General features: G+C 67.9%; 54 protein-coding genes, 1 tRNA gene and 1 pseudogene (2 of these 56 cut by a window edge). 16 read left to right on the top strand and 40 right to left on the bottom strand.

What is annotated here, in order from left to right:
- On the bottom strand, positions 1–797 hold the 5' portion of the coding sequence (locus tag G6N56_RS02540) for a glutamine synthetase III family protein (RefSeq protein WP_085256828.1). 1,381 nt of this gene lie to the left of the window's left edge; the window shows 797 of its 2,178 coding nt (coding positions 1–797); the start codon lies at positions 795–797; its stop codon lies off the left edge, out of view.
- Between the two features lie 136 nt (positions 798–933).
- Positions 934–2,454 carry an MFS transporter gene (locus G6N56_RS02535; RefSeq protein WP_085256829.1) on the bottom strand — a complete coding sequence of 507 codons (1,521 nt, stop codon included), beginning with the start codon at positions 2,452–2,454 and terminating at the stop codon, positions 934–936.
- A 262-nt stretch (positions 2,455–2,716) separates the two neighbouring features.
- Between G6N56_RS02535 and G6N56_RS02530 the strand changes: the two genes are divergently transcribed.
- The gene (locus tag G6N56_RS02530) at positions 2,717–4,087 is read left to right on the top strand and encodes an amidase (RefSeq protein ID WP_197746652.1); all 1,371 of its coding nucleotides are present in this window, start codon (positions 2,717–2,719) and stop codon (positions 4,085–4,087) included.
- Between the two features lie 187 nt (positions 4,088–4,274).
- Here the strand turns inward: G6N56_RS02530 and ngg are convergent, their stop codons facing one another.
- From ngg to G6N56_RS02515, 4 genes are all read right to left on the bottom strand, one after another.
- Entirely contained in the window at positions 4,275–6,059 is a 1,785-nt protein-coding gene (gene ngg / locus G6N56_RS02525) for an N-acetylglutaminylglutamine synthetase (RefSeq protein WP_085256830.1), read from the bottom strand.
- Positions 6,056–7,861 (bottom strand): N-acetylglutaminylglutamine amidotransferase, encoded by a 1,806-nt coding sequence (locus tag G6N56_RS02520; RefSeq protein WP_085256831.1) that lies wholly within the window; start codon positions 7,859–7,861, stop codon positions 6,056–6,058. The genes ngg and G6N56_RS02520 overlap by 4 nt, the downstream gene beginning before the upstream one ends.
- Positions 7,862–7,951: 90 nt before the next feature.
- Positions 7,952–8,089 (bottom strand): MFS transporter small subunit, encoded by a 138-nt coding sequence (locus G6N56_RS28385; RefSeq protein WP_169717535.1) that lies wholly within the window; start codon positions 8,087–8,089, stop codon positions 7,952–7,954.
- Positions 8,086–9,480, bottom strand: coding sequence for an OFA family MFS transporter (locus tag G6N56_RS02515; protein WP_085256832.1), 1,395 nt, complete (start codon positions 9,478–9,480; stop codon positions 8,086–8,088). Before G6N56_RS02515 ends, G6N56_RS28385 begins: the two co-directional genes overlap by 4 nt.
- 258 nt (positions 9,481–9,738) lie before the next feature.
- Between G6N56_RS02515 and G6N56_RS02510 the strand changes: the two genes are divergently transcribed.
- Positions 9,739–10,119 (top strand): DUF732 domain-containing protein, encoded by a 381-nt coding sequence (locus tag G6N56_RS02510; protein WP_085256833.1) that lies wholly within the window; start codon positions 9,739–9,741, stop codon positions 10,117–10,119.
- Between the two features lie 15 nt (positions 10,120–10,134).
- On the opposite strand, the gene G6N56_RS02505 is transcribed toward G6N56_RS02510, so the two are convergent.
- Positions 10,135–11,106, bottom strand: a complete 972-nt coding sequence (locus G6N56_RS02505) for a hypothetical protein (protein WP_142280695.1) — start codon at positions 11,104–11,106, stop codon at positions 10,135–10,137.
- Between G6N56_RS02505 and G6N56_RS02500 the strand changes: the two genes are divergently transcribed.
- Both G6N56_RS02500 and G6N56_RS02495 read left to right on the top strand, forming a co-directional pair.
- Entirely contained in the window at positions 11,099–11,446 is a 348-nt protein-coding gene (locus G6N56_RS02500) for a hypothetical protein (RefSeq protein WP_142280696.1), read from the top strand. The genes G6N56_RS02505 and G6N56_RS02500 overlap by 8 nt on opposite strands.
- Positions 11,447–12,056: 610 nt before the next feature.
- A complete protein-coding gene (locus tag G6N56_RS02495) occupies positions 12,057–12,479 on the top strand; it encodes a DUF5313 domain-containing protein (RefSeq protein WP_085256836.1) in 423 nt (140 codons plus the stop codon).
- A gap of 32 nt (positions 12,480–12,511) precedes the next feature.
- Here the strand turns inward: G6N56_RS02495 and G6N56_RS02490 are convergent, their stop codons facing one another.
- On the bottom strand, positions 12,512–12,985 hold the full coding sequence (locus G6N56_RS02490; RefSeq protein ID WP_085256837.1) for a VOC family protein: 474 nt from the start codon (positions 12,983–12,985) through the stop codon (positions 12,512–12,514).
- A gap of 136 nt (positions 12,986–13,121) precedes the next feature.
- On the opposite strand from G6N56_RS02490, the gene G6N56_RS02485 reads away from it, so the two are divergent.
- Complete coding sequence (locus G6N56_RS02485) at positions 13,122–13,847, top strand: VldE C-terminal domain-containing protein (RefSeq protein ID WP_085256838.1); 726 nt, start codon at positions 13,122–13,124, stop codon at positions 13,845–13,847.
- A gap of 68 nt (positions 13,848–13,915) precedes the next feature.
- Here the strand turns inward: G6N56_RS02485 and G6N56_RS02480 are convergent, their stop codons facing one another.
- The gene (locus G6N56_RS02480; protein WP_085256839.1) at positions 13,916–14,149 is read right to left on the bottom strand and encodes a hypothetical protein; all 234 of its coding nucleotides are present in this window, start codon (positions 14,147–14,149) and stop codon (positions 13,916–13,918) included.
- 553 nt (positions 14,150–14,702) lie between these two features.
- On the opposite strand from G6N56_RS02480, the gene G6N56_RS02475 reads away from it, so the two are divergent.
- The 4 genes from G6N56_RS02475 to glnA all read left to right on the top strand — a co-directional run bounded on the left by G6N56_RS02475 (position 14,703) and on the right by glnA (position 18,976).
- Entirely contained in the window at positions 14,703–15,218 is a 516-nt protein-coding gene (locus G6N56_RS02475) for a DUF5994 family protein (protein ID WP_232069194.1), read from the top strand.
- A 98-nt stretch (positions 15,219–15,316) separates the two neighbouring features.
- Complete coding sequence (locus G6N56_RS02470) at positions 15,317–16,873, top strand: succinic semialdehyde dehydrogenase (RefSeq protein ID WP_085256840.1); 1,557 nt, start codon at positions 15,317–15,319, stop codon at positions 16,871–16,873.
- Positions 16,874–16,948: 75 nt separating this feature from the next.
- On the top strand, positions 16,949–17,383 hold the full coding sequence (locus G6N56_RS02465) for a DUF4383 domain-containing protein (RefSeq protein ID WP_085256841.1): 435 nt from the start codon (positions 16,949–16,951) through the stop codon (positions 17,381–17,383).
- A 156-nt stretch (positions 17,384–17,539) separates the two neighbouring features.
- Positions 17,540–18,976 (top strand): type I glutamate--ammonia ligase, encoded by a 1,437-nt coding sequence (gene glnA, locus G6N56_RS02460; protein WP_085256842.1) that lies wholly within the window; start codon positions 17,540–17,542, stop codon positions 18,974–18,976.
- A 524-nt stretch (positions 18,977–19,500) separates the two neighbouring features.
- Here the strand turns inward: glnA and G6N56_RS02455 are convergent.
- The 3 genes and pseudogenes from G6N56_RS02455 to phoU form a co-directional block, all read right to left on the bottom strand.
- Positions 19,501–21,279 (bottom strand): NAD-binding protein, encoded by a 1,779-nt coding sequence (locus G6N56_RS02455; protein WP_085256843.1) that lies wholly within the window; start codon positions 21,277–21,279, stop codon positions 19,501–19,503.
- A gap of 292 nt (positions 21,280–21,571) precedes the next feature.
- Positions 21,572–21,883, bottom strand: coding sequence for a DUF3349 domain-containing protein (locus G6N56_RS28725; protein ID WP_232069423.1), 312 nt, complete (start codon positions 21,881–21,883; stop codon positions 21,572–21,574).
- Between the two features lie 3 nt (positions 21,884–21,886).
- Positions 21,887–22,519, bottom strand: a pseudogene (gene phoU / locus G6N56_RS02450) (phosphate signaling complex protein PhoU); the annotation flags it as partial.
- A gap of 222 nt (positions 22,520–22,741) precedes the next feature.
- Here phoU and G6N56_RS02445 point away from each other — a divergent pair.
- Genes G6N56_RS02445 through G6N56_RS29695 form a run of 3 tightly spaced genes read left to right on the top strand, consistent with a single transcriptional unit; the run spans position 22,742 to position 26,159 of the window.
- Positions 22,742–25,501 (top strand): helix-turn-helix transcriptional regulator, encoded by a 2,760-nt coding sequence (locus tag G6N56_RS02445; RefSeq protein ID WP_085256845.1) that lies wholly within the window; start codon positions 22,742–22,744, stop codon positions 25,499–25,501.
- A gap of 47 nt (positions 25,502–25,548) precedes the next feature.
- Positions 25,549–25,845, top strand: a complete 297-nt coding sequence (locus G6N56_RS02440; protein WP_085256846.1) for a hypothetical protein — start codon at positions 25,549–25,551, stop codon at positions 25,843–25,845.
- Positions 25,846–25,892: 47 nt separating this feature from the next.
- Positions 25,893–26,159, top strand: coding sequence for a PGRS repeat-containing protein (locus G6N56_RS29695; RefSeq protein WP_408632656.1), 267 nt, complete (start codon positions 25,893–25,895; stop codon positions 26,157–26,159).
- 99 nt (positions 26,160–26,258) lie between these two features.
- Here the strand turns inward: G6N56_RS29695 and G6N56_RS02435 are convergent, their stop codons facing one another.
- The 5 genes from G6N56_RS02435 to G6N56_RS02415 all read right to left on the bottom strand — a co-directional run bounded on the left by G6N56_RS02435 (position 26,259) and on the right by G6N56_RS02415 (position 29,882).
- Positions 26,259–26,612, bottom strand: coding sequence for a DUF732 domain-containing protein (locus tag G6N56_RS02435; RefSeq protein ID WP_085256847.1), 354 nt, complete (start codon positions 26,610–26,612; stop codon positions 26,259–26,261).
- 211 nt (positions 26,613–26,823) lie between these two features.
- Entirely contained in the window at positions 26,824–27,138 is a 315-nt protein-coding gene (locus tag G6N56_RS02430; protein WP_085256848.1) for a DUF732 domain-containing protein, read from the bottom strand.
- A gap of 324 nt (positions 27,139–27,462) precedes the next feature.
- Entirely contained in the window at positions 27,463–28,719 is a 1,257-nt protein-coding gene (locus tag G6N56_RS02425) for an MgtC/SapB family protein (protein WP_085256849.1), read from the bottom strand.
- Positions 28,720–29,034: 315 nt separating this feature from the next.
- Entirely contained in the window at positions 29,035–29,334 is a 300-nt protein-coding gene (locus tag G6N56_RS02420; RefSeq protein ID WP_085256922.1) for a hypothetical protein, read from the bottom strand.
- Between the two features lie 122 nt (positions 29,335–29,456).
- A complete protein-coding gene (locus G6N56_RS02415) occupies positions 29,457–29,882 on the bottom strand; it encodes a cellulose-binding domain-containing protein (RefSeq protein WP_085256850.1) in 426 nt (141 codons plus the stop codon).
- 1,972 nt (positions 29,883–31,854) lie between these two features.
- Between G6N56_RS02415 and G6N56_RS02410 the strand changes: the two genes are divergently transcribed.
- Both G6N56_RS02410 and G6N56_RS02405 read left to right on the top strand, forming a co-directional pair.
- A complete protein-coding gene (locus tag G6N56_RS02410) occupies positions 31,855–32,610 on the top strand; it encodes an alpha/beta fold hydrolase (protein ID WP_264019387.1) in 756 nt (251 codons plus the stop codon).
- Between the two features lie 187 nt (positions 32,611–32,797).
- Positions 32,798–33,673, top strand: coding sequence for a patatin-like phospholipase family protein (locus tag G6N56_RS02405; RefSeq protein WP_232069193.1), 876 nt, complete (start codon positions 32,798–32,800; stop codon positions 33,671–33,673).
- Between the two features lie 70 nt (positions 33,674–33,743).
- On the opposite strand, the gene G6N56_RS02400 is transcribed toward G6N56_RS02405, so the two are convergent.
- The 11 genes from G6N56_RS02400 to G6N56_RS02350 all read right to left on the bottom strand — a co-directional run bounded on the left by G6N56_RS02400 (position 33,744) and on the right by G6N56_RS02350 (position 43,315).
- On the bottom strand, positions 33,744–34,934 hold the full coding sequence (locus G6N56_RS02400; RefSeq protein ID WP_232069192.1) for an AI-2E family transporter: 1,191 nt from the start codon (positions 34,932–34,934) through the stop codon (positions 33,744–33,746).
- Positions 34,935–35,310: 376 nt separating this feature from the next.
- Positions 35,311–35,384 (bottom strand) — tRNA-Pro (locus tag G6N56_RS02395).
- A gap of 74 nt (positions 35,385–35,458) precedes the next feature.
- The gene (locus G6N56_RS02390) at positions 35,459–36,226 is read right to left on the bottom strand and encodes an IclR family transcriptional regulator (protein WP_085256852.1); all 768 of its coding nucleotides are present in this window, start codon (positions 36,224–36,226) and stop codon (positions 35,459–35,461) included.
- Positions 36,226–37,056 carry a cyclase family protein gene (locus tag G6N56_RS02385; RefSeq protein WP_085256853.1) on the bottom strand — a complete coding sequence of 277 codons (831 nt, stop codon included), beginning with the start codon at positions 37,054–37,056 and terminating at the stop codon, positions 36,226–36,228. The genes G6N56_RS02390 and G6N56_RS02385 overlap by 1 nt, the downstream gene beginning before the upstream one ends.
- Before the next feature lie 11 nt (positions 37,057–37,067).
- Positions 37,068–37,865, bottom strand: coding sequence for an SDR family NAD(P)-dependent oxidoreductase (locus tag G6N56_RS02380; RefSeq protein WP_085256854.1), 798 nt, complete (start codon positions 37,863–37,865; stop codon positions 37,068–37,070).
- 237 nt (positions 37,866–38,102) lie between these two features.
- Complete coding sequence (der, locus tag G6N56_RS02375) at positions 38,103–39,503, bottom strand: ribosome biogenesis GTPase Der (RefSeq protein WP_085256855.1); 1,401 nt, start codon at positions 39,501–39,503, stop codon at positions 38,103–38,105.
- Complete coding sequence (gene cmk / locus G6N56_RS02370) at positions 39,500–40,186, bottom strand: (d)CMP kinase (protein ID WP_085256856.1); 687 nt, start codon at positions 40,184–40,186, stop codon at positions 39,500–39,502. The genes der and cmk overlap by 4 nt, the downstream gene beginning before the upstream one ends.
- Complete coding sequence (locus G6N56_RS02365) at positions 40,180–40,923, bottom strand: pseudouridine synthase (protein ID WP_085256857.1); 744 nt, start codon at positions 40,921–40,923, stop codon at positions 40,180–40,182. The genes cmk and G6N56_RS02365 overlap by 7 nt, the downstream gene beginning before the upstream one ends.
- Entirely contained in the window at positions 40,923–41,624 is a 702-nt protein-coding gene (gene scpB, locus G6N56_RS02360) for an SMC-Scp complex subunit ScpB (RefSeq protein WP_085256858.1), read from the bottom strand. Before scpB ends, G6N56_RS02365 begins: the two co-directional genes overlap by 1 nt.
- Positions 41,625–42,452 (bottom strand): segregation/condensation protein A, encoded by an 828-nt coding sequence (locus tag G6N56_RS02355; RefSeq protein WP_085256859.1) that lies wholly within the window; start codon positions 42,450–42,452, stop codon positions 41,625–41,627.
- Positions 42,449–43,315, bottom strand: coding sequence for a ParA family protein (locus G6N56_RS02350; protein WP_085256860.1), 867 nt, complete (start codon positions 43,313–43,315; stop codon positions 42,449–42,451). The genes G6N56_RS02355 and G6N56_RS02350 overlap by 4 nt, the downstream gene beginning before the upstream one ends.
- 206 nt (positions 43,316–43,521) lie before the next feature.
- Between G6N56_RS02350 and G6N56_RS02345 the strand changes: the two genes are divergently transcribed.
- On the top strand, positions 43,522–44,274 hold the full coding sequence (locus G6N56_RS02345; protein WP_085256861.1) for an O-methyltransferase: 753 nt from the start codon (positions 43,522–43,524) through the stop codon (positions 44,272–44,274).
- A gap of 105 nt (positions 44,275–44,379) precedes the next feature.
- Here the strand turns inward: G6N56_RS02345 and xerD are convergent, their stop codons facing one another.
- The 12 genes from xerD to G6N56_RS02285 form a co-directional block, all read right to left on the bottom strand.
- Positions 44,380–45,321: a site-specific tyrosine recombinase XerD gene (gene xerD / locus G6N56_RS02340; protein WP_085256925.1), complete on the bottom strand. Its 942-nt coding sequence runs from the start codon at positions 45,319–45,321 to the stop codon at positions 44,380–44,382.
- Entirely contained in the window at positions 45,318–45,941 is a 624-nt protein-coding gene (locus G6N56_RS02335) for an NUDIX domain-containing protein (protein ID WP_085256862.1), read from the bottom strand. Before G6N56_RS02335 ends, xerD begins: the two co-directional genes overlap by 4 nt.
- The gene (locus G6N56_RS02330; RefSeq protein ID WP_085256863.1) at positions 45,934–47,679 is read right to left on the bottom strand and encodes a CTP synthase; all 1,746 of its coding nucleotides are present in this window, start codon (positions 47,677–47,679) and stop codon (positions 45,934–45,936) included. Before G6N56_RS02330 ends, G6N56_RS02335 begins: the two co-directional genes overlap by 8 nt.
- 163 nt (positions 47,680–47,842) lie before the next feature.
- A complete protein-coding gene (locus tag G6N56_RS02325) occupies positions 47,843–48,787 on the bottom strand; it encodes a copper transporter (RefSeq protein WP_085256864.1) in 945 nt (314 codons plus the stop codon).
- A 28-nt stretch (positions 48,788–48,815) separates the two neighbouring features.
- Positions 48,816–49,997, bottom strand: a complete 1,182-nt coding sequence (gene steA, locus G6N56_RS02320; protein WP_085256865.1) for a putative cytokinetic ring protein SteA — start codon at positions 49,995–49,997, stop codon at positions 48,816–48,818.
- 202 nt (positions 49,998–50,199) lie between these two features.
- A complete protein-coding gene (recN, locus tag G6N56_RS02315) occupies positions 50,200–51,951 on the bottom strand; it encodes a DNA repair protein RecN (protein WP_085256866.1) in 1,752 nt (583 codons plus the stop codon).
- A gap of 13 nt (positions 51,952–51,964) precedes the next feature.
- Entirely contained in the window at positions 51,965–52,882 is a 918-nt protein-coding gene (locus G6N56_RS02310) for an NAD kinase (protein ID WP_142280698.1), read from the bottom strand.
- Positions 52,879–53,688 carry a TlyA family RNA methyltransferase gene (locus tag G6N56_RS02305; protein WP_085256867.1) on the bottom strand — a complete coding sequence of 270 codons (810 nt, stop codon included), beginning with the start codon at positions 53,686–53,688 and terminating at the stop codon, positions 52,879–52,881. Before G6N56_RS02305 ends, G6N56_RS02310 begins: the two co-directional genes overlap by 4 nt.
- A gap of 8 nt (positions 53,689–53,696) precedes the next feature.
- Entirely contained in the window at positions 53,697–53,873 is a 177-nt protein-coding gene (locus G6N56_RS02300; protein WP_142280699.1) for a hypothetical protein, read from the bottom strand.
- Positions 53,874–53,896: 23 nt separating this feature from the next.
- Positions 53,897–54,913: an HAD-IIA family hydrolase gene (locus tag G6N56_RS02295; protein WP_408632655.1), complete on the bottom strand. Its 1,017-nt coding sequence runs from the start codon at positions 54,911–54,913 to the stop codon at positions 53,897–53,899.
- Positions 54,910–55,707, bottom strand: a complete 798-nt coding sequence (locus G6N56_RS02290) for a tetratricopeptide repeat protein (RefSeq protein ID WP_142280700.1) — start codon at positions 55,705–55,707, stop codon at positions 54,910–54,912. Before G6N56_RS02290 ends, G6N56_RS02295 begins: the two co-directional genes overlap by 4 nt.
- Positions 55,708–55,872: 165 nt before the next feature.
- Positions 55,873–56,454, bottom strand: a complete 582-nt coding sequence (locus G6N56_RS02285) for a TetR/AcrR family transcriptional regulator (protein ID WP_085256869.1) — start codon at positions 56,452–56,454, stop codon at positions 55,873–55,875.
- Positions 56,455–56,542: 88 nt separating this feature from the next.
- On the opposite strand from G6N56_RS02285, the gene G6N56_RS02280 reads away from it, so the two are divergent.
- Positions 56,543–57,391, top strand: partial view of an NADH:flavin oxidoreductase/NADH oxidase family protein gene (locus G6N56_RS02280; protein WP_085256870.1) — the 5' portion only. Its footprint extends 471 nt past the window's final position; the window shows 849 of its 1,320 coding nt (coding positions 1–849); it begins with the start codon at positions 56,543–56,545; the stop codon falls past the right edge of the window.

Below are 57,391 nucleotides of genomic sequence, written 5' to 3'. Positions count from 1 at the left end.
ACCGCACCGAAGTAATGGTCGTCGAACTCCTGCCCCTTGGGCGGCTTCGCGCCGAACAGCGTGCGGCCGGCGTTGATCAGGTCGGGGCGCGCGAGGAAGAAGTGCCGGTCGATCAGGAAGTACTCCTGCTCGGGGCCGCAGAACGACACGACCTTGTTGAGTTCGGTGTGGCCGAACAGCCGCAGGATCCGCTCGGCGTGCGTGCCCATCGCCTGCTGGCTGCGCAGCAGAGGCGTCTTGTAGTCCAGCGCCTCACCGGTCATCGACACGAACACGGTGGGAATGCACAGCGTCTTGCCGTTCGGGTTGTCCAGGATGTACGCGGGGCTGGTGACGTCCCAGCCGGTGTAGCCGCGCGCCTCGAAGGTGCTGCGCAGCCCGCCCGACGGGAAGCTGGAAGCGTCGGGCTCGCCCTGGATGAGCGTCTTGCCGGCGAACTCGGCCAGCGTCTGGCCGTCGGACACCGGCTCGAGGAAGCTGTCGTGCTTCTCGGCGGTCAGCCCCGTCATCGGGTAGAACACGTGCGCGTAGTGCGTCGCGCCCTTCTCCAGCGCCCAGTCCTTCATCGCCACCGCGACCGTGTCGGCGACCGCGGGATCGAGCTTGACGCCCTTCTCGATGGTCGCGACGACGGACTTGAACACCGACTTCGGCAGCCGCGCCTGCATCTCGGCTTTGGTGAACACGTTGGAGCCGAATACCTCGCCCGGGGCTTCGCCCGGTACGAAACTGATGGCCGGTGGGATGTATGCCTCGACGTTGTTGATCGCCTGGAGGCGGACTGCGTTGCCGCTCAATGGAGTTCCTATCGCTGGGAGGTCCGTGTTCCCGGTACGGAAGATGGACCGCCCTACAGTAGGAAGGTTCGATGCCGAACTTGTTACACCGGTGTCAAAGATAGGTCCGCGTTGGTTGCGAACGCGAGACGGTCGGTCAATCGCTGAGGCCGCGGTCGCCGCCACCGGCGGCGCCCGACGCCTCCGCGTCGTGGGCGGCACTGTCGTGCGCGTCGGCCACCGTCAACGGCAGCGCGAGGTCTTCCAGCGGGCGCTGTTCGGCCGCGATGCCGAGCCAGAGCTCGATCAGGCCGGCGACGGCCATCACCACCGCCCCGATGAGGAACGACCAGACCACCTGGCCGCGCTGACCGGAATTGATCAGCTGCCCGAACAGCAGCGGACCGGTGATGCCGCCGATCGCGGTGCCCACCGCGTAGAAGAACGCGATGGCCAAAGCCCGGGTCTCCATCGGGAAGATCTCGCTGACGGTCAGATACGCGGCGCTCGCGCCGGCGGAGGCGAGGAAGAAGGTCACCGCCAGGACGCCGATGAACGCCCAGACGCCGCCGGTCTGGTTCAAGAACATGATGCCGAGCACCACGGCCACGGCGGCCGAACCGAGGTAGGACAGCGTGATCATCGGTTTGCGCCCGACGGTGTCGAACAGATGCCCCAGCGCCAAGGGGCCCATGAAATTGCTGAGCGCCCACACGATGAAGAACACCGGCACCTTCCCCGAGGGCACCCCGTAGAAGCCGGTCAGCAGCGTGCCGAGGTTGAACGTCACGCCGTTGTAGAGGAAAGCCTGCCCGATGAACAGCGCCAGCCCGAGGACCGCGCGGCGCGGATACATCGTGAACGCCACCGTGGCGATCTCCCGAAACGAGATTGAGTGCCGCTGGCGGATCTTGAGGGGGTGGCCGCCCGGCTCGGGCAGCGGACGGCCGGTGTCGCGCTCGACCTGCCCTTCGATCTCGCCGACGATCTGTTCGGCCTCGTCGTTGCGCCCGTGGATGAACAGCCACCGCGGGCTTTCGGGGACGTTGCGCCGGACGAGCAGGACGAAGATGCCGAAGATGGCGCCGATGCCGAACGCCAGGCGCCAGCCGATGTCGGCCGGGAACTTCGAGGTGTCGAGCAGCACGAGCGCGCCGGCCGCCCCGGCGGCCGAGCCCAGCCAATACGTGCCGTTGATCACCAGGTCGACGCGTCCGCGCACCCGGGCCGGGATCAGCTCGTCGATCGCCGAGTTGATGGCCGCGTATTCTCCGCCGATTCCCGCGCCGGTGAAGAAGCGCGCGATGAAGAAATACCAGGGGGCGAATGCGAACGCGGTGGCGACCGTGGCGACCAGGTACAGCGCGAGGGTCAGCATGAACAGGTTGCGCCGCCCGAACCGGTCCGTCAGGTGGCCGAAGAACAGCGCGCCCAGGCACGCCCCGGCGATGTAGAACGCGGCCGCCACGCCGATCTGCGCAGGGTCGAGGTTGATGCCGCTGCCCTTCTCGGTGAGGCGCGACGACACGTTGCCGACCATCGTGACCTCGAGCCCGTCGAGGATCCACACGCCGCCGAGCCCGATGACCACGCGCCAGTGGAACCCCGCCCAGGGCAGCCGGTCCAGCCGTGCCGGGACGTGGGTGGTGATGGTTCCGGTTTGTGCGCTCGCGCTCATCAGGCTCCGTTCTGCTGCACAGGCTTTTACCCCGTCGAGGCATATCGCAAGCGGCCGCGCGGCACATTGCCTCTCCGAGCCGACTGCCAGGCTAACGGAGCATCCGGAAGGCATTCGCCGTGCGCGACCGGCCAACCATAGTGCGCGCATGGACAAGCGCACCAGGAAGTCGTTTGCCACAGTGGTACGCATCGGGCACGCGAACGCACGGTTCACCTCGCGTCGCCGAGCCGGCTATCGGCACGGCCGAACGGAAGAAGAGATGAAAGCGGATTATCCCGAGGACGCCGCCCTCGACGCGATGACGGCTACCGAGATCGCGGCCGCGGTCCGGGCCGGGACACTCGACCCCGTCGTGCCGACCCAGGAGACGTTGTGCCGGATCGGGTCGGCCGGCAACACCTTCGGCGCATTCCGCCGCGTGCGGGAGTTCGAGGCCTTCGCCGAGGCGGCGGCGCTGCGGACGATTCCCAACCGCGCAAAACTCCCGCTCGCCGGGGTGCCGATCGCGGTCAAGGACGTGACGGCGGTCGCCGGCGAGCACCCGGTCTGGGGTTCCGGGAAGGCATCGGCGCCGCCCTTCCAGTCCGACAGCGACGTCACCGCGCGCCTGCGCGCAGCGGGCGCGGTGATCGTCGGCCTCACCCGGGTGCCCGAACTGTGCCTCTGGCCGATGACCGACACGGCGGGCTCGGTCGTCCGCAACCCCTGGGCGCCGTCCTTCACGGCGGGCGGCTCGTCCGGTGGCAGCGCCGCCGCCGTGGCCGCGGGCTTCGTCCCGATCGCGCACGGCACGGACGCGTTCGGATCCGTCCGGTCCCCCGCCGCGATCTGCGGCCTGGTCGGCATCACACCCGGGATCGGCACGGTGCCCGCTTCGGATTCTTGGCAGTGGTCCGGTCTCTACACCCACGGCCCGCTCGCAACCACCGTGGCGGACGCGGCGCTCCTGTTGTCGGTGCTGGCGCGGCACCCGGATCTCGCGAATATTCGCCAGCCCGCACCCCTGCGCATCGCCGTATCGACCAAACTTCCGACCGGCGTGGGCCCGGTCCCGAAAGCGTTCACCGCCGCGGCGACGCGGACCGCCCAGCTGCTGGCCTCGACGGGTCACCGAGTCGACGAGGCGCACCCCCGGTACGGCACCCTTGCGGGCGCGCTCTTCACGCGGTGGCTCGCAGGTCCGGGCGAGACGGACCCGGAGCTCGACTGGCGGCACATCGAAGTGCGCACCGCCCGGCACCTGGCCGCCGCCGCGACGGTGCGCCGGCTGGGTCTGGTGCGTAACGGCGGTCGACGGAAATGGGTGGCGCGGGCCCTCGAGTTTTTCGGGACGTACGACGTGCTCGTCACGCCCATGCTCGCCACGATGCCGCCGCAGGCCATCTGCTGGCGGACGAGGGGCTGGCTTGCCAACGCGATTCCGTCGGTCCGCCTCACGGACTATCTGGGGCCGTGGGACCTGGCGGGCTTCCCCGCAATGTCCATTCCTGCGGGACGGCACGAATCGGGCCTGCCCGTCGGCGTGCAAATCGTCGCCCCGCCGGGCGGTGAATCCCGCCTCTTGACGGTGGCCGCACAGCTCGAGGAGCTCGCCCCGTGGCCGCGCACCGCGCGGCAACCGTCGTCCTGACCCAACCGAGCCTTGAGGACCGATACGGTCGATACGACGACCAGTCCAGGCGTCCAAAGCCTTTCCGTAGATGAGCTTCTCACCACGACGCCGTGCCTGAATTTCTGGGGCCCGTTGCTATGCGCCGCCTGGAACTCCATGCTGGCGTTGCGGTCTCGTGGTCTGGCTTCGTCGCGGTGATGCCCGTTTAGGGGCGCGACTCCTCGGGCGTCCAGGCCAGCGGCTGGCCGGGCTGCCCGGGAAACAGGAAGTCGATGAACGCCGCGGCCGTGGGCTGTGGTTCGTGGTTGGCCAGGCCCGGACGCTCGTTGGCTTCGATGAAGGCGTACTCGGTGCCGGTGACGTCGGGCACGAGCAGGTCGATGCCCGTGACGGGAATGCCGATCGCCTCGGCCGCCGTCACCGCGACCCGGCAGAGTTCCTGATTCACCTGCGCGGTGACGTCATGAATGGTGCCGCCCTGATGCAGGTTCGCGGTGCGGCGAACGCACAGCCGGGTCCCTTGCGGCAGAACGTCATCCAGCTGCCAGCCGGCTTCGACGACGGTCGCCTCGGTCACCTCGTCGAGCGGGATGCGGGACTCGCCGCCGGTGGCCGCCGAACGCCGCCGGCTCTCGGCGACGATCAAGTCCCGCACGGTGTGCTCGCCCGTGCCGATGACTTCCGGCGGGAGCCGCAGCGCGGCGGCGACGACCCGGCCGTCGATGACGACCAGCCGCAGATCGTTACCGGTCACCCGCTCCTCGATCAGCACCTCCCGAGATTGCTCACGGGCCCGTGCGAGGGCTGCGGTGAGTTCGTCGGGCCCGTGTTCGGCGGTGACGCCCACGGTGATGCCCTTGCCCTGCTCCCCCCGGGTGGGTTTGACGACGACCTCGCCGACCTCCTTGAGGAAGGCGTAGTCCTCGTCATCGAAAGTCGCCAGCCGGGCGCGCGGCACCTTGATGCCGGCGTCGGCGACCAGGCGCCGGGTCAGCCGCTTGTCGTCGCAGCGGCACATCGCGACCGCGGAGGTGAACTCGGACAGCGATTCCCGGGTGATCACGCTGCGGCCGCCGTGGGTGAGCCGCATCTCACCGGTTTCCGCGTCGAGGACCTCCACCCAAATGCCGCGGCGCAGCGCCTCGTCGGCGATGATCCGCGCGTAGGGGTTGAGGTCGTCGACCGTCTCCGGCGGCGGACTGAACAGCGGCTCGTTGATCGCGTTCTTCCGCTTGATCGCCAGCACCGGGACCCGCCGGAAGCCGAGCTTCTCGTACAGCCTGATGGCGGCCGCATTGTCGTGCGCCACGGACAGATCCAGGTAGGCGCGGCCCGCATTGCGGAAGTGTTCGGCGGTCGCCCGGGTGAGCGCCTCGCCGATGCCGGGGATCCCGGCGGCCGGATCGACCGCCAACGTCCACAGGCTCGACCCGTGCTCCGGATCGGAGAACAGCAACTCGTGGTCCACCCCGGTTACCGTCCCCACCACCGCGCCGTCGTCGTCGCGCACCGCGAGCAGGTAGGTCACCGCCTCCTGGTGCAGGTGGTTGTTCCAGATCGCGTCCACCGGCGCCGGTACCATGCCACACCGGACGAAGACGCGGTTCATCGCGTCGGCATCGGATGGATCGTTGAGGGTGCGCACCGTCACGCCGGGCGGCGCTTGCGCCGGCTCTTCCCGCTGGTCGTCGGTGAAGCGCAGCCGGTAGGTGTGGCTGGGGTCGATGAACAGCTCGTTCGGCGATCCGGCGACCACCACGTGCGACTCGCGGGCGTAGATGCAGATGTCCCGCCGTCCGGGCGCTTCCTTCCGCAGCGTCTCGGCGAGCCTGTGAGCATCCGCAAAGGTCTGTCCGAAAATCAGCCGGCCCCAGCCCATTTCGAGCTCGACATCCTTGGCCATCGCGTCTACCAAGTGCGGCGGCGAGGCGTCGTGCAGACCCAGGGTGATCGCTTCGGTGTGATCCTCCCCCGGGTCGACGGCGGTCATGCCGCCGGCCCCGTGACACCGTGACGTTGCAACCAGAGCTCCAGCAGGGCGATCTGCCACAGCTCGTTACCGCGCAGGGGGGTGAGCCGGCCGTTGGGGTCGGCGAGCAGGGCGTCGACCGCGCCGCTCTGGAACAGGCCGCGCTCCTTCGCGACGGGCGCGTAGAGCGCGTCGCGCACCATGTCCAGGTAGGGACCCTCGAGGTGGGTCAGCGCCGGAACGGGGAAGTAGCCCTTCGGCCGGTCGATGACCTCGGACGGAATCACCCGGCGCGCAGCCTGTTTGAGGACACCCTTGCCCTCGTGCGCAATCTTCAGCTCCGGCGGGCAGGTGGCAGCCAGCTCGACCAACTCGTGGTCGAGGAACGGCACCCTACCCTCCAATCCCCACGCCATGGTCATGTTGTCTACCCGCTTTACGGGATCGTCTACCAACATCACCGTCGTATCCAGCCGCAGCGCCCGGTCGATGCCGGTCTCGGCGCCGGCGCGTGCGAAGTGCTCGGTCACGAAGCGCTCGCTGGGGTCGCCCGGCGCGACTTCACCCGGGGCGAGCATCGCCGCGACGGCCTCCGCGTCGCGGTCGAAGAACGCGGCGCGGTACTGGGCCACCGCGCCGTCGAGGGTGGCGGCAGCCGGCGAGCCCATCGGGGGGTACCAGTGGTAGCCGGCGAACACCTCGTCGGCGCCCTGGCCCGACTGCACGACCTTCACGTGACGCGCGACTTCCTGGCTGAGCAGGTAGAAGGCCACGCAGTCATGGCTGACCATCGGCTCGCTCATCGCGCCGATCGCGCCGTCGAGGGCCGGCAGCATCCGTTCGGTGCCGATGCGAATCTGGTGGTGGTCCGTGCCGAAGCGTTTGGCGATGATGTCGGACCAGCGGAACTCGTCGCCCTCGACGCCACCGGCGGACTCGAAGCCGATCGAGAACGTCATCAGGCCCTGCTGGCCCGCCTCGGCCAGCAGTCCGACGATCAGGCTGGAGTCGACCCCGCCGGACAGCAGGCAGCCGACCGGAACGTCGGCAACGAGCCGGCGCTTCACCGCGACCCGAAGGGCATCGAGCACCGCATCTTCCCAGTCGGCTTCCGACCAGTCGGCGCGGTCGTCGTGGCGGCTGAAGTCGGGCGCCCAGTAGGTGCGGCTGGTGCGCCGGCCGTCGGGCCCGATGGCGAGCAGCGAACCCGGCGGAACCTTGCGGACCCCCCGCAGGATGGTCAGCGGGGCCGGGACCACGGAGTGGAACGTCATGTAGTGGTGCAGCGCCACCGGGTCGATCCGGGTGTCCACGCCGCCACCGGCCAGCAGGGCCGGCAACGCCGACGCGAAGCGGACCCGGTGACTGTCCTCGGTCACGTAGAGGGGCTTGATGCCGAGCCGGTCCCGGCCGAGCAGCACGCGGCCGCTGTCGCGTTCGACGATCGCGAACGCGAACATGCCGTGCAGGTGCGTGACGAAGTCGTCGCCCCAGTGGTGGTAGGCCTTGAGCAGCACCTCGGTGTCGCTGTGCGAGAAGAACCGGTAGCCATGCCCGACCAGCTCGCGCATGAGCTCCTGGTAGTTGTAGATGCAACCGTTCCAGGCGATCGTCAGGCCGAGTTCGGCGTCGACCATCGGCTGGGCACCGGCCTCGGAGAGATCGATGATCTTCAGCCGACGGTGGCCGAGGGCGACTCGCCCCTGTGACCAGGCGCCCGCCGCGTCCGGACCCCGCCGCGCCATCACATCGGCCATGGCTGCTACCGCCGCGAGGTCGGGGACCTGGCCGTCGAGTCTCACCTCACCGGTCACTCCACACACGCTTGTCAACCCTACCCGCGGGCGCGTGGACTTGCCTCGTGGCCGCCAGGCGGCGGAGTCCGCCCCGGGCGCTCGGCCCGCACGGTCAGCTCAGTGGGTGAAGAGGGCGGGGATCTTCACCACCAGCTCGTACAGTCCGTACGCGAAGGGCACGCCCACCCACAACCAGCTGATGAGGCCCAGTGCCGTGTTGCGCGGCGCTGCCGCCCGAACCGAGTGCTCGGTCATTGCATCTCCTCTACAGGACGACCGGACGTCATCGTCGCGGGCTCGCGCCCGCCCGTCTCGGCCGCGACGGACCGGGACGAGCGCGGAGTCCGAATCGCCTCGTTGCACGCCAGCCCGATGAGCAGCAGGACCACCATCACCATGAACGACCATCGGTACCGGTCGGGCCCCACCGCTCCGGCGGCAATGCGGTTGTCGGCGATCGCGTTCACGATGATCGGCCCGAGGACGCCGGCGACCGACCAGGCGGTCAACAACCGGCCGTGGATGGCTCCCACTTCGCGGTATCCGAAGAGGTCGCGCAGGTAGGCCGGCGCCGTGGCGAACCCGCCCCCGTAGAACGACAGCAGCAAGATGCAGGTCACCAGGAACAGCGGCTTGCTCGCGCCCTGGGCCAGGATCAGTCCCAGGTAGAGCACCGCGCCGAGCCCCAGATAGAGCCGGTACATGTTCTTGCGTCCCATCGCGTCCGACGCTGAGGACCACACGATGCGGCCCAACGAATTCGCCAGCGACAACATGGCGACGAATCCGGCCGCCGCGGCCGTCAGCGCGGCCGCCGATCCGCCGCGCGGGAAGTAATCCCGGTAGATCGGCGCCGCGCGTTCGAGGATGCCGATCCCGGCGGTGACGTTGAAGCACAACACGACCCACAGCAACCAGAACTGCGGCGTCTTGATCGCCTCGTTGGCCGTGCGGTCCGGGCCCGCCGGGCGCGGTGCCCTCTTCGTCGCGGCGCCCTGGGCGAGGCGCGGCTCCCATCCCGCAGGTGGGAGACGCACCAGGAGGATGCCCATGGTCATGAATACGGCGTAAACCGCACCCATCGTGAGAAAGGTGGCGGCCAGCCCCTGGCGTCCGGTGCCGAACCACTTCATCAGCTGCGACGACCATGGCGAGGCGATGAGCGCGCCCCCGCCGAACCCCATGATCGCAAAGCCGGTGGCCATGCCGGGCCGGTCCGGGAACCACTTCATCAACGTGGAAACCGGTGATATGTAACCGATCCCGAGGCCGATGCCGCCGATCACGCCGTAACCGACGATGATCAGCCACATCTGGCCGATCGCCGCCGCACCCGCCGCGACCAGGAGTCCCCCGCTGAAGCACGCGGTCGCGACCAGCATCGCCCAGCGCGGGCCCCGTCGCTCGACCGCCGTCCCGAAGACGGCCGCCGACATCCCCAGCATCACGATGCCCAACGTGAACGGCAGGGCGCTCAAAACGCCTGAGGCATGCAATGTTTCGTGCAGCGGAAGCTTGAAGACACTCCAGGAGTAGACGCTGCCGATCGCCAGATGGATCGAAAGCGCGGCTGGCGGAACCAGCCATCGATTCCAGCCGGCGTCGGCGACAATTCTTTCACGCGACAAAAATCCAGCAGGTTGCATGGTCCTCTTCCATGGGTGCCGCCCATGCGTCAGAACGTTCGACCCGTTTCGCTGGTGGCGATCGGTCGACAGCCAGGGCAAGACAGACGCTAGCAGCGGTTACGCACTCCGGCGGCGCCCGTCGAGGCTGGACAACGGTCGTTGTCGTCACATCCATTGCTGCCCGTGGTCGCGCTCGGCGAGAAGGGTAAGCCGACTTCGGCTAATGTTCATCTCAGCCGGTCTTGACTCGAAGCGGATCGGCCCGAGAAGGAAAGCATGAGCCACTCGATCGTCCCGCGCGGGAAGTGGTCCGCGGCGGTCTGCGCGGTCCTCGTCTCCGCTGCCGCAACACTATTCGCGGCACCGGCCGCAGCCGATCCCATGGATGACGCGTTCATCGGGGCCCTGGCCAAGGAAGGCATACCGATCTCCGACCGCGACAGCGCGATCGGCATGGCCCACTCCATCTGCGGCTCGCTCGACAGGGGTCAGACGTCAAGCTTCTTGGCGATGAAGGTAAGGAAGGACGCCAACCTCTCGCCGAAGCAGGCCGGCTTCTTCATGGGCGTATCGGTGGCGGCCTACTGCCCGCAGTACAAGGGGACCATCGATCCCTCCGTGATCTGGCTCCTGCCGCCGTTGCCGGTAACCCAGTGACCTGACGGCGTCGACTCAGCCTCCCGACGCGACCGGCCGCAATTCGGTGGCCTGGGCGCCTATATCGATCGGCCCACCGGACGGGATCCAGTCATCCGGCGGTTGCTGATCGAGAAGCTCCGTGGGCGCACTGGCGAACGCGTGTTCGCCGCGCGGATGCCGCCAGATCCACGCCGCCATCGCGCCGAGCAGGGCGAGCACCGCGGCGAGACCGCCGACGACCCAGGCCACGTGGTTGCCCGACGGAAGCGGCGGCTTCTGCACCGCCGTGTTGACGTACTGCTGCCCGTTGTCCCATGGACCCACGCCGGGCAGGGGCTGCGTCTGCTGCAGCGTGACCTGGGGCGGAGCGCCCGCGGGGCCCGGGGTCACCTCGCCGCGCGCCAGCGTCGAATCGTTGAGCATGAAGACGTCCTGCTGTCCCGCCGGGAGGCTGTCGTCGTGCCCGACCATGGTGACCCGGTCCACCAGGACGTTCTGGCCGGCGTTCGCGAAGTCGACCGGGACTCCGGTGTACGTCACCGGCTGCCACGGCACCCAGTCAACGGGTGGCGGCCCGATCCAGCCCGCGGGCGGCAGCCAGGCGCCGCCGTCGAAGCTGCCGACCGTCACGTAGGCGCCGGCGACCGCCGTGAAGGGGAACACGCCGGGCGTCTCGATGTTGAGCACGATTCGACCGCCCGCCGGAACGAACACCGTGCGGTAGTCGCCGCCATAGAAGTACCGGAAGCTCATGTCCGTGGCAGTCGGGTTGTAGAAGCTGGGCCGGTGGTACTCGTCGTAATCGACGTAATCCCAGTGCCGCGGCCGATAGGCCTCGTCGTCATGGTCGGCGTTGATCCGCACGGCCGCTTGCACCTGTCCGCTGAAGTCGGTGTCGCCGCGCAGCGGCGGCGGATTGGCCGCGTCGATCGCCGCGGCGGGCGCGACCTTGGCCGCTTCCACCGCCGCGTGGGCGGCGGGGATGCCTTCGGGGGCGGTGGCCACGGGGACGGAGGCGGTGGTCGAGCCGCTGACCACGGCCTTCTGGCCGCCCGCGACGGTAGTGGCACTTTGGCCGCCTGGCGCGGCGCTGCTGGTCGGGACCGCGGGGGCGGTGGTCGTCGCCAATGGCGAATGGTTGGCCGGCGGCGCCGCGGACACAGCCGGGCCGGTCATCGTCGGCCTGGCGACGCTCGTCGTCGCAGGTGCCTCGCCGGTGCGTGTGGCGGGAGCGGCGGTGGCCGCCGAGGTGGTCGACTTGGGCGGTGGCGCCTGGGTTGACGGGGGGATGGCGGGGGCCGGCGACTGCGCCGGGGCCGGTTGCACCGGGGCTTGCGGGTGTTGAGCCGGGGACGCCGGCGGGGTCTGCGTGTGCGGCGGAGCTGTCGGCGCCGGGGGCGCGGACTGTGACGCCCCGGCTTCGGCCGACAGTAACGGCGCGGGGAATATGGTCAGCGCGGCGGCGATCGCCCCGATTCGCCGCGAGGCCCGCGGGGACGGTGGTCGCTTCATCGATCCGGTCCTTTCCTGTATCGGCCGTGTGTCGGCGGTCGCGGTGGTGATATTGGCCATTCCCCCAGCGGGAGGACATTTGCCGGGCAGCACCTAGGCGAACTATTCATAGAAAAGCTTTGTTTGTTGTGTAGTAGCTGTGCGGGGGTGGTGCCGCGCTTAAGAGTGCGTGGCACCTTCGCCGCTCAGGCGCAAGATCTTCCTCCCGATCGACTGCAACGGCGTACGCCTGTGCGGTCGTTGCTCACCAGGGGGAGACGGTGAGTCCCGTGACCGGTGTGTTCGCCACAAGCTGTGCCGGGACGGCGCCGGGCGTCGAACGCGCCGAGGAAGGACTGTTGACCGCGGATACAGTCGGCACGCTGCATCGGTGACCATTGGCCATTGGGTGATCGCGGCGGTCATGGGTAAATGGATTCAGAAATCGATCCCGAGGAACCGCAATGGCAAGCACACGACCGAATGTGCGGCAGTACGTGCTGTACGTGTACGGCTTTCGACGTCTCCCGGACAGCATGCGCGACTGGGTTGCGCACGACCTGGCCGGCAAGGGAGCGGTCCGCCGCTTCATGCTCATGGCGGCAATCCCCCCGTTCATCGTCCTCGCGCCGTTCTGGCTGCTGCCCGCATCGCTATACGTGCACACGGAGATGACGGTGCCCATCTACATCTGGGCGCTGCTGATATCGCTCGCAATGAACAAGGTGTGGCGCCGGCATCGTCTTGCCCAGCACGGGTTGGATCCCAACCTGGTCGATGTGGTCCGGCGGGAGAAAGACGCGAAGATGCACGACGATTACATTCGGCGCTACGGGGAGCGGCCGAAGTCGGCCGAGTGGCAGTCGAACAGCAATCCGTTCTTTTAAGAGGCCGAGCGCCTGATCGGGATTGGCGCAAGTCAGCCTGTGTACCCCCACAGCTCGGCCGACCTCTTCTCCCCGTTCGGGTACGACACGAACTCGATGGGGGTGCCGTCGGGGTCGCGGACGAAGAACATGCGAACGCCACCGATCTCCACGGGTTCCTGTTCGGGCCGCAGCCCCGCGGCCAGGATGGCGGCCAGGGCCGCGTCGATATCGCGGACGCTCAGCGACATGTTCGTGTAGCCGAGCATGTTCTCGGTGTGCGGTCTCAGACCGCGGTGCGTGAATTGGAGAAGCTCGACCACGATGCCGGCCAGCATCCCGCCGATCATCCGACCGCGGGCTCCGGGCTCCCCCGTCACGACTTCCATTGGCGGACCTTCCAATTCGACGTCGAAGAAGACATCGAGGCCGAGTACGTCGCGATAGAACCGCAGCGACGCTTCCGCGTCGGAGACCGCGATGCAGACGTGCGAAAAGCCGAGAATGCCGATCGAATGTTTGCTCATACCCTGACTCCTTGTTCGGATGGACCGTGACGCATCGGCGACCGGCTGATCGCCCTCGCCCTTGGTCCGACGCAATAAAGCTAAGGAATGCCTGAAGATTGCCACACCGGTCGCTCAGGCCGTTAAGCTGCTGCTCGTGGGCCGGGAGGTGTTAGCCGACGGCCGGGGCCGCTGGTTGGCGGCGGCGGCCTCGGTCGTGGTATCTGCCGCCATGCTCTACGCCCAGACCACAGAGCATCCAGGCCGCATCGCGAACACGACGCCGTCTCCGGCGGTCGCGGCGGCTCCGCCCCCGGCGGTCGCGGCGGCTCCGCCCCCGGCGGTCTCGTCCCAAATGGCACCGCCGCGGGCCAGTCCGGTGCCCATCGCCAGCCCGGCCGAGGTGAACCAGTTGGCCGGCAATGCGCCCGCCGCCGCACAGCAGTTCCAGCTGGCGCTACCCGCCGGCGTCGCGTCGGAGCAGGGGTTGCAGGTCAAGACCATCTGGGCGGCGCGCGCGATCAGCGTTCTGTTCCCGCAAATCACCACCATTTACGGGTACCGGCAGGATCCGTTGCCGTGGCATCCCAAGGGGTTGGCGATCGATGTGATGATCCCGAACCACGGCACCCCTGCAGGCATCGAGCTCGGCGATCAGATTGCCGGGTATGCCCTGGCGAATGCCAAACGGTGGGGAATCAATCACGTGATCTGGCGGCAGAAGATCTATCCGGGACCCACGTCCGGAAGCTGGACCGCCGACTACGGCAACGAAACCGCCAACCACTACGACCACGTTCACATCGCGACCGACGGCGGCGGCTACCCCACCGGACACGAAACCTTCTTCATCGCGAGCATGAGCCCGACGCCCGCGGAATGACGGGGCAGGCCGACCGACGGAAAATCCTCTAATCGCCTATTTTGCAAGGCCTTTGAGGAAAGGCGCCCTCAGGATGCCTTGGCGTACCGGCGGACCCGCTCTTCCTCGCCGAACGTATTAGTCCGTTGATGACCATTGTCGTCGCGGGTGAAGAACGTCCATTGCCGCGGCGTCGTCTGTGGGCCGCTGATCAGCTTCACCTCTAGGCGCAGTTCGGTGGGACGCAGCGTACCGATGATGTCGCCGACCCGCACCTGTGACGGATGGATCTCGGGTGCGTCACGCCAGTTCTGTATTGCCATGTACCCATCCTCGCATTGTTTCCGCTACCCTACCCACAAAACGCCTGGATCGCCGACGAGTTTGCGCAGCCGCCGCGCATTGTCACCGCAGGTTAAGTCGCGCTTCATCTACGTCACGCCGAAAGACATTGCGCCGGGGCCGTTTTCCAGGTAGCGGCCGCCTTTCATCCGGCGCCCAACCGGACGCCGCAAATCCACGCAAGCGATGAGGGCGCAGCCGACGATGGCGCCCGCCGGCAACGGTCGTCGCCCCGCAATCGCTCGTTTGGCCCGCCTCTTTGGGCCGACGAAGCCCACGGTGGCGTACCGTCACAGCTGAGCCGTTTCGTTGTCAGCTGTGGTCGGCCGCTCATGGCGCGGATGACACCCCCGGGCAATGCGATTCCTCCGTCCGCCCCATGACTGTGGGGAGAACGACGCCGAGCACGAAGGAACGTTTCATGGACTGGTCCCCTCCAGTCAGCGCGCAGCGACCGGACGATCCGGCTTTTGCCCCTGACAAGCCCGCCCCCACGCTCGTCCGCCGCATCCCACGGCCGCGGCGATACCCTCAATGACCCGCTCGCTCGGAAGTCGGGGTCTGCCCAGCCCCGTCCGCCTCTCGGTGGCCCGTGAGCTTGGTCGCGACATCGACGGAGCCTGGTGGCCCCGCGTGGATCGCATCACCAACGAACTGCCCCAGCTCGTGACGGTGTTGACCCCGATGCTCGGCGACATCAGCTCCATCAACGTCAATTGGCCGCCGCTCCAACGACCACCAGACTTCAACTGGCCTGGATGGGAACAGAAGCGCCAGCACGTCATGACCATCGGCGGCACTAACGGCGTCGCCAACCTGCTGATCATCCCGTACGCAACGTATAGCGCGCTCGCCGTCATGTTGCTGCGCAGCGCCGCGAACCTGCCGATCGAGACCGCCGACCGAGACAAGCCGGCATTTTTGACCGCCTGCTCGATCTTGCGGGCCGCCCAGCGGCAACGCGATCCCGCCGTCGCCGACGCGACTGATGGCGACAATCACACTGGCGGCGTGGCGACCCGCTCGCGCCGCAAAGCGCGCCGCGGGTAAGGCCCCAGTAGCGGACCGACAACGATTTCCGGGCGTCTCTCGCGACAGCTATAGGCTGGTCTTTTCGGGCGCGAGCGCTTCTTCCGGAGGGAACAATAATGCCTGCACCGTCAGCCGAGGTCTTCGACCGCCTGCGTCAGCTGGCCGCGATCAAAGAAGTCGCCGCGCGCGACACCAAGACGATCGACGAGGTCTTCACCGGTAGGCCGTTGACCACAATCCCCATCGGCACCGCTGCCGACGTCCAGGCCGCGTTCGCCGAAGCCCGCGCGGCCCAGGCAGAGTGGGCGAGCCGCCCCGTCGCCGACCGCATCGAGGTGATCCGCCGCTACCGCGACCTGGTCATCGCCAACCGTGACTTCCTGATGGACCTGCTGCAGGCCGAAGCGGGCAAGGCCAGATGGGCGGCGCAAGAGGAAATCGTCGATCTGATGGCGAACGCGAACTACTACGTTCGCGTCTCCGCCGACTTGCTGAAGCCGCGCACGGTGCAGGCGCTGCTTCCGGCGATCGGCAAGACCACGGTTGGCTACCAGCCCAAGGGCGTGGTCGGGGTGATCTCGCCGTGGAACTACCCGATGACGTTGACGGCGTCCGACTCGGTGCCGGCCCTGTTGGCGGGCAACGCGGTGGTGCTCAAGCCGGACAGCCAGACCCCGTACTGCGCCCTCGCGTGCGCCGAGCTGCTCTACCAAGCCGGCCTGCCGCGAGCGCTCTATGCGATAGTGCCCGGACCCGGCTCGGTCGTCGGCACCGCCATCATCGACAACTGCGACTACCTGATGTTCACCGGCTCGACGGCCACCGGCAGGCAGCTCGCCGAGCATGCGGGCCGGCGGCTGATCGGCTTCTCGGCCGAACTCGGCGGCAAGAACGCCATGATCGTCACCCGCGGCGCCAACCTCGACAAGGCCGCGAAGGCGGCCACCCGCGCGTGCTTCTCGAATGCGGGTCAGCTCTGCATCTCCATCGAGCGGATCTACGTCGAAAAGGACATCGCCGACGAGTTCATCGGCAAGTTCGGCGCCGCGGTGCGGAACATGAAGCTGGGCACCTCGTATGACTTCTCGGTCGACATGGGCAGCCTGATCTCGGCGAGCCAGCTGGAGACGGTGACCGAACATGTGAACGATGCGAAAGCAAAGGGCGCCAAGGTAATTGCCGGCGGCAAAGCGCGGCCCGACGTCGGGCCACTGTTCTATGAGCCCACGGTCCTCACCGACGTGACGCCCGAGATGGAGTGCGCGGCCAACGAGACGTTCGGCCCCCTGGTCTCGATCTACCCCGTCGCCGACGTGGACGAAGCGGTAGAGAAGTCCAACGACACCGAATACGGCCTCAACGCCAGCGTGTGGGCCGGCTCCACCGCGGAGGGCCAGCAGATCGCGGCCCGGCTGCGGTCGGGGACGGTCAATGTCAACGAGGGTTACGCGTTCGCCTGGGGCAGCCTCAGCGCGCCGATGGGCGGGATGGGCGCCTCCGGTGTGGGCCGCAGGCATGGCCCGGAGGGGTTGCTGAAGTACACCGAATCGCAAACCATAGCCGCGGCCCGGGTGTTCAACCTCGACCCGCCCCTTGGCATCCCGTCCAGCCTCTGGCAGAAGTCGCTCTTGCCGATCGTGCGCACCGTCATGAAGCTTCCCGGCCGGAACTGACCGCCCCGCCGACCGTTGGCCGAGGTCTACTACCGCGCGTAGTATCGAACTCATTCATGCACAAGGGGGTGCACTGTGAGATGGAGTTTCGCCCAGATCGGGCTGCTGATCATTTGCGTCTTCCACGTCATTCAGGCGGTGATCGGCCTCATCATCGAACCCAGCTTCGCGACGGGGCCCAACGCGCCGACCGTCCAGCTGCTCGGAATGGACTACAACGGCTGGCACGCCGTCGCGGGCCTGGCTTTGTTCGCCCCGGGCCTGGTGCTCGCGGCGCGGAAGTCCTGGGCGGTGCTTTATCTGCTCCTCGCCGCCATAGCCGGTGCGCTGCCGGGCATTTGGGCCTTCTTCTCCCACCAGGTCGCCTACGTCTTCACCTTCCCCAACAACACCACCGACGCGGTGGTGCATCTGGTGACCGCGGCCGTGATGTTCGCGGTCGCGGCGGTGCAGATCCGAATGGACGGCGGGCTCAAGAACTCACTCGAGGATCTCCGGAAAGCGCGGTAGGTCAACCGGTTTGCGCTCGGCTTCGACGGCTGCGCGGCCACAGTGGTCCGCGCCCGGATGCGGAGAGCGCCGCGGCGTGCATCAATGAGAGGGCGCCGCGCACGACGGTTCCGCTGTCACCGTCAGCCCGCGGCGGACCACGCAAAGGAGCATGCCGTGTCCGAAAAGACGCCCGACGACATTTTCAAACTCGCCAGGGACGAGGGCGTCGAGTACGTCGACGTCCGGTTCTGCGACCTCCCCGGCACCATGCAGCACTTCACGATTCCGATCTACGTCTTCGACGAGGACGTGTTCGAAGAGGGCCTGGCGTTCGACGGCTCCTCGATTCGCGGGTTTCAGTCGATCCACGAGTCCGACATGCTGCTCCTCCCCGACGCGGAGACCGCGACCATCGACCCGTTCCGCGCCGCCAAGACGCTGAACGTGAACTTCTTCGTGCACGACCCGTTCACCCTCGAGCTGTACTCGCGCGACCCGCGCAACGTCGCCCGCAAGGCGGAGAACTATCTCATCAGCTCCGGCATGGCGGACACCGCCTACTTCGGGCCCGAGGCCGAGTTCTACATCTTCGACTCGGTGAGCTTCGACTCCACCATCAACGGTTCCTTCTACAAGGTCGACGCCACATCCGGGTGGTGGAACACCGGCGAGGCGACCGAACCCGACGGCAGCCCCAACCTCGGCTACAAGGTCCGTCCCAAGGGCGGATATTTCCCCGTCGCCCCCACCGACCACTACGTCGACCTGCGCGACGAGATCCTCACCCACCTGACCAACGCCGGATTCTCCCTGGAGAAGGGCCACCACGAAGTGGGCAGCGGCGGCCAGGCCGAGATCAACTACAAGTTCAATACCCTGTTGCACGCCGCCGACGATCTTCAGATGTACAAGTACATCGTCAAGCAAACAGCTTGGCGGGCAGGCAAAACGGTCACGTTCATGCCCAAGCCGCTGTTCGGCGACAATGGTTCGGGCATGCACTGCCACCAGTCGCTGTGGAAGGACGGCGTCCCACTGATGTATGACGAGACGGGTTACGCCGGCCTGTCGGACATCGCCCGCCACTACATCGGCGGTCTGCTCTACCACGCCCCCTCGTTGCTGGCCTTCACCAATCCGACCGTGAACTCCTACAAACGTTTGGTCCCGGGCTATGAGGCTCCGATCAACCTCGTCTACAGCCAGCGCAACCGCTCGGCCTGCGTGCGCATCCCGATCACCGGCCGCAACCCGAAGGCCAAGCGGCTCGAATTCCGTTGTCCCGACTCGTCGGGCAACCCCTACCTGTCGTTCGCGGCCATGCTGATGGCCGGCCTGGACGGCATCAAGCACAAGATCGAGCCGCCCCCGCCCATCGACAAGGACCTATACGAGTTACCGCCCGAGGAGGCAGCCGACATCCCCCAGGCGCCCACGCAGCTGTCCGCGGTGATCGACCGCCTCGAAGAGGATCACGAATACCTCACCGAGGGAGGCGTTTTCACCCCCGACCTGATCGCCACCTGGATCAATTACAAGCGGGACTACGAGATCGCGCCCTTCAACCTCCGGCCCACCCCATACGAATTCGCAATGTACTACGACGTCTGAGTCGGGCACCCAGGGCGAACCCGTCAGGGCACGGCCCTCGTCCTGGCAGCCGGCGATGAAGTCCGGCGGCGAGTCCACCATCGGCATGAGGCCGCTCTTGGTGACGTTGCCGAGCTCTTTCTCCCAGTACGCTTGCCAATCGGTGCCGGGAGGGGAACTGCACGTGGTGCTGATACACCTAAATATCGATGGCTTGCTTGCCTGGTTGTAGCACGGGGAACCGGGATCGGCTCCCGCCGCGGGCGCGCGAGCCAGGACGGCGGCGCATAGAACCGCTCCCGGCGTGCTTCCGCGCCTCCAGCTGATGCGGCAGATCTTATGCCGCTGGGCGCGCGGTTCGGCCCCACAAAAGGTCCACGAGCCCGATGGTTGAAGGACTAACCCGCGGTTGAGGATTGGGGCGATGCAGGCGGTCAGCCGGTCCGCCCCCACCAGGCAGGTGGTATGGCGATAGCCGGGCAACCGCCGTCGCGAAGGCCGTGGGGCTCAGGCCATCGGCATGTTGCTTGCGACTCGGACCCGCGTCAGACCTCGGCGTCCTGCGCCCATCGCGGCGGGCGTGCCACCCGCCCGTGCTGCGAACGGGCCGCCGCCAAGGTCGCCGCGCGCTCACCGCCGATCGTCGTCATCGCGGGCGGCTGGCCCTTGCGCAGCGTCGCGATCAGCTCCCGGTAGGGACCGATCAGGTAGACGGTGTCACCGGCTTCCAGCCGGGCGTCGCGGCGAGGGCGCAGGCGTATCGGCCCCTCCGGACGGGTGATGGCGATGACGCGCGTCTGGGTGGACAGCTCCACCATCCGCAGCCCATCGAGTTCGCTGCCCGCCGCCACCACCATTCCGCCGACCATGAAGGAGCGCTGCCCCACCCAGAACGTCCCCAACACCTGCAAGCCCATCGCCGCGCCGATGAACCAGGGTGCCGCCAGGTCCACGATCGACCGCACGTTCTCGAAGCCGAAGCGCGCGTTCACCGCGGCGCCCAGCGCACGACCCTGCACGCGCATGACGATCGGCACCTTGGTGTCCGAGCCCAAGATCTCCGACAAAACGATGCCGGTTTCGATGTTTTCCATGTCGTCATGGGTCACCACCGCCACCCCGCGGGCCCGATCGACCCGGGCGGACTCCAGCGTCTGCCGCATCGTCGAGTCACCGAAGATCACCGGCACGTCGAGCTCCGCCGCGGTCGGCAGGAAGCGGTTGTTCTCGTCCTGCTCGATCACCAGGACGTCGTAGCCGGCGGCCACGAGATCGCTCACCACGCGGATGCCGACGGAACCGAGCCCGACGACGACGACGTGGTCGCGCATGTGGCGAGCCCGCCGCAGCCCGGCCGTCTGGACGAACCGGCGCGACAGCAACAGGTCCGCGAGGAACGCGACGGGCAGCGCCGTAATGATGACGCCGCCGAACATCACGGCGACGGCGAACAGGCGAAGAAACGTGGATTGCTGCGCGAAGCTGAAGTCGCCGTAGCCGACCGTGGTGACCGTTTCGGAGGCGAAGTACAGCGCGTCGATCCACGACATCCTCGGGTGCTGGTAGCCAAACCGCACCACGGCCGTCGCGCCGAGCGTCAGGAGCAGCGCGAACGCCAGCGAGGGGAAGAGCATCGGGTTGACGTCGTCGCGCATGGCCCGCGCGGCATCGACCACGCGCCGCATCCGGGAGTGCCGGGAACGCGTCGCCGTCGCCGGGGGCAGGATGATCCCCCGCGCTTCCAACTCGTCCTTGGCGCCGATCATCGACGTCCAGTCCCCGGTGTAGACCCGCAGGTCCCGGCCGGGGCATGGCACTACTTCGCCGGGGGCCGGCGAGTTCTTGCCGTGGACCACCGCCACGGGCGCCAGGTCGGCGTAGATCTCGCGCAGCGTCCCGTCGTAAGGCGCTTCCGACCCCCAAACGACGAACTCGATTCCGGCCGTGCCGAACTGGTGCGCGTTGCGCGACAGGACCGCCTCGACGATCGACGGTGTCGCGAGATCCGCGACGTCGAGGATTGCGCCAGGGCCATTCACGGCGGTCACCGCTTCGCGGAGCACGTCGTTGGCCAGACGAGCTACCACGCGGACGTTCGGGCTGTATTCCCTTGCCAGCAAAGCGATCTCGAGATTCACTGCATCATTTGGGCCGGCGCAGACCACTGCCCGCGCCCGATGCACCCCGGCACCCAGCAGGTCGGCCGCGGTGTTGATCCTGATGATTCGCGCACCCGCTCCCCTGAGCTCCTCGGCGATCGTCTTGGACAGCGCGTCGTCACCGCTGACGATGATTTCGCGATGGAATTGGAAGATCTCGGCCATCTCGGGCGAATCCAGCCGGTCAGCGAGGTCGCTCGGGACCTTTGCTCAGTTCCGGTGAATGAGGCGTTGTCGTGTGCGGCATTGCTGCTCCGAGCTGTTGACACTGGTCGTCATTGATTCATACGACTATCGGGCACGATGACGAAAAGTGCCACCGGAACAGACCGGCCATCGTGACGAACTTCAGAGGGGGACGCGCCCGAGTGCGCGGCACAAATCCGCACAGGCGCAACAGATTCGACCCGAGTTCGTCACACGGACGAAATCGCCGGGGCGTATTAGGGCTGACGGGCTAACCGTTCGAGGCCTGAAAGTCATCACTGGCCGGCCATCCGCGATTCTCGAGGTGTCGCCTGACGCGTTCGACTTCGTCATGTGAGGGCAGTTGGTCGGTGATCTTGGTGACCATGACCTGAATGGTCGTCGCGTCGGCGGGTAGATCGCCGTGCCGAACGAGCTCCTCGCCGATTTGCATGACTTCCTCGTCGGTGAGGCGCCGGCGCAGAAGGGCCAGCAAGGGAAACGTGTCGGTCGCCGGAACGCCCTGGGGATAGCCCACACGCAGGAATCGCACAATCCTTGCGACGACGCCGGAAGCGGACATCGGCTCCCCTCGGGCCTGGAAGATGACGCGGCGTCCGATCTCGACGGCATGGTCGGCGAAGCGTTCGTAGTAACGGCCGAGCAGAGTGACATCGACGATCGGGGCGATACCGTGGTCCCACCGTCGGTCCATCAGCAAGGTGAAGAGTTGACGGTGCAAGTCGTCCATGGCGTCGTCGTCGCGGCTCAACCGAGCCGCCGCGACCGGGTCACCGGCTTGCACCGCGTGCCTGGCGTTGTTGCTCAGATCGACGGCGATGCGGCCCATTTCGGTGAAGTACCTGTTCGCCTCCTCGGGTAGGGCCGGCGACGGGTAGCGGCGACGAACGACCTTGGCGACGTGTAGCGCCAGCGCGGCCATGCGCTGCACGTCGGTGATGTTCTTCAGCGCGGCGACAACGACTCGAAGGTCACCAGCCACCGGCGCTTGGAGGGCCAGCACGGCCAACGCCTCTTGCTGGGCGCGCAGCCCGTTGATCATGATCTTGCTGTGGTCGGCCAGGACAGCTTCTGTCAGCATCACGTCGGCGTGCAGCAGCGCTTGGGTCGCGCGCTGCATGGCAGCGCCGGCCAGTGCGCACATGTCGGCGACTGCAACGGTCAGCGACTCCAGCTGCGAGTGGAAAGCGGTTCGCATATGCGCCCAGCCTATTTCGGTGGGACCTGCGTCACAGTGGCTTTGACGGGGTGACAGCGCCCGTTGCCACCTTGCTGAGCAACGGCCGCGCTGATGCGATCGATCTCCCGGGAGTTGGCCATCGCCGTGCGTTTCTGAGGCAGAATCATGCCCGTGATGACGATTCGGCAGGGTTCAGCCCGTGCCGGTGTGATTGTGTGACGCCGGTCCGGGGGAATCGCCATGGCGGAAACGTTCATCGGGCGGAGGGCCGAAGAACAGGCCGTGACCGACTTCCTCGACTCGGTCCCGCACCAGTCGTGCGCCCTCGTCATCGAAGGTGAACCGGGCATCGGCAAGACGACAGTGTGGGTGGACGCGGTACAGCGCGCCCTCGCGCGGGGATTTCGGACGCTGAGCTGCCGAGCCGCGGCCGCCGAGTCGGTGCTGGCCTACACCGCACTCGCGGACCTGCTGAGCGACGTTGACGACTCCGTCTGGTCGGATCTGCCGATACCGCAGCAGCGCGCCCTGGGTGGAGCGCTGCTGCGCCATCCGGTCGATGCCGACGACATCGACCCGCGGGCGGTGGCCGCGGCATTTGTCACTGTCGTCGGCCGGCTCGCGGCCGAACACACCGTCGTCATCGCGATCGACGACCTGCAGTGGGTCGATACGTCCAGCGCCAACGTGGTGGCTTATGCCGCACGCAGGCTGCCCGCCGGAGCGGGCCTGGTCTGCACGACCCGCAGCGACGAGGTGGCGGCACGGCTGCAGCTGCCCGATCCGAACGCTGTTCGCCGAATGCGGTTGGAGCCGTTGACCATTGGCGAGCTACATAGCATCTTGGTTTTTCGTTTGGGTCAATCGGTCGCCCGTCCCACGTTGCTGCGTATCCACCAAATAGCCGGGGGCAACCCCTTTTACGCGTTGGAGTTGGCGCGGGAGGTCGGTCCCGCGGGACACGCCGCCGGATTGAGCCTGCCGAGCAGCCTCAACGAACTCGTCCGGTCGAGGATCGGCCGGGTCGGCGCCGAAGACATCCTGCTTGCTATTGCCAGCCTCGCCGATCCAACGGTGCCGATCGTGGCCCGCGCCACCGCCTTTACGGCGGACCAGCTGGTGCAGTCGCTCAGTGCGGCCGAGGCACACGAGGTGGTGTCCATCGACGGAAGGCGGCTTCGATTCACCCACCCGATCCTGGCGCACGGGGTCTACAGCGCCGCACCGCCTGGCCGCCGCCGCGAAATGCACCGGCGCCTGGCCGACTTGGTCGACGAGCCCGAGTTGCGCGCCCGCCATCTGGCGCTGTCCGACGCGACCGGCGACCTCCGGACGGTGGAGGCTCTCGACCTCGCGGCGGAACTGGCCCGCCGCCGGGGAGCCCCCGCCGCCGCCGCCGAGCTGCTGGAACTCGCGATCGGCTTGGGCGCGGATTCCCCGGAGCGCCGGATTCGGTTGGCGACCCACCACTTCACCGCCGGAGACGCCGCCCGCGCCCGGACGGTGCTCGAGCAAACCGTCGAACGACCGGCGCCCCCGGCGCTGCGCGCCGAGGCTCTGCGGCTGCTCGGGCAGTGGAGCCTGCTCGACGGTAGTTCGCGCGAAGCTGCCGAGTTACTCGACCGCGCACTCGCCGACGTGGGGGACGACCTGGCGTTGCGCACCTTGATCTTGGTCCCCCTGTCGTTCGCCCTCATCAATGTCGGCCGACGAGATCGGGCCTCGGCCAGCGTCGAGGACGCCGTCAGCGCCGCCGAGGCCCACGGCCAGCCCGACCTCCTGAGCCAGGCGCTGAGCATGCGGGTCCAGGTGCGCTTCCTTCTCGGCGAGGGCATCGACGAGCCCGGCTTGCAACGCGCGCTCGATTTGGAGGATTCGCGGACCGCCGTCTCGGCGCTGCTGCGCCCCAGGGTCCAGGACGCGATTCTCCTGGCGGGCACGGGACGCCTGGAGCAGGCGCGACTGCAGTTGGACACCATCCGGCGCAGCTATATCGAGCGCGGCGAGGAAAGCGAGCTCATGATGTTCGCCTTCCATGGCGGCCTCAACGAGGTCTGGCGGGCCGACTTTGCCGCAGCCGGTCGGATAGCGGACGACGCCATGGAACGTGCGCTACTGCTCGGCCGGGACTTGCCCCTCGCGGTGGCCCTCATGCTGCGGGCGGCGGTTGCCGCGTACACCGGTTCCGAGCCCGAGGCCCGCCGCGACGCCGGCCAGGCCCTCGCCGTCGGCGAGCGGTGCGACTCCCCCGGCCTGGTGACCGTCTGGCCGACAACCATACTGGGGTTTCTCGAAGTGTCCGCAGGCAATTACGCCGCCGCCCTCGGCACGCTCGGGCCGCTGTTACGCGAACTCGGCGAAGAACCGCGCGCGACCGAGATTTATGTCGCGCCTTACCTTCCCGACGCCATCGAGGCGATGATTGGCCTGGGCCGCCTCGATGACGCCGAGCCGCTCATCGAAGCCCTCGAGCGCAACGGGCGCCGGCTCGATCGCCCGTGGATGTTGGCCACCGGCGCGCGGTGTCGCGCCATGCTGCACGCGGGGCGCGGCGATACCGCTTCCGCCGTGACCGTCGCCGAACGCGCAGTAAACGAGCACGAACGCCTACCCATGCCGTTCGAACGCGCGCGCACGCAGCTGCTGCTCGGGCAACTGCACCGTCGGCAGCGCCGCCGCGACGCGGCGACCGCGGTCCTGCGCGAGGTGGTGCGGACCTTCCGGCAGCTGGGCACCACAGCGTGGATCGACCGCGCCGAAGCCGAGCTGGCGCGGGGCGGTTCGGGCAGGCGCGGCGACCACGAGTTGACGACGACAGAAGAGCGCGTCGCCGAGCTCGCCGTTTCGGGCATGAGCAATCGCGACATCGCCGCCGCGCTGTTCATCAGCGTCAAGACGGTGGAGTTCAATCTCGGCCGGATCTATCGGAAACTCAACATCCGGTCGCGGGCGCAGATCCACCTGGCGCTGAAACGGGAATCCGGGTCGGGTGCGGACTAGGGAAAACCCCGATGGCAACTGCTCGGTGCCGTCTATACCGTGGTCGAATGACGACCGCCGAGGACCCGCAACCGCGGTTCCTCGTCGAGTGGTACGGGCTGCAGGGGGCTGCCCAATCGATCGGCGCCATTGCCGATCGGCTCAACGAGCACGCGACCTCGTTGTCGACGTGCGGCAGGCAGGTGCGGCTGCTCGCGGCGATGGCGGTGCCGGCCGACGACTATGTGTTCGGCGTCTTCACCGCCGAGTCCGCCGAGATCGTGGCGCAGCTGTGCGGTGACGCCGGCGCTCCCGCCGAACGGATCAGCACGGCCGTCGGGTGGGTGCAAGCCCAGGATTCGTGATACTGGGAGCTTTTTGGCGAATTCCCCCGATTGAACGCGTGTGGTCCATGTCTAGCGTTTCTCCTGCGGTCCTGCCGCGCCCTGCGGATGTGGTGGCCACCCGTCGCGTCCGGGGCGGATTCCGACCTGCCCGGTGCGGCTTCACCGGGGTCACGAACGCACAGGGCACCGGCACGCCCGGGCAGGCCGGCGGGATCCTCTGGGGCAACGGCGGCAACGGCGCCAACGGTGGGAGCAGCGGCGGCGTGGCGGGCGGCGCCGGTGGCACAGGCGGAGTGTTATTCGGCAACCACGGTACTACCGGGATGGGATGACCCGAAAACACCTGCCGCGCAACGCATTGCAATGCGGCTCTCGTTGGCGTGATTTGCCGCTATTTGGACTCTCAAAAGGCCGCCGCGGCGCTTCCGCCGTCACGTGCAAAGGCTGGGGGCGTCGCATACATTGCCGGGGCAATAGGTGTTGTGCGCGGCGTTGACCATGGTCCCGACGTCCAACAGTGTGACGCCCCTTGCGTTTAGGTGGGCGTGAACGTCGTCGGCAATCTGTTGTGGCGTCCAACCCCACGTGAGGTCGTAGCAGATGAGGTGCGCTTCCCCGATGAGGGCCTCTTCCGTCTTGGGCGGCCACGTGACGCCGACGGCGCGCAGCTGGGCCAGGTATGCGTCGTCAGCGGGGTTCGCGGTGGCGATCCCCGCGCTACCGACCAGGGCGGCGCCGGCCGCCATCAGGACGGTGAATCCCGCCCGCCAGCGAAGTGAGGGCATTCGATTTCCCTTCCTTGGGTTAGCGCGGCCGCCGGCGGTGTGCGATCCCAGCAGCACGGATACGAAGAATAACGAAAGCGTGGAATGACGGGTCCCGATATTCATGTCCGATTTATGCGCTTGGGCCGCGACATTCGTCGCGCGCGACACTGTCCGTCGAGTTCGAAGCATTACCACCGAGTCACGGCTGAGCCGCTGGGCGATTGAACCGTCACGACGGTATATCCGCATAGCGCGGGCAATATGCGCGTTCCGCCACGGCCACGAAGTACCCGGCATGCTCAGCGTCTAGGCCGCTGCTGTTCATGACGTCGGTCGCGATCTCGTCCTGCGACCTGCCCATATCGAGTTGGTGACAAACCAAACGACCGGCCGCGATCGCGGCTTTGTCCGACTCGTGGTCGATGCCGTGTGCCTTCAGCGCAGCGATGAACGCGTCGTCGATAGCGTCGGCGCGCGCTGTCGGGACCGATCCAACCGCGCAAATCAACACAACAGCGACTGACACGATCGCGGCCAACAACATTCGCGTCGGTCCGGGGCTGTGCAACTGAGTACGACGGGTACACGGTCGCCCGAGAACCTCGACCGGAGGCGGGCCTGCCACCATCACAAATCCTCCCCTCGGAGGGAATCGCACCTCGGCCCCTCGGGCGGTCGGTGGCAATGCCACTGACGCGAGTAAAGCAGTGGCACCGAGTGACGGCTAGGGCCGCAGGGCCTTCCACGGCGGGACGAAGGCCCATCTGTCCGGCTAATGTCCCGCGTCAGCAAGTGCCCCAGGGCAGACGAGTCCAGCCCCGGACCGAGCGAGGCAGTGTCTGCCGTCGGGCGACGACCGCACTCCCGCTCAAGTCGCGGTTATCACCCCGGCCAAGGCGGCGCCGAATACCACGGCCGGAATGGCCGTCCCGGCAACAAATCCGAGCCCGAAGCGACGGCCGCCGGCTGTAAATGCCAGGACCGCCTTGACGATCAGGTTGGAACCGAGCGCGGCACCGATGGCCAGCAGCCCGGTGTCCACGGTGATGTCGCCCTTCGCCGCCAAACTGGCTGCAGCAACGGCACCGGCATGCGCGTCGGCAAGACCCGCGGCGAACGTGGCAAGCACCACCCCGTTCGGGCCGAGCATGTCAGCGCCCCAGCGCCCGACCAGCAGCGCGAAGGTGAGCACCGCGGCCAGGACCAGGGCAGGCCGCAGGGCGAAAGGGCGGCTCGCCGTCGTCGCCTCGACGCCGTCGCCCTCGGCGGCTTTTTGCTGATGAGGCCGGGGCGCACCTCGATAGACGAAGGCTGCGACACCCGCGAGCACGACCGCGGCGGCGACCACCGGCGGCCAGAGGCGCCGCAGCACGTCGACGTCGACGAGCCCGATGACGACCAGAAGCTGCGCAAAGGTGGCGAGGCTGGCGAGCAACGCGCTCGCCAAGGGTGCCCGCAGGCTGGTGGCCGTGCGGCTCAGCCGGCCCATCGACGCAGTCGTCGCCGTCGCGGAGATGAATCCGCCGGCCAACCCGGTGACCAAGAGGCCACGTTCCGGCCCAAGGGCCCGAACACCGATGTAGCCGACCCAACCGATACCGGTGAGCAGCACCACGAGAAGCCAGAGCTTCGCTGGGTTCAGCACCCCGTAGGGCCCCAGCCGCTGATCCGGTAGGAGCGGCAGAATCACGAACGCGACGACGAAGAACTTGATCGCGTCCTCTAACTCGACGTCGCTGACAATCTCGCGGGCGAAGCGATGGATGCGGCTCTTGGACACCAGCAGCGCCGCCACGACGACGGCAATTGCCACGGCCACCGTCGGGCGGGTGTAAGCGAGCGCGCCGAGCAGATAGGCCACGAGCGCCGCGAACGCCGTTGTAGTCCCGGGGTCCTGTTCACTGGTGCGGAAGTAGGCGAGCGCCAACAACGGCCCAACGCCGACAAGCCCGGCCAGGACAGTCCACTGGTTGAAGCTGGCAGTCACGGCCCCAACGAGCGACAGCAGCGCGAACGAGCGGGAGCCTGCGGCGAGCTTGCGGTTGTGACTGCGTTCGCGCTCCAAACCGAGGAGCAACCCTATTGCCAGCGCCACCAGGAACGGCTGGATCTCATGCCAACTCACAACGACTTCTATCCGCCAAACCCGCAGCGGCGTTTCGAAGGCGCTGCATATCCAGCCGAACTGGTTGCCGGTGAGACGACGCGGAGGCGGTATCAAGAAGATTGTTCATTCGTCTCCCTGCTCGCGTGCCGCTGATCAGCCCACGGCCCTTCCTATTGCCCCGCAGCACGCGGGTTGGTGACGGCAAGCTAACCGCCGCACGCCTCGCCTCATCTAGTGCCGAAGGTCCCGTAGCCACAGGATCGACGCAAACGAGCGTCGTCGGGGGGACTGAGTATGCTTCCCCCGCACCGTCAGCCGAGGGCACAGCCCCTGCTAGTCGCCGGCGCTGACCGCCTCGAGGCGCTCGTTCACCCGGGCCAGGGCCTCGTCGAAAACCTCGACCTTCTCGCCGCGCTTCTCGTTGGCGGGCTGGGCGGCGCCGCGCGCGCCTTCGGCCTGCACCCGAGCCGCGCCCTGGCGGCGCAACAGGCTGAAGTTCTTCTCGCGGGCCTGCCTGAGCCGGCTCTGGAGTTCCTTCAGCGACTGCTCGTCCATGCGGGTGAGGGCTTCGGGATGGCTCTCGCCGATCAACGCGGCTTCCTGCGGGGTCAGGTTGACGTGGTGGTTGCTCACCGTTGATTCATAACCCGGCGTCCATACCCGCACCGACGAATCGGCCCACGCCATCCCAAACCGTCACGCCGCGGCCACTTCGAGTTCACGTCGCCGTGCGGAGCACGGCAGCGGCGCGGCCCCTAGGTGCAGGGTTGCCCGTTGATCAAGCAATTCGTCGGCGGCGAGTAAGTGCCGCTCAGCACCCCTCGAAAACCACCTGTGGCCGACCCGCCAGGCGGGATGATGCGATTCCAGTTCGCCGGGGTGAGCACAAAGTGCGTGCCGGATTGGGTAATCGTGCTGTTCCACGTGTGCAAGACGGACTGTCCCGCCGGCATGTCGAAATCGATCCGCCAATCGGTCAGTTGCGCCAAGCTCGAGTTCGTGACGGTGAAGTGGGCGATGAAACCGGTCTGCCACGTCGAGCTCACCGACAACGTCGCCGTGACCGCGGCCGCTTGCGCCATGGGCGGGATGGCGAGTCCGAGGGTGACGGCGATCAATGCCGAAACGGCTACGTGAAGCGCTGTGCTCCAACGCTTTCCGTAACGGCTCAGTATGCTCATAGCGGTCTCTACTATAGCGAAGCAAGCGGCATGAAGCCCCCGTCGCGCCAGTGAAGCTGCAATAACTTGGCTCAACCGAAACCGTCATGAAATCTGACGCTTGGCGTCGCCCGGGTTTGTCGCTGCCCGCCCGCGCCGCCGCGCACCGGGCAGTCACGCGGGCTTTAGCCACCTGGGGAGCGCGCCCCCGAGGAGTCACGGGCCAGCCAGGAGGCACATAACCGCTATCGCAGTCAACGCCTGACAGCCTTTCCCACAACGTCGCAAAGGCGAGCGCGGATCTGGCGCACCTCGGCAGCGCTCACTCAGGCAGGCCCACAGTGCTGGTCGATCTTGCTATCAGCGAGTCGACGGTCACCGGCTATGCGCTGAGCCGCAGCGATTTTCGAGTCGTCGAGGCATCGGTGGCAATCCGGGAGATCGCGGGCCTGGCCTGGGCGCAGCGTTCATTCTGCTCGGTGACTGCCTTTTCGGCGTGCCGGGTGCGGGGAGCCACTGCGATAACAAATCGAAGGCTACGGCAGTGTCAGCACGAGCTACGCGTTATGCAAAGCATGGCACTTTTCCGTAGGTGCAGGGTTCGTCATTGCCGGCAGTAGACCGCGGGTGGGGGGCTATCCGCGGGTCACGGCTCCTGTCTGTCCGTATAGACGCGCCGGCCGAACGAGTTGCAGGACAACATAGGTGGGCGGGCCCGCGGTGTTTTGCTTTCGGCTCGGTCATGGCGCCAGCTGTCGTGGCGGCGTCGTCGAAAACTTGACTGACCGGCCGGTGGGTTTAATGCCGACGACCGCAGAGCCGCAGCCCTCTTCCGCGGTTCAACATCGTCTGCAGCGCGGTTCGATCGCCGGTACTGGGGCGTCGTTGCCAAGCGGCGGCTGGTAACAGCTCGTGTGCGCCCACAACCAACTCGTGTGCGCGCGCAGACCAACGTCATCCTGCTCGCGCGCATAGCTTTGGTCATAGCTGATGACATGCCCACCTCCCGAGCATCGTGTATCTCGTCTGTGCTGGGCGTGAAACCGGATATGCCGACGATCGGCGGGAGGTCAACCATGGCAGCGGCAGCACGCAGCAGCGCTGTTCTCGGCGGCGTGACGGCGATCAGACCGTGGGCCGCGGTGCACGCATGCCGCCACTCTGGATCCCATAATCCCCACGCAAGAATCGCAAAACCGCGCGACCCCTCACCCGCAATACGTTCGGTGCTCTTCGAAGCGCAGACCGGTGCAGGCGCGATGCTTAAATGGTTCAAGGGCCCCTGTCACCCGGGCCACACAAGTGCTCACCGGAGCCGTTCACGAACGATCGCGCCCCCGATACGGGTACGTCGCCTGCGCGATGCTTCCCCGCTGGCTGGCCGGCCTCAGCGCGAGCGACGCTGCACTCGATTGCAGCCAGCTCTCGCCGCGCGCTGGCAACATCTCAGGGTCGGCTCGGTAGTGCGCACCACGGGGTTAATGCGCAACAGAGCTCAGCGCAAGTCCGTCGAGCGGGCCCAGCAGGTCCTAACCAAGTACGACATCCTGACTACCCCCATGCTCGCGACCATGCCGCCCAAAGCAATCTGTTGGCGCGAACAGGCGTTGGAGCCCAACGCGTTACGAGCCGTCTGGCCCACGTGTTTTCTGGGAACATCGGATCTGTCAGGCTTTCCGGCCATGTCTATGTCTGTGGGAATAAAGCCGGTCAGGCGTTCGCATCGGTCCCTAATCCTATGGCGCCACCGTCGTGTGAGTGAGGCTACCTAGCGTTGCGGCACAGCCCGAAAGCGTCAACTCGTGGCGGCGTGCACTCACCGTCACGAATCGTCCGGGGTGCTCAAACCCTATGCGTTGCATGCACATCGCAATGACGGCCACCCTCCCCGAGACGGGCTAATGAGGGCTCAATTGGATGCATGATCGATAGAGGATCCGATGTCCGACTTTCCCTGCACATTCCACACAGGAACCGTTAGGAGCATGTCGTAGTGACGCGCGATACAGAATCATTGGGATCGGATAGGTACACATTTGTCCTGGTGCACGGTGGTTGTCATGACGGCTCGGCGTGGCGGCAGGTTGTCGAACGCCTAGAGCAACTGGGCCACACCGCTCTCGCCCCAACGGTCGCCGGCCACGGGCACGGTGTCCCCAAGAACGTCACTCACGCCGAATCTACCGAGTCGGTCGTGGACTATATCGTCGAGAAGAAGCTAACGGACTTCATTCTTGTCGGCCACGGTTACGCAGGCACAATCATCAGCAAGGTGGCCGAAGCGGTTCCGGAACGCATTCGCCGACTGGTGTTTTGGAGCGCATTCGTTCTCCACAACGGCGAGACCGCGCTGGAGATGCTTCCTTCGGGTACAGAGATGTTCGCCAAAATGGCCGCGGAATCTGTCGACAATACCTTTACGGTTCCCTTCGACGTCTGGCGCGATGCCTTCATCAACGACGCCGGGCCCGAACTGGCCCAGCACGCCTATGCGCAGCTTTCACCCGAGCCATATGGGCCATGGGTCGAGCCACTGGATATGACCAAGTTCCATAGTCTTTCAATCCCGCGCAGCTTCCTCGTCGGTACGGAGGACCTCGTGATGCCACCAGGAGAGGCGGGTTGGCATCCACGGATGTCAAGCCGGCTCGGGACTTTCCGGCTGATTCAGATGCCTGGAAGCCACGAAGCGCTGTTCACCAGGCCATCTAGTGTGGCCGACAAGCTCGTCGAAGCAGGCCGCGACTAGGTGGCAACCGCGTTGTCGAGGGACGTGTTCCCACGCGTCGACCATGTCCCAAATCGAAGGCCGTCCCAGGAATGTTTGGTTCCTCGGTTGAGCCGCTGCAGCGGGAAGGAACGTCAGGTTGGGCGGTGCCTAAGGAAGTAGCGGCGATACCACCGCGCGACCCGGATCGCTGTTTTAGCCTGACTGGGTGGACGGTCAGGTGCTTAGGCTGGACGGGCTCCCGCAACCAGTCGGTTACGTACTTGGCGGAGGGGCCAGCCTTGGCGCGATCCAAGTGGGCATGCTTCAGGCGCTCAGCGAGTGGGAAGTCACTCCCGATCTCGTCGCCGGAACGTCGGTTGGGTCGCTCAACGGCGCGGTCATCGCCGCGGACCCAAAGGGTGCGGTGAACCGACTCTCGCACGTGTGGGCACGACTGACACGAGATCAGGTGTTCCCGGGCGGCTTGCTCGCGCAGGCCTTGCTGCTGCAGAGGGTCAAGACGCACCTGTTCCCCAACACCGGACTGGCTGCGGTGATCACCGACTTTATCGGGCAGGCAACGACATTCGCCGATCTGACACTGCCGCTCGCCGCAGTCACGACAGATATCGCCACCGCTCGACCACACGTTGTGCGTGACGGTCTGCTGCTTCCCGCTCTGCTGGCCAGCGCGGCGATCCCGGGTATCTTCCCATCCGTCGACCTCGACAGCCACCAGCTCTACGACGGCGGTCTGGTGGCCAACGTCCCCATGCGCCAAGCGGTCGAGATGGGGGCACGCTCGTTGGTGGTGCTCGACTGCAACTTTCCTGGCCAACTGCCGGGTTCGACTGACACCGTCGCCGACATTCTGCTCTACACAGTGATGGTCGCGATGCGGGCACAGTCCGTCCTCGAGGCTCCTGTCATCGCCGCCGGGATCCCGGTCGTGTACCTTCCCGGGCCCGCGCCCAGACTGGTGTCGCCACTTGACTTCACACAGACTGCCGCGTTGATCGAGGCTGCGTATGTGTCCGCTCGCGCGTTCCTAGAGCAACTCCGCATCACAGGTCCGGGCTTGTACGGATCCCCATCCCCCTGATGGTCTCGCTCGCGTTTCCAACGCACCAGCGCGGAGAGTACGCCGTCAGCCTCGCTCCGGCACGCTGCGATCATGTTTCATCGAGCGTGGGGAAAAGCAGTTCTGAGACCAGTAGTTGCAGCGCCGCCGCGACCGGGATGGCAAGCAACGCCCCGACCACCCCTAGCAGTGCCGCACCGATGAGGACGGCCACCACGGTGACACCGCCTGGCACCTTCACCGCCCGGCCAATGATCCTCGGGGTCAGCAAGTAGTCTTCGGCCAAGCGGAATGCAATGTAGAACCCCACGGTGGCGATGCTCACCGGAATCGAAACGGTCAGCGCAACAAGGGCGACTACGAACCCGCCGACTGTTGACCCGTATGGGAAAAGATCCACGATCGCGACAAAAGCCCCGAGCAGCCACGGATACGGGACATGCGAGGCGAAACACCACGCAAACGTCGCCGCTCCGGCAATGAGCGAGGTCAGCACATTGCCGAAAACGTAGTCACCGACCTTGGCCACCACCTCGTCGCCGATGAGGATCGCGCGCGGTCGGCGAGAGTTCGGCACGAACCGGTACACCGTGGTCCGGATGCGGGGCATGTCAGCCAGGAAATAGATGGTGAGCACAGCCACAATCCCGACATGTGACGCGGCGCCGAACACCGTCTTTCCGACCTTGACGACACCCGCGACCGTCGGTGTGCCCGGGCCATGGATCGTGTCGGTGATCCGTTGTTGCACATGGAAGCGCTCGTTGAGCCTGCCGATCAGCGAGGAGTGGTCGTGAGCCTGCTGCAGATAGTGCGGCGCCTGTTCGATGAATTGGCGTGCTTCCTGCACAAGCGGCGGAATCGCCGCCGCAACGGCACCGGCGAGGACACCGAACACCACCATGACCACCAGGCTGACCGCCGCCCATCGCGGGAGTTTGCGGTTGACCAGCCCCGACACCGCGGGCTCAAGTCCCAGGGCGAAAAACAACGCCGCACCGATCAATACCAGCACCGACGACGCCGAGCCGAGGACACGCACCACTCCATACGTGACCGCCACACCCGCCGAGGCCATTAATCCCACATAAAACGGGGAACCTCGGTCAAATCGCCGGCCCCGGGTGCCGAACGGCAGGCTCTCTGAGCGGATCTGTGCCGCGACTTGTTCGGCGGTGGCGATCAGCCCTTCATCGTGTCTGTGAGGTCGACCCACGCGGCGGTGATGGCCCTGATCGGCAAGTCCGTGGTCGATCGGCTGGCCGTCCGCGATGTTGTTCAATGTCCGAACTCCGTTCATCAGTCGAAACAGACCGGCTACGTCCCCGACGCGTTTCTACAGTGACCCCGAAATCTCGGCTGCGGACGCGAATGCAGCATCCGATTTCCAGGCGGGGCGTGGTCATGAAGGTGTCCACGGCGGCGAAAGCTCGGCCAACACTGGCGGGAGCAAAACCGCCGAATAAAGTGATGCTCGGCCGCACCGCTTAACGTGCACAGACGCGCATGGCGTCTGGTCAAACTCGCAGAACGTCCCCTACACGACTCCATCGAGCGCGCCGCCGCCACCCCGTGTGGTCCCCAGGGCGGTTTTTACCTCACGCAACCGTCACGGCTGAATATCGACGTCATCGCAGGTCAAGACCTATTTCACAAAGTCGGGCTGACAGGATTTGAACCTGCGACCACTTGACCCCCAGTCAAGTGCGCTACCAAACTGCGCCACAGCCCGGATGCCGCCGGGAAGGACCGGCAGCAGGTCGAAAGCCTACCGCAGCCGGCGCCCGGCTCCACGACGGCCCGCCATCAGGCCTTTTCCAGTCGGGCGTTCACGCGCTTCACCCACGCCAGCAGCGCCCGGGCCAGCTCGGCTTCGCGACGGTAGAACCGCTGCGCGGGAACGGGAACGCTGACGGCCACCATCTGCCCGTGCACGCCGCGCAGTACCGCTCCCACCGCGCAGATGCCCTCGGTCTGCTCCTCGCGGTCATGGGCGACGCCCTCGGCGCGGACGCGCTCGAGCTCCTTGCGCAGCGCTGCGGGGCTGGTGATCGTGTTCTCGGTGAGTCGGGCCAGGCGAGACGGCACGGCCCGGGCCTGGCGTTCGGGCGGCAGGTTGGCCAGCAGCGCCTTGCCGTTGGCACAGCAATGCAGCGGGAACGACTCCCCGACCGCGCTGATCGCGCGCAGGCGGTGCGGGGACACGACCTGGTCGACGAACGTGGCGCGGTCGCCGTCGAGGATAGACAGGTCGACGGTCTCCCCCAGCTCCCGCGACAGCTCCTCCATGAACGGGTGCACGTCCATCACGACACCGAGGCGCACGGTGTCGGCCAGCCGCGCGATCTCCGGGCCCAGCCGATACGGACCACGCGGCCCCCGCGCGGCGACCAGCCCCTCGTCGTCCAGCGCGTTGAGGATCCGGCTGACGGTGGAACGCGCCATGCCCAGCCGCTCGCCGATCTCGGCCTGGCTGAGCCCGCCCGGGTGCGCCTGCAGCAATCGGAGCAGTTCGGCCGCCCGGGCGATGACCTGGATTCCACCGCCGCGAGCCTCCTCGACGTCGGCGGTCATCACGCCGCCCGACCCGTCTCGATCCGGTAGCCGCCGGTGGGATCGACGATGGCCACCAGCCGCACGATGCACCCGTCGCCGCCGACCCACCGCCACGGGAAGGCGGCGAAGGTGACGCGCTTGCCGGTGACCTCGTCCAGGTCGCCACCGACGTTCTCGAAACCATAGATGCCGTTCGCCAGGATCGCCCGGTGGCACGGTTCCCATTCTGGGAAGTCGTCGAGTACGGCGCGCCCCGTCTCTTGCTCGTATTCCTTGACCGCCCAGGGCAATAGGCCACCGGTGTGCTCCGCGGGCCCGTGCGGCGCGATCGAGGTGGCCAGCGGATGATCCAGCGCCTGGGTATCGGTGCCGACGGCCTTGACGCCCTTGGCGGCGAACCATTCCCCGGCGTCCTTGTCGAAGCCCGGCGAGTAGGCGTAGTACTCGGCACTGTCGGCGTATTTGTGGTGCCACCCGGTGTTGACGACGACGATGTCGCCCGGCCGGATCTGTGGTGTCGCCTTTTCCAGATCCTCGGCGGTGACGACCTCCCACTTCTGTTTGGGGATCGACACCACGACCCCGGTGCCGAAGAACGCGCTCAGCGGGATCTCGTGCAGGAAGGGCGTGCCCTCGACCACGTGCGCGGGGGCGTCGATGTGCGTGCCGGAATGCATGACGGTGGTGATCTTTTGGGTGAGCACGCGGCTTCGCGCCATCGTGTGCAGGCGCTCGATCCTGACGTCGTCGAAGTAGGGCCACGCCGGCGCGCCGTGACCCCACGGGTGGGACAGGTCGTAGAACTCCAACTTCGATTCGGCCTCGCCGAGCGGCCAGGTGATAGTCATCCCAATTCCTTTCAGCAGGCGGTGTATCCGCCGTCCAGGTACATCACCTGGCCGGTGTAAAAGCTCGATGCGTCGCTGAGCAAATAGATCAGGGCGCCGACGAAATCCTCGGGCTCGGCGAAGCGGCGCAAGGGAATTCGGGCGAACATCGCCTCGCGGGTGGTGCGGCCCCTCTCGTCGTCGGCGTACATCCATTCGGTGAGATCGGAACGGAAAACCGTTGGGGCGAGGACGTTCACGCGGATGCCGTCGCCGCCCCACTCGGCTGCCAGCGACTTGGCCAGCAGGTCGGTGGCACCTTTAGACGGGCAGTATGCGCTGTATCCGGCGGGATGGCCGAGCGATCCGCGTACCGAAGAGACGAGGACGACGCTGCCGCCGGCGCCCTGGTCGATCAGCACCCGCCCGGCGGCCTGGCACACCAGCCAGGCGCCCCGCGCGTTCGCGGCCATCACCTTGTCGAAGTCGTCGACGGCCATGTCGGTGATGGGCGCGACGTGGTTCATGCCCGAGGCGACCAGTACGCCGTCGAGCCGGCCGTGCCTGGCGACAGCCGCCTCGACCATCGCGCGGGCGTCGGCCGGGGACTCTGGCCGGCGGCTGACCACCGCGGCGTCCCCGATGCCCGCCTCATCGACCAGTCGGGCGAGGCCCGCAGCGTTGCCGCCGGCCAGCGTGAGTCGCGCGCCGGCCCCGGCCAGCGCCCGGGCCGCGACGCTACCCAGCGAACCGGTCGCCCCGGTGATCAGGATCGACTTTCCTTCGACGCTAAAGCGCGAGGCGGTGGGCGCATCCTGTGTCACGTTCACTGTTCCTCCAAATCCCGCAATACGGCGCTATAAGCCCGTTATACGAGAACGTTAAGGAGCATCAGGCGGCGAAGTCAACATGTATTCCTGTGATACAGCTTGCATGTTCCGCATTGTGGGAGATAGCGGCGGCGCCGTGCCACCGCCGAGCCGATTCACGCGCGATATCGCCGGCGCTGTCGCGTTCGAAGAACGCACTCCGGTCGGGACTAGAGCCGCATGCAACCGCCAACCCGCTCAGCGGCGCTTGGGTCCCCGCTTCTCGCGTACCCGCACGTTGATGCGGATCGGACTGCCCTCGAACCCGAACGTCTCCCGCAGGCGGCGCTCCAGGAAGCGGCGATACCCGGCCTCCAGAAACCCGGTGGTGAACAGCACGAACGTCGGCGGACGCGCGGTGGCCTGCGTGGCGAACAGGATGCGGGGCTGCTTGCCGCCGCGCACCGGCGGCGGGGTGGCCGCCACTACTTCCTTCAACCAGGAATTCAGCGGACCGGTGGGGATGCGCATGTCCCACGATTCGAGCGCGGTTTCCATCGCCGGCACCAGCTTCTGCACCGCGCGACCGGTCTTGGCCGAGATGTTCACGCGCTGCGCCCACCGCAGCTGGACCAGCTCGCGGTCGATCTCCCGCTCGAGCAATTCACGGCGGTCCTCGTCGACCAGGTCCCACTTGTTGAAGGCCAGCACCAGCGCCCGCCCGGCCTCGATGACCATCGACAGCACCCGCTGGTCCTGCTCGGTCAAGGGCTGGGACGCGTCGATGAGCACGACCACCACCTCGGCGGCGTCGATCGCCGAGTGGGTACGCACCGACGCGTAGAACTCGTGCCCGCTCGCCTGGCCGACCTTGCGCCGCAACCCGGCCGTGTCGACGAAACGCCAGACCTTGCCCCCCAGTTCGATGAGCGAGTCCACCGGATCGACGGTCGTCCCGGCGACGTCATGCACCACCGAACGCTCGTCGCCCGCAAGCTTATTCAGCAGGGAACTCTTGCCGACGTTCGGCTTGCCCACCAGCGCCACCCGGCGCGGGCCGCCCTCTGCCGGTGCGGATTCCGACACCTCGGGCAGCACGGCGAGCACATCGTCGAGCAGGTCGGCCACCCCGCGACCATGCATGGCGCTGATCGGGTGCGGCTCGCCCAGCCCCAGCGACCACAGCGCCGCCGCGTCCGCTTCGGCCTTCTCGCTGTCAACCTTGTTGGCGGCCAGAAAGACTGGCTTCCCCGAGCGCAGCAGGATCCGGGCGGCGGCCTCGTCGGCCGCCGTGGCGCCGACGAGGGCGTCGACCACCAGGATGACCGCGTCGGCGGTGCGCATCGCCACCGCCGCCTGCTCGGCCACCAGGTGCTGCAGGCCCTTGGCGTCGGGCTCCCATCCCCCGGTGTCCTGCACGACGAATCGTCGCCCGGACCACAGCGCGTCGTACGAGACCCGGTCGCGGGTGACGCCGGGAATGTCCTGCACCACCGCTTCGCGGCGGCCGAGGATCCGATTCACCAGCGTCGACTTGCCGACGTTGGGCCGGCCCACCACCGCGACCACGGGCGCGGGGCCGGCCTCCTCCGGACGCTCCAGGTCGGATTCCGAGTATTCCCAATCGCTTTCGTCGGTCCAGGTACCGTCTTGCGTCACCGCACAGCCCCGCTTCGCTGCCGGACCAGGTCGAGCACGTGGGCGATCACCTGTGTCTCGGTCATGTCGCTCGTGTCGAGGACCACCGCGTCCGGCGCCGCGCGCAGCGGCGACACGGCCCGCGTGGAGTCCAGGTGATCCCGGCGGCGGACGTCGGCCAACACGGCGTCGTAGTCGTCCGCGAGACCGGTCGCGACGTTCTGGTCGTTTCGCCGCCGGGCGCGGGTCTCCGCCGACGCGGTCAGGAAGATCTTCACCGGCGCGTCCGGTAGCACCACGGTGCCGATGTCCCTGCCCTCGACGACGACGCTATCGTTGCCCTCGGCCATCGCTCGCTGCAGCGCCACCAGCCTTTTGCGCACGGCGGGGACCGACGACACGGCCGACACCGCCCGGGTCACCTCGTCGCCGCGGATCTCGACCGAAACATCCTCGTTGTCAAGGTAGTAGCGGTCCCCGGCCGGGTCGTAATCCACCGACATCCGTGCCGCCGCGGCGACCGACGCCACCGCTTCGGCATCCGTCGGGTCGACTCCGGCGCGCAGCACCGCCAGCGTCACCATCCGGTACATGGCGCCGGTATCGAGGTAGCGGGCGTCCAGCGCGCGCGCCAAACCCCTTGACACCGAGGATTTTCCGGTGCCCGCCGGCCCGTCGATGGCCACCACGACGGGGTTCACAATCCCACCGCCTTGTAGAGCTGGCCGATCTCGCTGTGGCCCAGGGCCCGGAATGTGCCGGGACGTTGCTTGCCCAGCGTCACCGGTCCGATGTCGGTGCGCACCAGCGCCTCCACCGGAAACCCCACCGCCGCGAGCAGCCGGCGGACGATGCGGTTGCGCCCTTCGTGCAGGGTCACCCGCACCAACGTCTTGCCCGGAATCGCGTCCACCACCGCAAAATCATCGACCTTCGCCGGCCCGTCCTCCAACTCGACCCCGGCGCGCAGCTGCTTGCCCAGCCCGCGCGGCACCGACCCGGCGACCGTTGCCAGGTAGGTCTTGGGCACCTCGTGCGACGGGTGCATCAGCCGGTGTGCCAGTTCGCCGTCGTTGGTCAGCAGGATCAGGCCCTCGGTGTCCGCATCCAATCGCCCGACGTGGAACAGGTTCTTGTTGCCGCGGACCTTGCGCTCGATCAGGTCGCCGATGCAGGGCCGGCCCCGATCGTCCGACATCGTCGAGTGCACCCCGCGCGGTTTGTTCAGCGCCAGGTAGACCAGTGAATCGTCGAGGATCACCCGGGCGCCGTCGACGCGGATCTCCGAGCTTTCCGGGTCGACCCGGGTGCCCAACTCGGTCACTACCCGGCCGTCGACTTCGACGCGACCGTCGAGGATCATCTTCTCGGCCGCCCGCCGCGACGCGATTCCGGCCTGAGACAACACCTTTTGCAGCCGGATTCCCTCGGTTTCGACCATCAATCCTGGTCCACGTCGAAGGTCAGCGCCTGGTCCGAGGCCGGCCGGCCCGCAAGCCTGATGAATCGTGGCTCGCTGTCCAGGGATTCGCTCAGGTCCTCGATCGTGTCGACGTCGGGCAGCAACGGCGCGATGTCGGGCAGGTCGGTCAGCGACGTCAGACCAAGGCGCTCCAGGAACAGGTCGGTGGTGGCGAACGTCACCGCGCCGGTGTCCTCGTCGACCCCCGCCTCGGTGATCAGCCCCCGCGCGAGCAGCGTGCGCATCACGGCGTCGACGTTCACCCCGCGCACGGCGCTCACCCGCGCCCGTGTGACGGGCTGGCGATAGGCGACCACCGCGAGCGTCTCGAGCGCGGCCCGTGTCAGCTTTGACCGCGCGCCGTCCAGCAGGAGCTTCTCCACGTACGGGGCGAACCGGGCGCGGGTGTACATGCGCCAGCCCTCGCTCGTCTGCCGCAGGTCGATGCCGCTGTCGCGGGAGGTGAGCTCGTCGGCCATCGACTGCAGCTTCGCCGCGATCCGGTAGACGGGCTGCTGCGTGGCCGAGGCGAGGGCCTCTGCCGTCACGGGGGTGTCCACCACCAGCAGCAGCGCCTCGAGCACCGAATGGAGCTCCTCGGCCTCCATGGGGGCCGCCTCGGCGATGTCGGGGATGCCGCCGAGGTCGACGCCGAGGTCGACGTCCGCGTTGTCACTCATCTATTCGTCCCGCACTTCTACCAAGGCTTCGTTGGTGGGACGCTCTCCGGTCCACGAGATCTGAAGCACGCCAAGCGGCTCTGACTGGTCGAATGCTACCGCCCGCGAACGATACAGTTCGAGCAGCGCCAGGAAGCGGCCCACGACCTCCATCGGGGCCTGACAGTCGGCGACGAGTTCGGAGAAGGTGGCCCACTGGCCGCTGCCCCGCGCCTCCAGCACCTCGAGCAGCTTCCTGGCCTGCTCGGGGACCGACACCTGCACCTCGTGCAGGTGTCCGAGCCCCACCGTCGGGACCGGCCGCGGGCTGAACGCGATCGCGGCGATCTGGGCGAAGCGTTGCGCATCGACGCCGAGCATCACCTCGGGGAGCAGCTCGGTGAACCGGTCCTCCAGCGAGACCGCCCGCGGATAGCTCCGCAGCGCGGTGGCCTCCAGCTCGGCGAACATCTCGGCAACATGCTTGAACGCGCGGTACTGCAGCAGCCGGGCGAACAGCAGGTCGCGCACCTCCAGCAGGGCGAGGTCCTCCTCGTCGTCGACCTGCCCCGCCGGCAGCAGCCGCGCGGCCTTGAGGTCGAGCAGCGTCGCGGCGACCACCAGGAACGCGGTCGTCTCCTCGAGATCCAGCTGGGAGCCGATCTGGCGGGTGTAGGCGATGAAGTCGTCGGTGACCCGATGCAGCGCCACCTCCGTCACGTCGAGGCGGTGGGCGAAGATCAGCTGCAGCAGCAGGTCAAACGGCCCCTCGAAGTTGGTGAGGCGGACCCGGAAACCGGTCGAGCTGCCGTTCTGCTGGGGCGCCTCACCGTTCGCGACGGTGTTCACGCGCCAAATCGGTCGATGAATTCGCGGGCCAGCGCGCGATAGGCGATCGCGCCCGTCGACTTCGGCGCCCACGTGGTGATGGGTTCGCCCGCCACGCTGGTCTCCGGGAACCGGACGGTCCGGGTGATCACGGTGTCGAACACCAGGTCACCGAACCGCTCGACGACGCGGGCCATCACCTCGCGGGCGTTGACGGTCCGCGGGTCGTACCGCGTGAGCAGGATGCCGCTGATCTCCAGCTTGGGATTGAGCCGGTCGCGCACCTTGTCGACGGTGTCGGTCAGCAGCGCCAGGCCCCGCAGGGAGAAGTACTCGCACTCCGTGGGGATCACCACGCCGTCCGCGCAGGCCAGGCCGTTGACCGTGAGCAGCCCGAGCGACGGCTGGCAGTCGATCAGGACGTAGTCGTAGCGGTCCAGCACCGGGTGCAACGCCCGGCCCAGGGTCTGTTCGCGGCCCACCTCGTTGACCAGCTGGATTTCGGCGGCCGACAGGTCGATGTTGCTGGGCACCAGGTCCAGGTTCTTCAGCCGCGTGTGCAGCAGCACGTCGTCGATCGACACCCGGGGCTCGACCAGCACGTTGTGGATGGTCTTCTCCAGCTCGTAGTGGGGCACGCCCAGACCGGCGGACAGGGCGCCCTGCGGGTCCATGTCCACCAGCAGGACGCGCCTGCCGTACTCCGCGAGCGCGGCACCCAGGTTGATCGTCGAGGTGGTCTTGCCGACGCCGCCTTTCTGGTTGCACATCGCCACGACCTTCGCCGGGCCGTGCGACGTGCGCGGCTGCGGCTCGGGAATCGCCCGTGGCGGGCGTCCCGTCAAGCCGATCTCGACGCCGGTGTCCGGGTGGTCGGTCGTCATGCCCGGGCAGCTCGGGAGGTGAACATCGGGGGAAAGTCTAACGGCTCGACGCTGCTGGCCCGGGCGACCCGCAGGGCGTTTCACCAGCGAATACCATCGATTTCCGCTGGTGAGAGACACCTTTTGCCGCACTGGTAACAGCAGTCACATCAGCACCAGCTACCGGCCACGAGGGCGGCCCGAAAACCGGCACTATCGTTGCCATCATGGATCTCAAGCGTCGCATGCCGCTGCTGCGGTGGTCGGTCTGGCGGCTGGCCGCCGGCAACCACAACATCACCACCACGGGCCAGATCGGTGACGGCCGCGAAGCCGCCGCCGTCGACTTCGTCCTGAAGAACGCCCGCGCGGGCGACATCGGCCACGTGTTGGCCACCATCGACAAGTTCGCCTACGAGAAGTCGATGCTGATCAACGTCGGCGACGAGAAGGGGCTGATCCTCGACGCCGCCGTCCGGCGCGCCAACCCGGCGGTCGCGCTCGAGCTGGGCACCTACTGCGGGTACGGCGCGCTGCGCATCGCCCAGGCCGCCCCCGCCGCCAAGGTGTTCTCCGTCGAACTCGCCGAGGCCAACGCCGCCAACGCCCGCCGGATCTGGGCGCACGCCGGCGTCGCCGACCGCGTGACGTGCGTCGTCGGGACCATCGGCGACGGCGGGCGCACCCTGGACAGCCTCGCCGACGAGCACGGACTCGAGACGGGCGCACTGGATTTCGTCTTCCTCGATCACGACAAGGACGCCTACCTGGACGACCTCAAGAGCATCATGGCCCGCGGCTGGCTGCGGCCGGGCGCCATCGTGGTCGCCGACAACGTGCGGGTCCCCGGCGCGCCGAAGTATCGCGAGTACATGCGTCAGGAGCAGGGCAAGCAGTGGAACACCGTCGAGCACAAGGCGCACCTCGAGTACCAGTCGTTGCTGTCGGACCTGGTGCTGGAGTCGGAGCACCTGGGCTGACGCCGCCTCTGCGCCGAGCGTCGACTTGATATCGAGAAACGCGGCCCAACGCCGCAACAACTCGACGTTCGGTGGCAGGAAGCTGGGGCGTTCGGCGGCAAGAAATCACGTCGCCCGCGGGTGGGCTCCGGCCCACACCTCGCGCAACGCGTGCACGGTGACCAGCGTGTAGATCTGCGTCGTCGTCACCGAAGCGTGCCCCAACAACTCCTGGACGACCCGGACGTCGGCGCCGCCCTCGAGCAGGTGCGTGGCGAACGAATGCCGCAGCATGTGCGGCGACACCCCCGAGGTGATGCCGGCGCGGTCGGCGGCGTCCTGCAGCACCTGCCATGCGCTCTGCCGCGACAGCCGTCCGCCGCGGACATTGAGGAAGATCGCCGGCGTTCCTCGTCCCCGACGCGCCAGATCGGGGCGGCCCCGCACCAGGTAGGCGTCCAGCGCCTGCACGGCGGGACGCCCCACCGGCACCAGCCGCTGCTTGCCGCCCTTGCCACGCAGCAGCACCGACCTGGCTTCCGTGTCGATGTCGTCGACGTCGAGGCCGACGGCCTCCGAGATGCGTGACCCGGTCGAGTACAACAGCTCCAGCAGGGCCCGGTTGCGCAGGGTCAGCGGGCCGTCAGACGGGCTGTCGCCGCCCGCGGCCTCCAGCAAGGCCAGCACTTCGTCGATGGTCAGGCTCTTGGGCAGTCGCCTGCCCGGCGTCGGCGGCCGCACGGCGCGGGCCACGTCGAGTTCGGTGAGCCCCTCAGCGGCGGCGAACCGATGCAGTCCGCGCACCGCGATCAGCGCCCGCGCCGCGGACACCGCCGACAGTGCCGAGGCCCCCGAATCGGGATCGCCGCGGCGCAGCGCCACCAGGAAGTCGCTGACGTCGTCTTCGCCCACCTTGGCCAGGTCGTGAATTCCGCGGTCCGACAGGTGCTTGCTGTAGCGGAGCAGGTCGCGCCGATAGGAGCTGAGCGTGTTCTTCGCCACGCCCCGCTCGATCGTCAGGTGGTCGAGGTAGCCCTGAAGTTGGGTCTCCAGCGCCACCGTCGTCAAGGCGCGGACCTCCGCGCGGCAAACGATCGCGGCCGGTCGGTCCACGGGCTCTCCAGCGGGCGCGGCTGCGCGAATCCGTGGCTGACGGCGTGGGCGGCCAGGATCCCGGCGACGGCCATGGCGTTGACGATCTCGCCGGTGAACACCCGGCGCACGGCGTCCGCGAGCGGGTACCAGTGCACCGTCAGGTCGGCCTCCTCGTGCTCGCCCTCCGGCCGGCCGATCTCGCTGAGCCCGGTGGCCAGGTACACGCGCACCGATTCGTCGCTGAACCCCGGCGTGGAGTCCAGGTCGACGAGCACCTGCCAGGTCACCGCCCGCAGGCCGGCCTCCTCCTCGAGTTCGCGGGCGGCCGTCCGGTGCGGTGGTTCGCCGTCGACGTCGAGCAATCCGGCGGGCAGCTCCCACAGCCGGCGGCCGAGGGGATGCCGGTATTGGTAGATCAGCGGGATGTTGCCGTCGTCGTCCATCGCCACGATGGCAACCGCGCCGAAGTGCTCGACAACCTCGCGCACCGCGACGGTGTCGCCCGGCATCCGGACGTGATCGCGGCGCAGCGCGAAAATCTTTCCGGTGTATAGGGTTTCGGACGAGGTCGTCTCGAAGACGTGCTCAGCCACGGGCCGCGGGCGCAGATAGCCGCTGAGCGTCGTCCTGATGGTTGCCGTTGGCCGAGTGCTCGGAGATGTCCATCGGCAACAGCTCGCCGGCCTTGTAATCGATGGCCGCCCCGACGAACGCGACGAACAGTGGGTGCGGCCGGGTGGGCCGGCTCTTCAGCTCCGGGTGGGCCTGGGTGCCGACGATGAACGGGTGGATCTCGGGCGGGTATTCGACGAATTCGACCAGGTGGCCGTCGGGCGAGGTGCCGGAGAACCTCAGGCCGCTCTCGGCGATCTTCTCCCGGTAGGCGTTGTTGACCTCGTAGCGATGGCGGTGCCGCTCGGACACCTGAGTCGCCCCGTAAGCCTGCGCCACAATCGAGCCCGGCTCCAGCACCGCCGGGTACGCCCCCAGCCGCATGGTGCCGCCGAGGTCGGCCTGGCCGGCGACGATGTCGAGCTGATCGGCCATCGTGGAGATGACGGGATCCGGTGTCTGCGGGTCGAATTCGGCCGAACTCGCCTCGGTCAGGCCAGCCGAACGCGCCGCCTCGATGACGATGCACTGCAGGCCCAGGCACAGCCCGAGCACGGGCAACCCCCGTGCTCGCGCGTGCCGGACGGCGCCGATCTTGCCCTCGATGCCGCGGATGCCGAAACCGCCCGGGATCAGCACGCCGTGCACGTCGCCGAGCGCCGACGTCGCACCGGCGGCGCTCTCGCAGTCATCGGAAGGCACCCACACCATCTCGACCTTCGCGTGGTGCTTGAACCCACCGGCGCGCAACGCCTCGGTCACCGACAGGTAGGCATCCGACAGGTCAACATACTTGCCCACCAAAGCAATTCGCACCGTCTCGTGCGGCTCGTGCACGCGGCGCAGCAGGTCGTCCCACTCCGTCCAGTCGACGTCGCGGAACGGCAGGTTCAGCCGGCGCACCACGAACGCGTCGAGCTCCTCGCGGTGCAGCACCTTGGGAATGTCGTAGATCGAGGGCGCGTCCGGAGTGGAGATGACGCCGTCGATGTCCACGTCACACATCAGCGCGATCTTGTTCTTCAACGCCTCCGGGACGTTGCGGTCGCTGCGCAGAATGAGCGCGTCCGGGGTGATACCGATACTGCGCAACGCGGCCACCGAATGCTGGGTGGGCTTGGTCTTGAGCTCCCCCGAGGGCGCCAGGTACGGCACCAGCGACACGTGCAGGAAGAACACGTTTTCGCGCCCGAGGTCGTGGCGGACCTGTCGCGCGGCTTCCAGGAACGGCTGCGACTCGATGTCGCCGACCGTGCCGCCGATCTCGGTGATCACGACGTCGGGGCGCCGGCCGTTGGCGTCGGGTTCGGCCATGGCCAGGATGCGGCTCTTGATCTCGTCGGTGATGTGCGGGATCACCTGCACGGTGTCACCGAGGTATTCGCCGCGCCGTTCCTTGGCGATGACCGTCGAATACACCTGCCCGGTCGTGACATTCGCCGAACCCGACAGGTCGCGGTCGAGGAATCGCTCGTAGTGACCCACGTCGAGGTCCGTTTCGGCGCCGTCCTCGGTGACGAAGACCTCGCCATGCTGGAACGGGTTCATGGTGCCGGGATCGACATTGAGGTACGGGTCGAGTTTTTGCATCGTCACCCGCAGTCCCCGGGCGGTCAACAGCTGTCCGAGGCTACTTGCGGTCAGCCCTTTGCCGAGCGAGGAAGCCACGCCACCGCTGACGAAGAGGTGCTTGGTGGCGGTCTGCGGATGCCTACGCAATGAGCGACCTCCGTGAAGACGGGCAGGGCTTGAAAAACCACTTGGACTGATGATCCCGCTATCAGCTGGGCCTGCCGACCCACGGAAACCCACCCTAACATCCGGCGGCGCCGACTGCCGCGAACACGCCCGACGGGTCGCCGATGGAGGGGCTGTTGCGGGTCTATTGCGGCACGGTGATCGACGTGGCGCCGTGACCGGTCCCGTACTGCCCGAGGTGACCGCCGTTGACCAGGTCGTGCAGGCCCAGCACGGCGGTGATCCGCCCGGGCGCGGCGTCGACGTCGTCGACCGTGCTGATCGCCGACGCGATGCCGGCGTCGGCGCGGGCCACCGCCACCGCGGCGCCCCCCGTCGCCGAACCGTCGCGGCCGGCGAGCAGGGCGCCCGAGCCGTGCGGCGCGAGTGCCGCCGCGAACCGGGCCACGCTGACGCCCTGGTTGCCGGCGTCCTGCGGCAGCGACCCGCCGGTGATGATCACGGCCGCGTTCGCCGCCCCCATGTGATCGGCCGGCTGGAACGTCACGAAGCCGGTCTCGCGCAGCGCGGCGAGCACGGTGTCGCGCTGCGTATCGTCGACGGGCGGGATGGCCGGGTTGGTGTTGATGAGCAAGGCGATGCCCATCAGGTCACCGGCCTGAGACCCCTGGTCGACCAGTTTGGTGCTCAGCTGCTGACCGGCCGGCAGCACCGACGAGTTGACCACGGTCCGCAGCTTCTCGGCGGAGTTGGCGTCGACGAACTCCTGCGTCAGCGAGACCGTTCCGGTGACCGTGCCCCCGCCCTGGCCGATGAACTTCGAGACCGCGGCGACGTCGTCGTCTTGCGCGTCCGGGGTGCGGAACACGACCACCGACTTGCCGGCCAGCGCGTCGTGCACGATCCGGCCGGCCAATTGGGCGTCGAAGTTGTTTGCCGCGCTGAGCTTTTCGTTCAGGACGTTCTTCTGATCGTTGAGCCGATTGATCTGCGAGTAGAGGTCCCGCTTCTCGGCACGCAGGCCGGACAGCAGGGTGTCGGACAGGAAGCCGGACCCCAGGACGACCCCCACTGCCAGCGCCAGGAAGACGGCGGCGAGCGAGAGCGCGTGTTGGCGTAACGAAATCATGAGTGCACGTCCTCGATGAGCGTGAAAACTACGTGATCAAGTGCTGCACCCACAGGGAGAAGCGGTTCCAGTAGTCGACGACCCAATGCAGCACCAGGCCGTCGGTGCGGGAGACCCAGAGGGCGACGATGACGGCGATCAGCATGGTGAGCGCCAGCAGCGCGATGGCGCCCCCGGAGATGTGGTTGCGGTACAGCGTGGCAACGGCCTTGGCGTCCACTACCTTCTCCCCCACCCGCAGCCTGGTGAGAAAGGTCGACGGGTTGCTCTGCGCACGCGTGCGGTCGAAGAACGTCTCGATGTTGGCCCGGTCGCCGGCCGTCACGAGCAGGGCCGCGCCGTGGTGATCGGCCAGCAGAAGGGCGAGGTCCATCGCCGAGCCAGCGGCCGGGAAGGTCATGGCGCCGACTCCCAGGTCCTGGATGCGTTCCAGCCCCGGCGCGTGGCCGTCGGCGTCGGCCGGCAGCACGACGTGGGCGCCGCACTTGAGGGCCTCGGTGCTGATGTGGTCCGGGTCGCCGACGATGATCTGCGGGCGATAACCCGCCTTGCGCAACACATCTGCGCCGCTGTCCACCCCGATGAGCACCGGCTGGTACTCCTTGATGAACGGCTTGAGGGACTTCAGCTCCTCCTCGGCCCCGGGCTCGTCGGCGACGAGAACCACGTGCCGGCGGCGCAGGTCCACATCGATGTCGGGGATGCCGATGCCGTCGATCAACAGCGGGCTCTCGCTCTTGATGAACTCGATCGTGTTGCCGGCGAACGCCTCCAGGTGGGCCGCGAGACCGCTCTTGGCCTCGCGCATCAGGTCGGCGATGTCGTGGTCGGTGCGCTCGGTGCCGCGGACCAGGCGACGGTCTCCGGAGTAGACGCCGCCCTCGTGCAGCCGAATCTTCGAACCGTCCTTGACCTTCTTGAAGATGTCAGGTCCGGTCTCGTCGATCAGGGTGACCCCGTTGTTGACGAGCACCTCCGGTCCCATGTTGGGGTAGCGGCCCGACACGGACGGTGACGCGTTGACGACCGCGGCGATGTCGGCTTCGACCAGCGCGTCGGCGGTGATGCGGTCCAGGTCGAGGACGTCGAGCACCACGATGTCGCCGGGGCACACCCTGCGCAGCAGTCGGTCGATGTTGCGGTCAACCCGGGCGGTGCCCACTAGGCCCGGCCGAGACGTATTACGGGACAGGAGACCTGACATCTTCATGACGCTCGATTCTGTCGGGCAGGGCGGCGTTCACCGCGGAGGCGCGCCGTAACATCTGCCACAGAAGTTACCTATATTCACACCAGTCACAAGTTGGTCTCGGGTGCGCATAGCGCCGGTCGCGCGAGCGACCGCCTAGGTACGGGTTATGCGGCGTGTCGCAGTGCAGACACGGTCGCTCGCGGTGGGACGGCGGGGCGCCTCACGCCTTCTCGCTCTGGGCCGCGTCGAGCAGCTCCCGGGCGTGCGCGCGGCCGGTGTCGGAGTCGCCCAGCCCGGCCAGCATCCGCGCCAGCTCGGCGACCCGGTCGTCGTCGGTCACCCGTCGCACCACGCTGGTCCCCCTGGGGCCGGCGCTGTGCACCACCAGATGCACGTCGGCGTAGGCGGCCACCTGGGGCAGGTGCGTGACCACAATGACCTGGTGAGTGCGGGCGAGACGGGCCAGGCGCCGCCCGATCTGCACCGCCGCCCGGCCACCGACGCCGGCGTCCACCTCGTCGAACACCATCGTGGTGCCGGCCGCCGAGGCTGCCAGTACCACTTCGAGCGCCAGCATCACCCGCGACAATTCGCCACCGGACGCGCTCTTCGCCAGCGGTAGGACCGTCATCCCGCGGTGGGCGGCGAACCCGAACTCGACCTGGTCGATGCCGTCCGCGCCGGCGCGGGCCAGCTCGCCGGAGGGAAGCGCCAGCGCGGCGGGATCGTCCCGGTCGGCGGCCTGGTCGATGGTCACGTCGATCGTGAACTCGGCGTTGGCCATCGCGAGCCCACCGAGCTCCGCGGTCACCTCCTTGGCCAGCCGTTTGGCCGCCTTGCGTCGCCTACTGCTCAAATCGGTTGCTGCATCGGCCAATTCGTGCGCCAGTTCGTCGACCCGTCGCTCCAGCGCCGCCAGGCCCTCCTCGGACACGTCGAGTTGCGCCAGCCGTTGCCGTGACTCGTCGGCCCACCGCAGCACCCCGTCGATGTCCGAGGCGTACTTACGGGTCAGGGTGCGCAGCTCGGCCTGACGGGCCAGCTTGGACTCCAGCGCGCTGGCGTCGACCGGGAGTTCGTCCAGGAAGCCGCCGAGTTCGCGCGCCACCTCGTTGATCACCGTCAGCGCCTCGTCGAGCTGTGCGGCCAACGACCGCAGCGTGGCGTCGTCGGTGGATTCGAGCGCCGCCCTGCCCCGGCCCACGCAGTCGGCGGCGCCCGGGGCGGATTCGTCCGGATCCTCCGCCGACAACGCCTCTCGGGCGCTGGCAGCGGCCTCGCGCAGCGTGTCGAGTTCGGAGAGCCGCAGGATGTCGGCGACCAGCGCGTCGTCCTCCCCCGGTCGGGGATCGACGGTGTCGATCTCGTTGAGCGCGAACTTGAGTCGGTCGGCCTCCTGGGCCAGCTCCCGCGCGCGGTTGCGGCGGTCGACGAGGTCGCCCCGCGCCGTGAGCCACGCGTCGCGCAGCTTGCGGTAGCGCTCGAGCGCCGCGGCGGTGCCGGCGAACCGGTCCAGGGCGCCGCGCTGCTCCTCCGGGCGCATCAGGCGCAGTTGGTCGTTCTGCCCGTGGAGGGTGAGCAGCTCGGTGGTGAAATCGCCGAGCGACTTGGCGGGCACGCTGCGTCCGCCGAGGTATGCCCGTGACGGCCCGTCCCGGCTGACCGAGCGCAACGCGATGACGCTGCCGTCCTCGTCGCGCTCGGCCCCCGACGCCTCCAGCATCTCGTCCAGTTGCGCGCACATGGCCTCATCGAGATCCGTTGTGGTGAAACGGCCTTCGACGACAGCGCGGTCGGCGCCCGACCGCACGCGGGTGGCGTCGGCGCGGGCGCCGCCGAGCAGGTGCAGGCCGGTCACCACCATGGTCTTGCCGGCACCGGTCTCGCCGGTCAGCACGGTGAGGCCGCGGCCGAACTCCCCGACCGCGGCACTGATCGCACCCAGCGACTCGATGCGGATTTCCGTCAGCACCTGGGTGACGCCGTTACTTCCCGCGCCACCCGGTCACCGGCAACCGGAATTTGCGCACCAGGCGGTCCGTGAACGGCGCGCTGTCCAGGCGCGCCCATTTCACCGGTGTGCCACAACGTCTCACCTCGAGCCGGCCGCCGGCGGGCAACAGCATCTCGCGACGGCCATCGCAGAACACCAGGGCGTCGTGCCCGTCGCCCTCGATCTCGACGGCGACGGTGGCGTCGGGGCTGGTCACCATAGGCCGGCTGAATAGAGCGTGAGCGTTGTTGGGCACCACCAGGATTGCCTCGAGGTCCGGCCACAGCACCGGGCCGCCGGCCGAGAACGCGTAGGCGGTGGAACCGGTGGGAGTCGAGATCAACACCCCGTCGCAGCCGAACGACGACACCGGCCGCCCTTCGATCTCCACCACCACGCCGAGGACCCCCAGCCGGGGACCTTTTTCGAGGCTCGCCTCGTTGACCGCCCACCCCTGCTGGATGATCTGGTCGCCCTTGCGCACGACCACGTCCAGGGTCAGCCGGTCCTCCACCCGGTAGTCGCGGGTGACGACATGCTCCAGCACGCGATCGATGGCCTCCGCCTCGGCCTCGGCGAGGAATCCGATGCGGCCGAGGTTGACGCCGAGAACGGGAATGCCGACGTTGCGGGCCAATTCGGCGGCCCGCAGGAAGGTTCCGTCACCGCCGAGCACCAGGACCAGTTCGCACCCCTCGGCGGCGCGCGGGTCGGCGTCGACCACCTCGATTTCGATGCCCATGGCCCGCACGTCGCCGGGCGACATGTACAGCGGTCCTCTGTCGACCGCTTCGGCAGAGAGCACCCGGAGACCGATACCGTTGTCGCCCAGCACTTTTTGGACCCGCCGCGCGGTCTCGGTGGCTTCGTCGCGGCCGGTGTGGACCACCAGCAGCACGGTACGAGTCACTGCGGGCCGGCCTTTACCGCGTCGCGCACCGCGTCCTCCAGCCCCTCATCCGATAGCCCCCGATCCGTCTGGGCGCGCAGCCACAGGAAGTATTCGACATTGCCCGAGGGACCCGGCAGCGGGCTGGCGGTGACGCCGACGGTGCTCCAGCCCAGCTCCCGCGCGTACCGGGCGACGCCCAGCACGGCGCCGGCGCGCAATCCCGCCTCGTGGACCACACCACCGGCGCCGACCTGGCCCTTGCCCACCTCGAACTGCGGCTTCACCATGGGCACGATATCCGCACCGGGCCAAGCACATCCAATCAGCGCGGGCAGCACGGCCGTCAGCGAGATAAACGACAGGTCGGCGACCACCAGGTCGACGCGCCCGCCGATCGCCTCCGGCGCGAGATGGCGCGCGTTGGTCCGCTCGACGACCACCACCCGGGGATCGCTGCGCAGCGACCAGGCCAGCTGGCCGTACCCTACGTCGGCGGCGACCACCTCGGCGGCGCCCCGGTCCAGCAGCACCTCGGTGAATCCGCCCGTCGACGCACCGGCGTCCAGGCAGCGCCGGCCCGTCACCGGAATCCCGAACGTGTCCAGCGCGCCGATCAGTTTGTGCGCGCCGCGGGACACCCAGCCGCGTTCGTCGTCCTCGGCGACGGTGAGGGCCGCGGTGGCCGCCACGGCGGTGGCGGGCTTCACAGCAGGCATGCCGTCGATGCGCACCTTGCCGGCGCCGATCAATTCGGCCGCCTGCTGACGGGACCGCGCCAGACCGCGCCGAACCAGCTCGGCGTCAACGCGGGCACGTCGTGCCATGCGTGCACTCAGCCCTTCTCCGCCGACTTCAACGCCTGCAGCAGCACGTCGTGCGCCTCGGACAGACGCCGCGCGATCTCTTCGAGCTCGGCGAGTGACGGCCCGTTCTCGGGGTCGGCGGGGTCGGGCAGCCGGGCCACCAGGGCCTCGATTTCGGCATGCAGCTCTTCGGGATCGATAGTCATTGAGCTCCTACGCTAGTCACCCGTCAGTCGGCGTGCACCAACGACCAGCGTCCCAGCGCCTCGCGGGCCCGGTCGTCGGCCCCCTCGATGCGCGGGGGCGAGTCCGCGGGACCCGCGCCCCAGACGGCGCTGGCGACCGCGCGGACGATCGACAGCCCGTCCCCGTCGTCGGAGCCGTTGCCGTGCACCGTCACCACCCCGGCGCCCACATCGACGCGCCAGTTCGGCTGCGGCCCGACGGCGAGCGACTCGCCGCCGGCGTGCAGCGACCGCAGATCGTGGGCGATGTAGGTGGGCCGCCGGACCGGTTCGGCATACACCGCGTCCCGCGCGGTACTGACCCCGGACAGCACCATCAGGCTGGGCAGTTGCGCGGCGTTGGCGCCTTCGATGTCGGTGTCCAGCCGGTCGCCGACCACCAGCGGCGCGCGGAAGTCACCTCGGGCCACCGCGTCGTTGATCAGTTGCGGGGCCGGCTTGCCCGCGACCCGGGGTTCGGCGCCGGTGGCCGCCCGAAGCGCGGCCACCAGAGACCCGTTGCCCGGCAACAGGCCTCGCTCGGTGGGCAGCGTGGGGTCGACGTTGGCGGCCACCCACAGCGCGCCGGCCCGAATGGCCAGCGCCGCCTCGGCCAGATCCGGCCAGCAGATGGTCTTCGAGAGGCCCTGCACGACGGCGACGGGGTCGTCGTCGTACCGGCGGACCGGGCGCAGCCCGACCGCGGCGATCTCGTTGGCCAGCGCCTCTGTGCCCACGATCAGCACCGGCGACTCCGCAGGTACCAGCCCCGACAACAGGTGGGCCGCGCTCTGCGCGCTGGTGACGACGTCGTCGCCACTGGCGGTGAAGCCGAGGTCGCGCAGGTGCGACGCGACCTCATCGGCGCTGCGGGAGGCGTTGTTGGTGACAAAAAGCTTGCGGCTGTGCACCTCGTCCAGCGATTGCACGGCACCGGTGGTCGGCTGGGCGCCGCGGAAGACGGTGCCGTCGAGGTCGATCAGCAGGCAATCATATTGCTGCGCAACGGTTTCCACGGTCATTCCCCCGTGCCCAGCTCGTCCACCCGTTCCTCGGCGTCGGTGACGCCGTCGACGTCGGCGGCCGCGGAGTGCAGGAACCATTGCAGCGCTTCGTCTTTGCGGCCCAGCGCCAGCAGGGCGTCGGCGTAGGCGTAGAACAGCCGCGCCGCCGTCGTGCCGGTGCGGCTCGGGTCGGGCTGGGGGGTCGCGAGGACGGTCAGCGCCTGATCCAGCTGTCCCAGATCGGCGCGCGCCCCGGCCGCCACGATGCGTAACTCATCGGCGTCGTCGCCGCTGAGCTCGGCCGCCTCCGGGCCACGGGCCAGCTCGATCGCCCGCTCCGGACGGCCGAGGCCGCGCTCGCAATCGGCGATCAGCGCCAGCAGCGCCGATTTGCTGCCCATCCGGCGTGCGGCGCGGAACTCGGCCAGCGCCTGGGCCCAGTCGCCGCAGCGGTAGGCGGCGATCCCGACGGCCTCGCGGACCGCGGCGATCCGGCTGGAGCGCGCCCGCGCCGCCCGGGCGTGACCGAGGGCGGCCTCGGGGTCCTCGTCGAGGAGCTCGCCCGCGGCCACCAGGTGGCGGGCGACCGCGTCGGCCGTCGCCCGGTCCAGGGTGCTCAGCTCACGCCGGACCTCGGGTGCCAGCTGCCGGGCCTCCACGCCGGCCGGTATCGGGGGCGCGTCGTGCGGCGCGCGCTCGGCGGAGGCGTCCGGCTGGGCCGGCCGCGCGCGGCCCGGCCCCGACCGCTTGCCGGGCGCGGGGCGCGGTCGCCGTTCACCGTTTCGCCCGCGCGCGAATCTGTCGTCGACCACGCTGCAGAGGATACGGGGGCGCCGCGGCCTGGTACGCCATGAGCCGGTTCTGCAGCAGCGGCGCGATCACGGCCGGGCAGTAGTTCGCGGCGGCGACGACGGTGCATAGCCCGGCATGACCAGCATCGGGCACACGACTCGCCCAGAGCCGGGGCGCTGGCAGGCTCAATCGCCGCCGGACGCTCCGAGCATCGCGTTGATCGCAGCGCGCACGCGAGCCGACACTTCACCGGGATCGGAGGAATCAAGCTTGCCGTCCAGATGCAGGAAGGCCAAGCCATGGACGAGTGCCCAGACGGCGGTCGACATCGCACCTTCGTCGACGTCGGGAAAAATTCGTCGCACGATTGCTCCCAGATACTCGGAGATCACCGCCGCAGCCGCAACCCGTTCGCGGCCCTGATCGCAGGGCTCGCCGAACATCGCTCGAAATAGCGCCGGCCGATCCAACGCAAACCGCACATAGGCGACCGCAACGTCCGCGAGGTCATCCGGCGACGCCGGTGCGCGCTGGGCCGAGTCCAAGAGAGCCGCAAGCTCGCGATAGCCCACCGCCGCGACCGCGGACAACAGAGCCTCGCGGTTGGCGTAATGGCGATACGGGGCCCCGGGAGACACGCCGGCGCGTCTTGCCACGGCACGCAGTGATAGCTCCGTTGCCCCACCTTCTTCCAGCAGCTCCATCGCGGCGCGCAGGCACGCGGCCGATAGATCGCCGTGGTGGTAGGGCGCGGTCGAGGTTGGCATAGATCACTTTCGCTTATGTTGACACTGCTTACATTGCGGCCGTACCGTAAGCGGTGTTCACATCATATCCGATCGAGAGGCTCTCACGATGTCGACCGAATTGTTTTCGCCGTTGACTCTGCGCAACGGCCTGATATTGGGCAACCGGGTCGCCAAGGCGGCGATGGAAGAAAACATGGCAGATTCCGGGCAACTGCCCGGAGAGCGATTGTTTTCGCTATACCGGCGTTGGGGAACCGGTGGTGCCGGGCTGTTGATCACGGGCAACGTAATGGTCCACGCGCAGGCGCTGACGGGCCCCGCAGGCGTCGTCCTCGACGTTGCGGCGCCACTGGAGCCGTTCCGGCAGTGGGCCGCGTCCGGCAAGGCCGGCGGTTCCGCGATGTGGATGCAGATCAATCACCCAGGGCGCCAAGTGCAGGCCGACATGCCCGGGGTGACGTGGGCGCCCTCGGCGATCGGGGTTGACGCGGGCAAGCACAGCAAGCGTTTCGGCCAGCCGGTCGCGATGACCCCCGAAGAGATCGCGGCCACCGTCGAAAGATTTACGGTCGCGGCCGTTCGTGCCGAGCAAGCGGGATTCGACGGCGTAGAAGTGCATGCGGCGCATGGATACCTTCTTTCGCAATTCCTCTCTCCGCTGAGCAACCGCCGAATCGATCAGTGGGGTGGCTCGCTGCACAATCGGGCCCGGATGCTGCTGGACGTGGTGCGGGCGGTCCGCTCGGCGGTGTCACCGTCGTTCGCGGTCGGGGTGAAATTGAACTCGGCCGATTTCCAGCGCGGGGGTTTCGACGCCGACGACGCGCGCCAGGTGATCGGCATGCTCGAGCCGCTCGGTGTCGACCTTGTCGAGCTCTCCGGCGGCAGCTACGAAAGCCCGGCGATGACGGGGCGCGCCGCTGATGCACATACACAAGCGCGTGAGGCGTACTTC

Source organism: Mycobacterium saskatchewanense (genome assembly GCF_010729105.1).
GTDB lineage: Bacteria > Actinomycetota > Actinomycetes > Mycobacteriales > Mycobacteriaceae > Mycobacterium > Mycobacterium saskatchewanense.
The sequence above is the reverse complement of the archived record's forward strand: the minus strand, read 5'-3'. Positions and strand labels throughout refer to the sequence as shown.

What these genes read in the sequence shown, in the direction of transcription:
- G6N56_RS02300 (WP_142280699.1), bottom strand. Translation starts at nt 53,873, where the DNA reads ATGACTATCGATCCCGAAGAGCTGCATGCCGAAATCGAGGCCCTGGTG.
- G6N56_RS02295 (WP_408632655.1), bottom strand. Translation starts at nt 54,913, where the DNA reads ATGACCGTGGAAACCGTTGCGCAGCAATATGATTGCCTGCTGATCGAC.
- G6N56_RS02435 (WP_085256847.1), bottom strand. Translation starts at nt 26,612, where the DNA reads ATGCCCTCACTTCGCTGGCGGGCGGGATTCACCGTCCTGATGGCGGCC.
- G6N56_RS02365 (WP_085256857.1), bottom strand. Translation starts at nt 40,923, where the DNA reads ATGGTCGAAACCGAGGGAATCCGGCTGCAAAAGGTGTTGTCTCAGGCC.
- G6N56_RS02490 (WP_085256837.1), bottom strand. Translation starts at nt 12,985, where the DNA reads ATGAGCAAACATTCGATCGGCATTCTCGGCTTTTCGCACGTCTGCATC.
- G6N56_RS02325 (WP_085256864.1), bottom strand. Translation starts at nt 48,787, where the DNA reads ATGATTTCGTTACGCCAACACGCGCTCTCGCTCGCCGCCGTCTTCCTG.
- G6N56_RS02385 (WP_085256853.1), bottom strand. Translation starts at nt 37,056, where the DNA reads ATGACTATCACCTGGCCGCTCGGCGAGGCCGAATCGAAGTTGGAGTTC.
- G6N56_RS02455 (WP_085256843.1), bottom strand. Translation starts at nt 21,279, where the DNA reads ATGGCCGAGATCTTCCAATTCCATCGCGAAATCATCGTCAGCGGTGAC.
- G6N56_RS02470 (WP_085256840.1), top strand. Translation starts at nt 15,317, where the DNA reads ATGCCTGCACCGTCAGCCGAGGTCTTCGACCGCCTGCGTCAGCTGGCC.
- G6N56_RS02430 (WP_085256848.1), bottom strand. Translation starts at nt 27,138, where the DNA reads ATGTTGTTGGCCGCGATCGTGTCAGTCGCTGTTGTGTTGATTTGCGCG.
- G6N56_RS02285 (WP_085256869.1), bottom strand. Translation starts at nt 56,454, where the DNA reads ATGCCAACCTCGACCGCGCCCTACCACCACGGCGATCTATCGGCCGCG.
- G6N56_RS02510 (WP_085256833.1), top strand. Translation starts at nt 9,739, where the DNA reads ATGAGCCACTCGATCGTCCCGCGCGGGAAGTGGTCCGCGGCGGTCTGC.
- G6N56_RS02415 (WP_085256850.1), bottom strand. Translation starts at nt 29,882, where the DNA reads ATGAGCATACTGAGCCGTTACGGAAAGCGTTGGAGCACAGCGCTTCAC.
- G6N56_RS02515 (WP_085256832.1), bottom strand. Translation starts at nt 9,480, where the DNA reads ATGCAACCTGCTGGATTTTTGTCGCGTGAAAGAATTGTCGCCGACGCC.
- G6N56_RS02345 (WP_085256861.1), top strand. Translation starts at nt 43,522, where the DNA reads ATGGATCTCAAGCGTCGCATGCCGCTGCTGCGGTGGTCGGTCTGGCGG.
- G6N56_RS02475 (WP_232069194.1), top strand. Translation starts at nt 14,703, where the DNA reads ATGACCCGCTCGCTCGGAAGTCGGGGTCTGCCCAGCCCCGTCCGCCTC.
- G6N56_RS02390 (WP_085256852.1), bottom strand. Translation starts at nt 36,226, where the DNA reads ATGACCGCCGACGTCGAGGAGGCTCGCGGCGGTGGAATCCAGGTCATC.
- G6N56_RS02445 (WP_085256845.1), top strand. Translation starts at nt 22,742, where the DNA reads ATGGCGGAAACGTTCATCGGGCGGAGGGCCGAAGAACAGGCCGTGACC.
- ngg (WP_085256830.1), bottom strand. Translation starts at nt 6,059, where the DNA reads ATGACCGCCGTCGACCCGGGGGAGGATCACACCGAAGCGATCACCCTG.
- G6N56_RS29695 (WP_408632656.1), top strand. Translation starts at nt 25,893, where the DNA reads ATGTCTAGCGTTTCTCCTGCGGTCCTGCCGCGCCCTGCGGATGTGGTG.
- steA (WP_085256865.1), bottom strand. Translation starts at nt 49,997, where the DNA reads ATGAAGATGTCAGGTCTCCTGTCCCGTAATACGTCTCGGCCGGGCCTA.
- G6N56_RS02350 (WP_085256860.1), bottom strand. Translation starts at nt 43,315, where the DNA reads ATGACGACCGACCACCCGGACACCGGCGTCGAGATCGGCTTGACGGGA.
- G6N56_RS28385 (WP_169717535.1), bottom strand. Translation starts at nt 8,089, where the DNA reads ATGACCGAGCACTCGGTTCGGGCGGCAGCGCCGCGCAACACGGCACTG.
- G6N56_RS02535 (WP_085256829.1), bottom strand. Translation starts at nt 2,454, where the DNA reads ATGAGCGCGAGCGCACAAACCGGAACCATCACCACCCACGTCCCGGCA.
- G6N56_RS02495 (WP_085256836.1), top strand. Translation starts at nt 12,057, where the DNA reads ATGGCAAGCACACGACCGAATGTGCGGCAGTACGTGCTGTACGTGTAC.
- G6N56_RS02530 (WP_197746652.1), top strand. Translation starts at nt 2,717, where the DNA reads ATGAAAGCGGATTATCCCGAGGACGCCGCCCTCGACGCGATGACGGCT.
- G6N56_RS28725 (WP_232069423.1), bottom strand. Translation starts at nt 21,883, where the DNA reads ATGTCCGCTTCCGGCGTCGTCGCAAGGATTGTGCGATTCCTGCGTGTG.
- G6N56_RS02440 (WP_085256846.1), top strand. Translation starts at nt 25,549, where the DNA reads ATGACGACCGCCGAGGACCCGCAACCGCGGTTCCTCGTCGAGTGGTAC.
- G6N56_RS02480 (WP_085256839.1), bottom strand. Translation starts at nt 14,149, where the DNA reads ATGGCAATACAGAACTGGCGTGACGCACCCGAGATCCATCCGTCACAG.
- scpB (WP_085256858.1), bottom strand. Translation starts at nt 41,624, where the DNA reads ATGAGTGACAACGCGGACGTCGACCTCGGCGTCGACCTCGGCGGCATC.
- G6N56_RS02305 (WP_085256867.1), bottom strand. Translation starts at nt 53,688, where the DNA reads ATGGCACGACGTGCCCGCGTTGACGCCGAGCTGGTTCGGCGCGGTCTG.